This window comes from Helicobacter zhangjianzhongii (assembly GCF_030249855.1).
Classification (GTDB): Bacteria; Campylobacterota; Campylobacteria; order Campylobacterales; family Helicobacteraceae; genus Helicobacter_B; species Helicobacter_B zhangjianzhongii.
The window spans coordinates 288356-346026 of the sequence record NZ_JANURN010000001.1 but is presented as its reverse complement, the minus strand read 5'-3'; the positions used below and the strand labels follow the sequence as shown (position 1 = coordinate 346026).

General features: G+C 45.2%; 57 protein-coding genes (2 of these 57 running past the window's edge). 39 read left to right on the top strand and 18 right to left on the bottom strand.

From position 1 onward, the window contains the following. Positions 1 to 624, bottom strand: the 5' end (the start) of a protein-coding gene (gene dnaE / locus NYG90_RS01575; protein WP_285256397.1) for a DNA polymerase III subunit alpha. Its footprint begins 3003 nt before the window's first position; 624 of the gene's 3627 nt are visible here — the first part of the coding sequence; its start codon is at positions 622 to 624; its stop codon lies off the left edge, out of view. A gap of 180 nt (positions 625 to 804) precedes the next feature. Between dnaE and polA the strand changes: the two genes are divergently transcribed. Together polA and NYG90_RS01565 are read left to right on the top strand one after the other, a co-directional pair. Further along, positions 805 to 3516, top strand: a complete 2712-nt coding sequence (polA, locus tag NYG90_RS01570; RefSeq protein WP_285256396.1) for a DNA polymerase I — start codon at positions 805 to 807, stop codon at positions 3514 to 3516. A 23-nt stretch (positions 3517 to 3539) separates the two neighbouring features. Beyond that, a complete protein-coding gene (locus NYG90_RS01565; protein ID WP_285264593.1) occupies positions 3540 to 3716 on the top strand; it encodes a hypothetical protein in 177 nt (58 codons plus the stop codon). A gap of 370 nt (positions 3717 to 4086) precedes the next feature. Here the strand turns inward: NYG90_RS01565 and uvrA are convergent, their stop codons facing one another. Together uvrA and gatC are read right to left on the bottom strand one after the other, a co-directional pair. Next, the gene (gene uvrA / locus NYG90_RS01560) at positions 4087 to 6900 is read right to left on the bottom strand and encodes an excinuclease ABC subunit UvrA (protein ID WP_285256439.1); all 2814 of its coding nucleotides are present in this window, start codon (positions 6898 to 6900) and stop codon (positions 4087 to 4089) included. 31 nt (positions 6901 to 6931) lie between these two features. Continuing rightward, entirely contained in the window at positions 6932 to 7207 is a 276-nt protein-coding gene (gene gatC / locus NYG90_RS01555; protein WP_285256394.1) for an Asp-tRNA(Asn)/Glu-tRNA(Gln) amidotransferase subunit GatC, read from the bottom strand. A 128-nt stretch (positions 7208 to 7335) separates the two neighbouring features. Here gatC and NYG90_RS01550 point away from each other — a divergent pair, with 128 nt between their 5' ends. The 6 genes from NYG90_RS01550 to NYG90_RS01525 all read left to right on the top strand — a co-directional run bounded on the left by NYG90_RS01550 (position 7336) and on the right by NYG90_RS01525 (position 14285). After that, positions 7336 to 8121: a sulfite exporter TauE/SafE family protein gene (locus NYG90_RS01550; protein WP_285264592.1), complete on the top strand. Its 786-nt coding sequence runs from the start codon at positions 7336 to 7338 to the stop codon at positions 8119 to 8121. A 62-nt stretch (positions 8122 to 8183) separates the two neighbouring features. Next, entirely contained in the window at positions 8184 to 9578 is a 1395-nt protein-coding gene (locus NYG90_RS01545; RefSeq protein ID WP_285264591.1) for a class II 3-deoxy-7-phosphoheptulonate synthase, read from the top strand. Between the two features lie 57 nt (positions 9579 to 9635). Continuing rightward, positions 9636 to 11387, top strand: a complete 1752-nt coding sequence (traF, locus tag NYG90_RS01540; protein ID WP_285256391.1) for a conjugal transfer protein TraF — start codon at positions 9636 to 9638, stop codon at positions 11385 to 11387. A 145-nt stretch (positions 11388 to 11532) separates the two neighbouring features. Further along, entirely contained in the window at positions 11533 to 13212 is a 1680-nt protein-coding gene (locus NYG90_RS01535) for a lactate permease LctP family transporter (RefSeq protein WP_285256390.1), read from the top strand. Between the two features lie 9 nt (positions 13213 to 13221). After that, positions 13222 to 13731, top strand: a complete 510-nt coding sequence (locus NYG90_RS01530) for a NanQ anomerase/TabA/YiaL family protein (protein ID WP_285256389.1) — start codon at positions 13222 to 13224, stop codon at positions 13729 to 13731. A 134-nt stretch (positions 13732 to 13865) separates the two neighbouring features. Next, positions 13866 to 14285, top strand: a complete 420-nt coding sequence (locus NYG90_RS01525) for a DUF2147 domain-containing protein (protein ID WP_181814164.1) — start codon at positions 13866 to 13868, stop codon at positions 14283 to 14285. A 1-nt stretch (position 14286) separates the two neighbouring features. Here NYG90_RS01525 and NYG90_RS01520 read toward each other — a convergent pair whose 3' ends face one another. The 5 genes from NYG90_RS01520 to nusA all read right to left on the bottom strand — a co-directional run bounded on the left by NYG90_RS01520 (position 14287) and on the right by nusA (position 20483). After that, positions 14287 to 14925 (bottom strand): RBBP9/YdeN family alpha/beta hydrolase, encoded by a 639-nt coding sequence (locus NYG90_RS01520; protein ID WP_285256388.1) that lies wholly within the window; start codon positions 14923 to 14925, stop codon positions 14287 to 14289. Continuing rightward, positions 14900 to 15148: an RNA-binding regulator gene (gene rbp, locus NYG90_RS01515; protein WP_023929323.1), complete on the bottom strand. Its 249-nt coding sequence runs from the start codon at positions 15146 to 15148 to the stop codon at positions 14900 to 14902. Before rbp ends, NYG90_RS01520 begins: the two co-directional genes overlap by 26 nt. A 147-nt stretch (positions 15149 to 15295) precedes the next feature. After that, positions 15296 to 16663, bottom strand: coding sequence for an ABC transporter permease (locus NYG90_RS01510; RefSeq protein WP_285256387.1), 1368 nt, complete (start codon positions 16661 to 16663; stop codon positions 15296 to 15298). Continuing rightward, positions 16663 to 19260 carry a preprotein translocase subunit SecA gene (gene secA, locus NYG90_RS01505; RefSeq protein WP_285256386.1) on the bottom strand — a complete coding sequence of 866 codons (2598 nt, stop codon included), beginning with the start codon at positions 19258 to 19260 and terminating at the stop codon, positions 16663 to 16665. The genes NYG90_RS01510 and secA overlap by 1 nt, the downstream gene beginning before the upstream one ends. Positions 19261 to 19346: 86 nt before the next feature. Beyond that, positions 19347 to 20483, bottom strand: coding sequence for a transcription termination factor NusA (gene nusA / locus NYG90_RS01500; RefSeq protein WP_115011162.1), 1137 nt, complete (start codon positions 20481 to 20483; stop codon positions 19347 to 19349). 143 nt (positions 20484 to 20626) lie between these two features. Between nusA and NYG90_RS01495 the strand changes: the two genes are divergently transcribed. The 20 genes from NYG90_RS01495 to NYG90_RS01400 all read left to right on the top strand — a co-directional run bounded on the left by NYG90_RS01495 (position 20627) and on the right by NYG90_RS01400 (position 37990). Continuing rightward, the gene (locus NYG90_RS01495) at positions 20627 to 20866 is read left to right on the top strand and encodes an HP0268 family nuclease (RefSeq protein ID WP_115011161.1); all 240 of its coding nucleotides are present in this window, start codon (positions 20627 to 20629) and stop codon (positions 20864 to 20866) included. A gap of 6 nt (positions 20867 to 20872) precedes the next feature. Further along, positions 20873 to 22180 (top strand): tRNA (N6-isopentenyl adenosine(37)-C2)-methylthiotransferase MiaB, encoded by a 1308-nt coding sequence (gene miaB / locus NYG90_RS01490; RefSeq protein WP_285256385.1) that lies wholly within the window; start codon positions 20873 to 20875, stop codon positions 22178 to 22180. Between the two features lie 104 nt (positions 22181 to 22284). Then, positions 22285 to 23334 carry an MlaE family lipid ABC transporter permease subunit gene (locus tag NYG90_RS01485; protein WP_434062720.1) on the top strand — a complete coding sequence of 350 codons (1050 nt, stop codon included), beginning with the start codon at positions 22285 to 22287 and terminating at the stop codon, positions 23332 to 23334. Then, positions 23331 to 24089, top strand: coding sequence for an ABC transporter ATP-binding protein (locus NYG90_RS01480; RefSeq protein ID WP_115011159.1), 759 nt, complete (start codon positions 23331 to 23333; stop codon positions 24087 to 24089). Before NYG90_RS01485 ends, NYG90_RS01480 begins: the two co-directional genes overlap by 4 nt. Further along, positions 24074 to 24832: an MlaD family protein gene (locus NYG90_RS01475; protein ID WP_285256384.1), complete on the top strand. Its 759-nt coding sequence runs from the start codon at positions 24074 to 24076 to the stop codon at positions 24830 to 24832. Before NYG90_RS01480 ends, NYG90_RS01475 begins: the two co-directional genes overlap by 16 nt. Continuing rightward, complete coding sequence (locus tag NYG90_RS01470) at positions 24829 to 25452, top strand: ABC-type transport auxiliary lipoprotein family protein (protein WP_285256383.1); 624 nt, start codon at positions 24829 to 24831, stop codon at positions 25450 to 25452. The genes NYG90_RS01475 and NYG90_RS01470 overlap by 4 nt, the downstream gene beginning before the upstream one ends. A 26-nt stretch (positions 25453 to 25478) precedes the next feature. Continuing rightward, positions 25479 to 26690 (top strand): HD domain-containing protein, encoded by a 1212-nt coding sequence (locus NYG90_RS01465; RefSeq protein WP_285256382.1) that lies wholly within the window; start codon positions 25479 to 25481, stop codon positions 26688 to 26690. 97 nt (positions 26691 to 26787) lie between these two features. Next, entirely contained in the window at positions 26788 to 27423 is a 636-nt protein-coding gene (locus NYG90_RS01460) for an META domain-containing protein (protein ID WP_115011155.1), read from the top strand. A gap of 4 nt (positions 27424 to 27427) precedes the next feature. Then, the gene (locus tag NYG90_RS01455) at positions 27428 to 27769 is read left to right on the top strand and encodes a c-type cytochrome (protein ID WP_285256381.1); all 342 of its coding nucleotides are present in this window, start codon (positions 27428 to 27430) and stop codon (positions 27767 to 27769) included. A gap of 46 nt (positions 27770 to 27815) precedes the next feature. Continuing rightward, entirely contained in the window at positions 27816 to 28886 is a 1071-nt protein-coding gene (locus tag NYG90_RS01450; RefSeq protein ID WP_285256380.1) for an alanine racemase, read from the top strand. After that, positions 28886 to 30187: a tRNA pseudouridine(13) synthase TruD gene (locus NYG90_RS01445; protein WP_285264617.1), complete on the top strand. Its 1302-nt coding sequence runs from the start codon at positions 28886 to 28888 to the stop codon at positions 30185 to 30187. Before NYG90_RS01450 ends, NYG90_RS01445 begins: the two co-directional genes overlap by 1 nt. Before the next feature lie 26 nt (positions 30188 to 30213). Next, positions 30214 to 31155 carry a zinc metalloprotease HtpX gene (gene htpX, locus NYG90_RS01440; protein ID WP_285256437.1) on the top strand — a complete coding sequence of 314 codons (942 nt, stop codon included), beginning with the start codon at positions 30214 to 30216 and terminating at the stop codon, positions 31153 to 31155. After that, positions 31155 to 31709, top strand: a complete 555-nt coding sequence (gene folE / locus NYG90_RS01435; protein ID WP_285256379.1) for a GTP cyclohydrolase I FolE — start codon at positions 31155 to 31157, stop codon at positions 31707 to 31709. Before htpX ends, folE begins: the two co-directional genes overlap by 1 nt. Positions 31710 to 31717: 8 nt before the next feature. Further along, entirely contained in the window at positions 31718 to 32425 is a 708-nt protein-coding gene (locus tag NYG90_RS01430) for a hypothetical protein (protein WP_285256378.1), read from the top strand. Beyond that, positions 32416 to 33396: an A/G-specific adenine glycosylase gene (locus NYG90_RS01425; RefSeq protein WP_285256436.1), complete on the top strand. Its 981-nt coding sequence runs from the start codon at positions 32416 to 32418 to the stop codon at positions 33394 to 33396. The genes NYG90_RS01430 and NYG90_RS01425 overlap by 10 nt, the downstream gene beginning before the upstream one ends. Before the next feature lie 63 nt (positions 33397 to 33459). Further along, positions 33460 to 33984 carry a PAS domain-containing protein gene (locus NYG90_RS01420; protein WP_285256377.1) on the top strand — a complete coding sequence of 175 codons (525 nt, stop codon included), beginning with the start codon at positions 33460 to 33462 and terminating at the stop codon, positions 33982 to 33984. Then, positions 33984 to 34952, top strand: coding sequence for a Gfo/Idh/MocA family oxidoreductase (locus tag NYG90_RS01415; protein WP_285256376.1), 969 nt, complete (start codon positions 33984 to 33986; stop codon positions 34950 to 34952). The genes NYG90_RS01420 and NYG90_RS01415 overlap by 1 nt, the downstream gene beginning before the upstream one ends. 48 nt (positions 34953 to 35000) lie before the next feature. After that, the gene (locus NYG90_RS01410) at positions 35001 to 35279 is read left to right on the top strand and encodes a DUF4492 domain-containing protein (protein WP_285264590.1); all 279 of its coding nucleotides are present in this window, start codon (positions 35001 to 35003) and stop codon (positions 35277 to 35279) included. A 56-nt stretch (positions 35280 to 35335) separates the two neighbouring features. Then, positions 35336 to 36871, top strand: coding sequence for a cytochrome ubiquinol oxidase subunit I (locus NYG90_RS01405; protein ID WP_285256374.1), 1536 nt, complete (start codon positions 35336 to 35338; stop codon positions 36869 to 36871). Positions 36872 to 36874: 3 nt separating this feature from the next. Next, positions 36875 to 37990: a cytochrome d ubiquinol oxidase subunit II gene (locus NYG90_RS01400; protein WP_285256373.1), complete on the top strand. Its 1116-nt coding sequence runs from the start codon at positions 36875 to 36877 to the stop codon at positions 37988 to 37990. 169 nt (positions 37991 to 38159) lie between these two features. Here NYG90_RS01400 and NYG90_RS01395 read toward each other — a convergent pair whose 3' ends face one another. Then, positions 38160 to 38585 carry a helix-turn-helix domain-containing protein gene (locus NYG90_RS01395; RefSeq protein WP_285256372.1) on the bottom strand — a complete coding sequence of 142 codons (426 nt, stop codon included), beginning with the start codon at positions 38583 to 38585 and terminating at the stop codon, positions 38160 to 38162. A 128-nt stretch (positions 38586 to 38713) separates the two neighbouring features. Between NYG90_RS01395 and NYG90_RS01390 the strand changes: the two genes are divergently transcribed. The 5 genes from NYG90_RS01390 to NYG90_RS01370 all read left to right on the top strand — a co-directional run bounded on the left by NYG90_RS01390 (position 38714) and on the right by NYG90_RS01370 (position 41635). Next, the gene (locus NYG90_RS01390) at positions 38714 to 39010 is read left to right on the top strand and encodes a hypothetical protein (RefSeq protein WP_285256371.1); all 297 of its coding nucleotides are present in this window, start codon (positions 38714 to 38716) and stop codon (positions 39008 to 39010) included. A 12-nt stretch (positions 39011 to 39022) separates the two neighbouring features. Next, positions 39023 to 39727 carry an ion transporter gene (locus NYG90_RS01385; protein WP_285264589.1) on the top strand — a complete coding sequence of 235 codons (705 nt, stop codon included), beginning with the start codon at positions 39023 to 39025 and terminating at the stop codon, positions 39725 to 39727. Continuing rightward, entirely contained in the window at positions 39720 to 40544 is an 825-nt protein-coding gene (locus NYG90_RS01380) for a hypothetical protein (RefSeq protein WP_285256369.1), read from the top strand. Before NYG90_RS01385 ends, NYG90_RS01380 begins: the two co-directional genes overlap by 8 nt. Positions 40545 to 40628: 84 nt before the next feature. Beyond that, entirely contained in the window at positions 40629 to 41192 is a 564-nt protein-coding gene (gene efp / locus NYG90_RS01375) for an elongation factor P (RefSeq protein WP_115011138.1), read from the top strand. Between the two features lie 143 nt (positions 41193 to 41335). Next, positions 41336 to 41635, top strand: coding sequence for a hypothetical protein (locus tag NYG90_RS01370; protein ID WP_285256368.1), 300 nt, complete (start codon positions 41336 to 41338; stop codon positions 41633 to 41635). On the opposite strand, the gene NYG90_RS01365 is transcribed toward NYG90_RS01370, so the two are convergent. From NYG90_RS01365 to NYG90_RS01345, 5 genes are read right to left on the bottom strand one after another with little or no spacing between them, the layout of a single operon-like run. Then, positions 41619 to 42188 (bottom strand): anthranilate synthase component II, encoded by a 570-nt coding sequence (locus tag NYG90_RS01365; RefSeq protein ID WP_285256367.1) that lies wholly within the window; start codon positions 42186 to 42188, stop codon positions 41619 to 41621. The two genes, NYG90_RS01370 and NYG90_RS01365, sit on opposite strands and share 17 nt — an antisense overlap. Then, positions 42185 to 44044 (bottom strand): chorismate-binding protein, encoded by a 1860-nt coding sequence (locus tag NYG90_RS01360; protein WP_285256366.1) that lies wholly within the window; start codon positions 44042 to 44044, stop codon positions 42185 to 42187. The genes NYG90_RS01365 and NYG90_RS01360 overlap by 4 nt, the downstream gene beginning before the upstream one ends. Next, positions 43992 to 44534 carry a DUF2393 family protein gene (locus NYG90_RS01355; RefSeq protein WP_115011135.1) on the bottom strand — a complete coding sequence of 181 codons (543 nt, stop codon included), beginning with the start codon at positions 44532 to 44534 and terminating at the stop codon, positions 43992 to 43994. The genes NYG90_RS01360 and NYG90_RS01355 overlap by 53 nt, the downstream gene beginning before the upstream one ends. 14 nt (positions 44535 to 44548) lie before the next feature. Then, complete coding sequence (locus NYG90_RS01350) at positions 44549 to 46534, bottom strand: 6-hydroxymethylpterin diphosphokinase MptE-like protein (RefSeq protein WP_115012474.1); 1986 nt, start codon at positions 46532 to 46534, stop codon at positions 44549 to 44551. Positions 46535 to 46578: 44 nt separating this feature from the next. Next, entirely contained in the window at positions 46579 to 46797 is a 219-nt protein-coding gene (locus tag NYG90_RS01345) for a hypothetical protein (RefSeq protein WP_147278756.1), read from the bottom strand. A 166-nt stretch (positions 46798 to 46963) separates the two neighbouring features. Here NYG90_RS01345 and NYG90_RS01340 point away from each other — a divergent pair, with 166 nt between their 5' ends. From NYG90_RS01340 to NYG90_RS01320, 5 genes are all read left to right on the top strand, one after another. After that, complete coding sequence (locus NYG90_RS01340; RefSeq protein WP_115011131.1) at positions 46964 to 47968, top strand: glycosyltransferase family 4 protein; 1005 nt, start codon at positions 46964 to 46966, stop codon at positions 47966 to 47968. Positions 47969 to 48093: 125 nt separating this feature from the next. Then, positions 48094 to 48882 carry a flagellar basal-body rod protein FlgG gene (gene flgG, locus NYG90_RS01335; protein ID WP_023929369.1) on the top strand — a complete coding sequence of 263 codons (789 nt, stop codon included), beginning with the start codon at positions 48094 to 48096 and terminating at the stop codon, positions 48880 to 48882. A gap of 102 nt (positions 48883 to 48984) precedes the next feature. Then, positions 48985 to 49653: an outer membrane protein assembly factor BamD gene (locus NYG90_RS01330; RefSeq protein ID WP_285264588.1), complete on the top strand. Its 669-nt coding sequence runs from the start codon at positions 48985 to 48987 to the stop codon at positions 49651 to 49653. A 21-nt stretch (positions 49654 to 49674) separates the two neighbouring features. Continuing rightward, positions 49675 to 52146 (top strand): endopeptidase La, encoded by a 2472-nt coding sequence (lon, locus tag NYG90_RS01325; protein ID WP_285264587.1) that lies wholly within the window; start codon positions 49675 to 49677, stop codon positions 52144 to 52146. 68 nt (positions 52147 to 52214) lie between these two features. Then, complete coding sequence (locus NYG90_RS01320; protein WP_115011130.1) at positions 52215 to 52925, top strand: Bax inhibitor-1/YccA family protein; 711 nt, start codon at positions 52215 to 52217, stop codon at positions 52923 to 52925. 79 nt (positions 52926 to 53004) lie between these two features. Here the strand turns inward: NYG90_RS01320 and NYG90_RS01315 are convergent, their stop codons facing one another. Both NYG90_RS01315 and NYG90_RS01310 read right to left on the bottom strand, forming a co-directional pair. After that, a complete protein-coding gene (locus tag NYG90_RS01315; protein WP_285264586.1) occupies positions 53005 to 53811 on the bottom strand; it encodes a DUF815 domain-containing protein in 807 nt (268 codons plus the stop codon). Continuing rightward, the gene (locus NYG90_RS01310) at positions 53808 to 55745 is read right to left on the bottom strand and encodes a M99 family carboxypeptidase catalytic domain-containing protein (protein ID WP_285264585.1); all 1938 of its coding nucleotides are present in this window, start codon (positions 55743 to 55745) and stop codon (positions 53808 to 53810) included. Before NYG90_RS01310 ends, NYG90_RS01315 begins: the two co-directional genes overlap by 4 nt. 127 nt (positions 55746 to 55872) lie before the next feature. On the opposite strand from NYG90_RS01310, the gene NYG90_RS01305 reads away from it, so the two are divergent. After that, positions 55873 to 56415: a flagellar FLiS export co-chaperone gene (locus tag NYG90_RS01305; protein ID WP_285264584.1), complete on the top strand. Its 543-nt coding sequence runs from the start codon at positions 55873 to 55875 to the stop codon at positions 56413 to 56415. 15 nt (positions 56416 to 56430) lie between these two features. Here the strand turns inward: NYG90_RS01305 and NYG90_RS01300 are convergent, their stop codons facing one another. Both NYG90_RS01300 and mfd read right to left on the bottom strand, forming a co-directional pair. Beyond that, complete coding sequence (locus NYG90_RS01300) at positions 56431 to 57030, bottom strand: hypothetical protein (RefSeq protein ID WP_258552176.1); 600 nt, start codon at positions 57028 to 57030, stop codon at positions 56431 to 56433. A gap of 55 nt (positions 57031 to 57085) precedes the next feature. Further along, on the bottom strand, positions 57086 to 57671 hold the final stretch of the coding sequence (gene mfd / locus NYG90_RS01295) for a transcription-repair coupling factor (RefSeq protein ID WP_285264583.1). 2486 nt of this gene lie beyond the right edge of the window; 586 of the gene's 3072 nt are visible here — the last part of the coding sequence; the start codon falls outside the window, past its right edge; the stop codon is at positions 57086 to 57088.

The following is a 57671-nucleotide window of genomic DNA, read 5'->3' as shown; positions in this document are numbered from 1 at the left end:
AGCGATGATCTTGATCCCGCATTCTTTGCTTAAGCGCAATATATGAGAATCTATGGCTACTTGCTCGGGGATCCCGTGGCGCATAAGCTCTAGGTAAAAATCATCGCCAAAAATCTCTTTATACTCTAGGGCGACCTTTTTAGCCGCTTCATAGCCCCCTGCGCCGTATTTCAAGTTTCTCTCGCTTAAGTTTAAGTGGAAATTCACCTCCCCTGCAAGGCAGGCAGATGAGCAGATCAGCCCTTGACTATGCTCTCTTAGGAGCTTTTTTGTAATGCGTGGGTGATAGTAGAATCCGTGGATAAAAGCTTGGGAGCTAAGATACATTAGATTCTTATAGCCTTGCTCATTTTTGGCATACAGACATAAGTGGTAGCGGGATTTGGAGCTTTTATCCCCTAGCTCATCGGCATTGTGCAAATAGGCTTCAAGCCCTATGATTGGCAGTATGCCCTGCTTTTTCATCTTGGTATAAAAGTCAATCGCGCCAAACATATTGCCGTGATCAGTCATAGCGACACTTGTCATACCAAGGCTTTTTAAGCGTTTGGCAAGCACTTCTAGCTTATTAGCACCATCAAGCATAGAATATTCTGTATGAAGATGTAGATGTGTGTAGCCCATATTTTTACTCCTTCTTTGCTATTTATAAACTCTGCTGGATTCTAGCTAGTTTGGCATTAGGATTAGTTTAGATTTGCGCTATATCAAAAGTGGATTCTAGTAAATGCTCATCATTGCAGCTTAGATACCCATACGCAAATTAGTTATACTTGTGCTTTGACTATCGCACAAAGGCTCATTATGCAAAAGCTCATTATTGTTGATACATTTGGATTTTTCTTCCGTAGTTTTTACGCGCTCCCGCCCTTGCAAAACTCCCAAGGCTTCCCCACGGGGCTGCTTACCGGCTTTGCCAATCTCATTATGAAGCTTTATAAAAGTAATCCACACGACTATATTGTCTTTGCCCTAGAGGGTGGGGGGCGAAATATCCGCAAGGACATTTACAAAGACTACAAGGCAAATCGCCAAGAAACGCCCCAAGAGCTGCTTTTGCAGCTGCCTATTGCCATTGAGTGGATTGAGAAAATGCAGCTTATAAAAATTGCAAAAGAGGGCTATGAAGCAGATGATGTGATCGCCTCTTTAGCCCACATAGCAAAGGCAAAAGGCATACGCACGCATATCATCAGCCACGATAAAGATCTCTACCAGCTTATTGATGATGAAGTATCACTAATTGATCCGGTGCGGCAAGTAGAAATTAGACAAGAGCAGTGCCAGCAGAAATTTGGCGTGCCACCGCATTTGTTTATCGACTATCAAAGCCTAGTTGGCGATACAAGCGATAATGTCCCGGGCATTAAGGGCATAGGCGCAAAGAGTGCGTGCAAGCTACTAGAGCATTTTGGCTCACTTGATGCGATGTATGCTAGAGAAGATGAGCTAGAAGCAGTCATTGGCAAGCGACTAGCCCACACGATAAAAGAGCAGAAGTCTAGCGCGCTTCTTAGCAGAAAGCTTGTAAGCCTTGTCAAAGATCTGCCCTTAGATGTGGATTTCCAAGCTCTTGCTATGCCGGAGAAAAACCCGCTACTTTTAATCCTCGATGAGCTAACTCGCTATGAATTTACCAAAATAATCCAGCGACTCTCGGGCGAGCCGATGAATGTCAAACACGAAGCCGCTTCAAAGCCAAAAGCCCAGCCCACACAGCCCCTAGAATCCACTTCTGCACAATTCCACTACACCGCCCATACATTGTGGAGACTAGAAGAGATCCAAGCCCTGCTAGCCCCCCTGCCCAAAGACACCAAAATCGCCTATGATTGCGAAAGCACAGGGCTTGATACAAGAAAGGCAGAGCTTGTGGGCTTTAGCTTTTGCTTTGATGGAGAAAATGCCTACTATGTCCCTGTGGCACATACCTACTTAGGCGCACCAAGCCAGCTCTCTCTGGCAGATACAAAGGCGGCTTTAGAGCTACTTTTCTCCTACCCACTTATCGGGCATAATCTCAAATACGACTTGCAGATCGCCAAAAAGCTAGGCATAAGCCCAAAGCGCGAGATTTATGACTCTATGATTTTGGCGTGGCTCTATGATAGTGCAAGCAAGGTAGGCTTAGATGAGCAAATGCACAAGTGGTTTAATCACACGATGATTAGCTTTAGCGATGCGCTAGGCGGTAAGCAAGACTTCTCCCAAGTCTCCATAGAATCTGCCACAGAGTATGCCGCAGAAGATGCGGCTGCTAGCTTTAGGCTCTTTTATGCCATCACCCACGCCCTAGAATCCAAAAATCTAAGCCACCTAAACGCCCTAGCTCACGACTTAGAATTTCCCTTTATCCAAGTGCTTATGGAAATGGAGGGCTGTGGGATTAGCATTGACACGGAGTATTTTCAGGCACTTTTAGCCCGCTTTAGCAAGGAGCTTCTAGCCCTAGAGCAAGAGATTTTCACCCTTTGCAATGATGTCTTTAATCTCAACTCCCCCAAGCAGCTAGGATCTATGCTTTTTGACAAGCTTGGGCTAAAGGCTCAAAGGCAGATTAAAGGCGGGTATAGCACTGATGAAAAGACCTTGCAAGCCCTGCTAAATGCCCACCCTGTGATCCCTAAAATCCTAGAATATAGAGAGATAAGCAAGCTGAAAAACACCTATGTAGAGCCGCTTTTAAAGCATAATGATAATGGCAGGATCTATACTTCATTTTTGCAAAGTGGCACCGCCACAGGACGCCTAAGCTCTAAAAATCCCAATCTCCAAAATATCCCCGTGCGTAGCGAGCAAGGCAGGCTGATCCGCGCGGGATTTCGTGCTAAGAGTGATGACTACACGCTGCTTTCAATCGACTACTCGCAAATCGAGCTGCGATTGCTCGCGCATTTTTCACAGGACTCTGCGCTGATAGAGGCGTTTTGTAAAGGCTTAGATATACATTTGCAAACTGCTAGCATTTTGTTTTCCCCAGAGCAAGCGCAAGAGAAGCGGCATATTGCTAAGAGCATAAATTTCGGGCTTATCTATGGTATGGGCGCGCGGAAATTATCCCAAACGCTAGATATAAGCTTTAGCGAAGCAAAATCCTATATCCAAAGCTATTTTGACTTTTTCCCCTCAGTCAAAGCCTTTTTACAATCCAAAGAGCAAGAGATCTTGCACAATGGCTATGCACAGACGCTGCTAGGGCATAGGCGGTATTTTGACTTTAGCTATGCCACAGATTTTATGCGTGCGAATTATCTGCGCGAAGGAGTCAATACGATCTTCCAAGGCAGTGCGGCGGATCTTATCAAAATGGCTATGCTACAAATCCATAGCCATATACAAGGCTCAAATATCGCTATGCTTTTGCAAGTGCATGATGAGCTAATTTTCGAGCTACCCAAACAAAACGCCCTAGAATCCGCCAAAGAAATCGCGCATATTATGGATACTATCTATCCCTTAGCTATCCCGCTAGAATCCACTATTTCACTAGGTGATAGCTGGGCAGATCTCAAGTAGATCCTAGCCCTAGAATCCACTTTTTGAAAAACGCCGACTTTTGTGAAAACGCCCCTTTTTCTTGTCATATATCCCCTGTCATTGCGAGGGAGCAAAGCGACCAAAGCAATCCACTGCTTTTTCTGTCATTGCGAGCCTTGCGCCCGCTGCCCATCTCTGTCATCGCGAGCTTTGCGCTAGCAAAGCGTGGCAATCCATAACACAAAAAAACACAAAAGCGGATTCTAGGGACTGAAGCAAGGCTAAAAGCTAGAATCCACTTTTTGTATCGTTTGTGTTTGTGCCTTAGCGGTGGATTATCAAAAGTGGATTCTAGTGTAAAAGTGGATTCTAGGAGCGAAGTCCCTTTTGGAAAAACACGATTCTAAGGATTACTAAAGAAACCTGCTGCGGCTTCGCCTTGCACCGCTTCGCTTGTTTTCTAAAGAAGCTGCGCTTTGTGGTGGGGCTGTGGTTGTTTTACGCTATTTTTAGGGCAGAGCAAGACTAGAGGTCTGCGGTTGTCCTAAAAATAGCGTAATCAATCGCATTGCTCACCCAAGACTGAATCGCACCCCCTAGAATCCACTTTTACTTCTTGCTCTCTTTTAGCTCTTTGGCTAAAAATTTTGCCGTGTAGCTGCGTGATTTTGGCGCAGCTTTGACAATGCTTGGGACATCGCCTGCTAGGATCACTTCTCCGCCCCTATCGCCGCCTTCAGGTCCCATATCGATGATATAATCCGCGTTTTTTATCAAATCCAAATTATGCTCGACTACAATCACGCTATTGCCCAGCTCTACGAGATGATGCAGCACTTTTGTGAGCCGATCCACATCGCCAAAATGCAGCCCGGTAGTTGGCTCATCTAGCACATAGAGCGTGCGTCCAGTGTCTTTGCGACTTAGCTCTTTAGCAAGCTTGATCCGCTGCGCCTCGCCGCCGCTTAGTGTCGTGGCATTCTGCCCTAGGGTGATATAGCCTAGCCCCACATCTTGCAAGGTCTTTAGCTTTTGGTGGATTCTAGGGATCTTGGCGAAAAACTCGCACGCGCTATCCACACTCATTGCTAGCACATCGGCTATGGACTTGCCTTTGTATTTGACTTGCAGGGTTTGGGCGTTGTATTTGCTGCCTTGGCAGAGATCGCACTTGACTAGCACATCTGGCAAGAAGTGCATTTCTATGGTGATTTCCCCTTCTCCTTGGCATTTTTCACACCGCCCTCCTCGCACATTGAAGCTAAAGCGCGATACCCCAAAGCCTAGGATTTTTGCCTCTTTTGTCTGGGCAAAAATCGCACGGATCTCGTCCATCGTGCCTGTGTAGGTGGCTGGATTGCTCCTTGGGGTGCGACCTATGGGGCTTTGATCTAGATAAATCACTTTATCCAAATGCTCTAGCCCTACAATCTCCACGCCATCGCATTTTTTGATTTTTCTCGCATTATTTAACATCTCTTGGGCTACAGGAAGCAGGGTTTGCAAGATCAAAGAGCTCTTCCCACTGCCGCTCACACCTGTAACACATACGAAGTTTTGCAGTGGGATTTTGGTGCTAAGGTTTTTGATATTGTTAATGGAGACATTGTTGATAGAGAGCCACTGCTCTTTTTTGCGATTAGTTTGATAGGAGATGTCGCGCTTGCGGTTGATAAACTCGGCGGTAAGCGTGCTAGACTCTAGCATACCGGCTAAATCCCCGCTATAAATCACCTCCCCGCCTAAAGCCCCAGCCCCCGGACCAATATCGACGATAAAATCCGCGTGCAAAATCGTCTCTCTATCGTGCTCTACAACGATGACAGAATTGCCCTTTTCTTGCAAGTTGCGCAGTGTTTTAATCAGCTTTAGCGTATCGCGCTCGTGTAGTCCTATGCTTGGCTCATCTAGCACATACAGCACGCCTGTAAGTCCGCTTCCTATCTGGCTGGCTATGCGTATGCGCTGGCTTTCCCCTCCGCTTATCGTGCGTGCATCGCGGCGCAAGGTAAGATAGCCTAGCCCCACATCGACTAAGAAAAACAGCCGCTCTATAATCTCGCGCAAAATCGGCGCGGCAATGAAGCTCTGCTGCTTGCTTAAATAGGCGAAGTTTTTTTCATTGGCAAAAAATGCGTATGCCTCTTCAATGGGCATAGTGATCACATCGCCTATGCCTTTATCTGCGACTTTCACGCTAAGAGACTCGCGCTTTAGGCGGTTTGCCCCGCACGCATCACAGGGCTTTTCACTCATATAGTCGTGTAAATCTCGCTCATCTTTAAACATATCATACGCGATTTGCAAAATCCCTTTCCACGGGCGTTTTAGCGTGCTATTACGCCAAATAATCTCCACTTCTTCGCTACCGCCATAGAGCAGGGTGTTTTGCTTGGTTTTATCTAGCTCATCAAAGCTTTTTGTGCTATCTATGCCATATTGCTTGCAAAATGCCTTAAATAGCTCGGCATAGTAGTTGCGATTAAAGCCAAAGATGACCTTTATCCCACCATCATTGAGCGGCAAAGAAGTGTTTAAGATCTTTTTCAAATCAATGCTATATTTACTCCCTAGCCCCGAGCAGCTCTCACACGCCCCCTTAGGCGAGTTGAAAGAAAAGCTCAAAGGCTCAAGCGGCTCAAAGCTCACCTTACAATCAAAGCAAGCAAAATGCTCGGAATAGTGGATTAAGTGATGCTTATCATCAAGGGTGTATTCTATCTCCACCTCGCCAAAGGACTCTTGCAGGGCTTTCTCCACGGCTTGGGCTATGCGCGGGGCGTTTTCTTGGGAGTTTTGGGCTCTATCGATGATGATTTTTATACTATGCTTTTTGGTCTTAGCAAGGGTGATCTCCTCATCAAGTCGCACCATCACGCCATCGATATACGCACGCACAAAGCCCTTTTGCCGCAATTCTTGAATCTTATCTGCAAAGCTGCCCTTCTTCTCTCGCACGATTGGGGCTAAAATCAGCATTTTAGCCTCGCTTGGCAGGGCTAGGACTTGGGCGATAATATCGCTAGAAGTCATAGAGGATATAGGCTTATCGCACAAATGGCAGTGCTGCGTGCCCACTCGCGCATAGAGCAAGCGCAGATAGTCATAAATCTCTGTGATCGTGCCAACAGTGGAGCGAGGGTTTTTGCTCGTGGTTTTTTGATCAATTGCAATAGCTGGCGTTAGCCCGTTAATCTTATCCACACTAGGCTTGCCCACGCGGTCCAAAAACTGCCTAGCATAGCTGGATAGCGACTCGATATACCGCCGCTGCCCTTCAGCATAGAGCGTATCAAAGGCAAGAGTGCTTTTGCCGCTGCCGCTAAGCCCGGTAAAGACTACAAGCTTATTTTTGGGGATTTTTAGGTGGATATTTTTGAGATTATGCTCTCGTGCGCCGATGATTTCTATGTAATCTTGCATAGTATTCTCTACAAAAGTGGATTCTAGGCTACTAGATAATCTTTGGCACGATGAAAAACCCATCTAGAGCTTTAGGGGCATTTTCTAGCACATTTAAAGCGACATTAGAATCTTTAGGCACATCATCGCGCAAGGGGGTCTTGGCATTGGTGCTTAAAGCTATATCATCAGTATTGATACTTGAGAGATTATCGATAAAGCTCAAAATCTCATTAAGATTGCTCGCCACCTCTGCGGCTTCTTCTTGGCTTAAATCAATCATCGCAAGCTTCTGCAACTTCCCTAAAAGCAACTCATCAATCATCATCACACACTCCTTATAATAAACGCCCATTCAGCTAAAATAGGCTAGAATCCAAAATCGCGATTATAGCAAAGTCTATGACAATCTCTATCACAAATTGCAAGCTAACATAATGGATTCTAGGAGTGTTGATGCTAGATTTTAGCCTATATCTTGGAGCGCAGTGGGAGTGGGTGCTGCTTGTGCTATGTGTGGCATTTTTCATCTCTGGCTTTGTGGATTCTATCGCTGGGGGTGGGGGCTTCATCTCCACGCCTAGCTTGCTTCTAGCAGGGATCCCACCTCATCTAGCACTTGGGACAAATAAATTTATCGTAGTCTTTGGCACAGCGATTGCAAGCTGGAATTTCATCACACACAAGAAAGTTTTATGGCGTATCGTGCTAGTGGGTATTGTCTTTTCCACTCTTGGCGCGTATATCGGCTCAAAAGTCGTGCTACTCACAAGCGACAACACGCTTAAAAACATCATTTTGCTTCTGCTCCCCCTAGCCGCACTGCTCGCGCTTATGCCTAAAAGGTTTCATCAAGGTAGAATCCACTTTTGCTCAAAAGACATTTTTCTCATCACGCCACTTTTATCACTTGGCATAGGCTTTTATGATGGCTACTTTGGTCCGGGGACGGGGAGCTTTCTCATACTGGGATTTTACGCGATATTGCGTATGGATCTGCTCTATGCAAGCGGCTGCGCGAAGCTTATCAACCTAGGCTCTGGGCTTGGCAGCTTAATCGCCTTTATCCTAGGAGGCAGTGTGATCTACCTGCTCGCTCTTCCGCTTATCGCGTGTAATATGCTTGGTGGCTATCTAGGCTCAAAGCTCGCATTACAAAAAGGTGCAAAACTCGTGCGGCTTATGGTAGTGGTGGTCTTTGTGCTGATGTCTATCTCACTACTTGTGCAGTATAGATTCTAGTGTGCTACAATACACACTCACTTTTAGCACTAGAATCCACTTTTAGAATCTAAGGTTATGAAATGGCGCAGCAAACACAGTCTCACACAAAAGCTTGGGACAGACGCTCTTGGCGTAGCTTTCCCATTAAGCAAGTGCCTATCTATAAAGACACTGCCGCACTAGAATCCACTGAAAAAGAGCTAGCATCCTACCCGCCGCTAGTCTTTGCCGGAGAAGCAAGAATGCTCAAAGCCCGCTTCGCCCAAGCCCAGCAAGGCAAGGCATTTTTGCTGCAAGGGGGCGATTGCGCGGAGAGCTTCTCGCAGTTTAGTGGCTCTGGGATACGCGATTTGTTTAAGCTCATTATCCAAATGGGCGCGATTTTGACATTTGCAGGGAGCTGCCCTATCATCAAAGTCGGTCGTATGGCAGGGCAGTTTGCCAAGCCTAGAAGCGCGGATTTTGAAGAGGTTAATGGCGAGAGTCTGCCAAGCTACCGCGGCGATATTATCAATGCCCTAGCCTTTGATGATAATGCCAGAGAGCCAAGCCCACAAAGAATGCTACAAGCCTATCACCAAAGCTCTGCCACACTCAATCTCCTGCGCGCTTTTGCTAGCGGTGGGCTAGCAGATCTTAATGAAGTGCATCGCTGGAATCTCGACTTTGTCAAGTCTAATCCGCTAGGGCAGAAATATGAAGAGCTAGCAGAGTCCATAACCCAAGCCCTAGGCTTTATGAATGCTTGCGGGATCAACTCTAGCAACACCCCCACACTGAAAACCACAGAGTTCTACACAAGCCACGAAGCCCTGCTACTAAACTACGAAGAACAGCTTGTGCGGCAAGATAGTCTAAGCGGCAAATGGTATGACTGCAGCGCACATATGCTATGGATAGGTGAGCGCACGCGCGATCTTCACGGAGCGCATTTGGAGTTTTTGCGTGGCGTGGAGAACCCTGTGGGCGTAAAAATCGGTCCCAATGCGACAAAAGATGAGATCCTAGGGATCTGTGATATTCTAAACCCACGCAATGAGCAAGGCAGACTCAATCTCATCGTGCGTATGGGAGCAGATTTGATAGAAAAAAACTTCCCCAAGCTTTTGGAGAGTGTGCATAGAGAAGGGCGCGCGATTTTGTGGAGCTGCGATCCAATGCACGGCAACACAATCAAAGCTAGCAATGGCTACAAAACACGCGCGTTTGATAAAATCCTAAGCGAGGTTAAAAGCTTTTTTGCTATCCATAAGGCTTGTGGCAGTATCGCAGGCGGAATCCACCTAGAAATGACCGGCGCAGATGTTACAGAATGCGTAGGTGGCTCACAAGCTATCACTGAAGCAAATCTAGCGACTTGCTACTCTACACAATGTGATCCTAGACTCAATGCCACGCAGGCAATCGAGCTTGCATTTTTGGTCGCCGAGATCCTAAAAGAGCGCAATGTCGATAGTGGCTCATTTATTGCTTAAAACTTTGCGCTAAATGAACGATTTGACAAATCCACCCCTAGAATCTAAGGAGATAGAATGAAGCTCTCTAACTTATCACTTATCACATCACTTCTGCTAGGCTCTAGCACCCTTAGTGCGCTAGAGTTTGGACAAATGGGCAATATCTCTGCTGGGATTGGTGGAGCCGGGGTCGCGCTCAAAAACTCACAATGGGCTTTGTATTACAACCCAGCCCTCCTTGCGATGAACAAAAAATCCGGCTTTGCCTATAGCTTTGGGCTAGGCTATAAAGAGACCAATCTCTCGCGTGCCGCTTCTATTGATGTAGAAAATCTCCAAAATATGCCAAACAAGCTAGCAGATCTCTTTAGCGGCGCAGTAACGATACAAGCAGGGACAGGATTCCGTGCAGCAGGAGCGAAGAAGTTTGACCCGGGCAATCTAGGGATTTTTGGCGAAGTGCTAGAGGGTATGGGTATGAAAGATGAAAACACGATGAATAAATACCTCGAAGATGTCGCCAATAAAAATGGTATAACCATTACACCCGGAAGCGGACAAACCACCGAGCAGATTCTACAAGAGCTACAAAAGCACCCAGAAGCCCTTGAGGACATTAAGCACGACTTGCAAGAATCCATTAAAGACACTGCGCAAAAGCACCCTGATCAATCCGGCTCTTTGGGGCTGCTAGAAGGGCTTGTCGATGGGCTTACGCCAGAGAATATCGGCGGGCTTTTGGACTCTGCGCAAAAGGGGGATATGAGTTTAGATTCTCTCTTGCAAAATATGGGCGGCTTCACACTTATGACAAGCAATGACCCTTCACTTAATCGCTTTGTCAAAGATATGACCACGCTTAATGAAATGATCAATAAAAATGACTTTTCTCTAAGCACACAAAATGGCGTAGTGATCAACATCGGCTCCAAAAAATCGCGTGGGACGATAAGTTTTGGGCTTATGCCTAGTGCGTATATGAGTGCTACCGCTAGAATCGACCCTACGCATAATCAAATCATTATCCAAAACGGAAGCAGTGAGCTTAAAGTCGAATTTGGCGATGGCAATATCATCTTGGGCACGGCAAATAAAGGAGACTTTGATAAATCTTCTGTCCTAAGTGCTCAGGCAAAACACCAGCTAAGTGCTGGAAGTGTGGGGATCGTAGAAGTGCCTTTAGGCTATGGGCATTTGTTTGAAACACCGCTTGGCGATATTGCCGTGGGCTTAGCAGCGAAATATATCTTTGGGACAGGGTATTTGTATCATAAAGAAGGGGACTTTAATAGCATTAGCCAAAATATCACGCCAACTTTTGATGGGATCGCACAGACCCACACCTTTGGGATTGATGCGGGGCTAGCATACGCCCCTCGATTTGCCAAAAATCTTACTCTAGGCTTTGTGGCAAAAAATCTCAATATGCCAAAAATTAAAACCGATGTGAAAAGCGGTGCGATGACAAAGCTCAACACCCAGCTACGCGCAGGGGTGAGCTATGGCTGGCTTAATGACAAAATCGTGCTAGCAGGGGATATTGACCTAATGCCTAATGACACTATTTCACTCGCGCGCCCTAAATCGCAAATGGCAGGCGGCGGGGTGCTAATTGATCTTAAATATTTTGATTTGCGCCTTGGAGCGATGTATGACTTCCGCAACAATAGCGATGAAGGTATGATTTTAACCGGTGGGATCAATCTGCTTGGATTCTTAGATATAGCCGTGCAGAGCAACCTCCACCTAAGCCAAGAGATCGCTGGCTCTGGGATTTCTGTGCCTAGCTACTTGCTTGTGAAAGTCGGTGGGGGCTTTAGCTGGTAGAATCCACTAGAATCCACTTTTGACAAAGTGTTAAGTTTCTTCCACATTGTGGAAGATTCTACACATTTTTATACACTAAAGCGTTGTCCCACCTTGTGAAATATGCTAAAGTTTGGGACATTTTCAAATCATTAAGGAGGTAAGTATGTGGAATCAAATCTATGACCCACTAGGAAATCCTTGGCTAAGTGCGCTTGTCGCGCTTATACCTATCGCTGTATTTTTCATCTCACTGCTTGTGCTAAAGCTTAAAGGGCAGTGGGCTGGACTCTTAACCGTGCTAAGTGCGATTATCATCGCAGTCTTTGTCTATGAAATGCCTATGGATAAGGCTCTATGGAGCTTCGGCTATGGAGCGTTTTATGGGTTGTGGCCCATTGCGTGGATCATTATTGCTGCCATTTTTCTCTACAAGCTCACGGTGAAATCTGGGTATTTTGATATTTTGCGAGAATCTATCATCGCTATCACGCCAGATCAAAGAATCCAAGTGATTTTGATAGGATTTTGCTTTGGCGCGTTTTTGGAAGGGGCGATTGGCTTTGGCGGACCTGTGGCAATTACCGCTGCCCTGCTTGTGGGACTTGGGCTTCGCCCGCTCTATGCCGCGGGGCTATGCCTTATAGCCAACACTGCGCCTGTGGCATTTGGTGCCGTGGGTGTGCCGATCACTGCGATGGCTGGGGCAGTCAATGTGCCTGCTATTGAGATTTCTGCGATGGCTGGGCATATGCTCCCACCGCTCTCACTTTTTGTGCCATTTTTCTTAGTATTTTTGATGAATGGCTTTAAGGGTGTGAAAGAGACTTGGCCCGTAGCTTTGGTGGCTGGGGGAAGCTTTGCTATCGTGCAGTATTTGACAGCGGTGCATAGCGGACCAGAGTTGCCAGATATTGCTTCAGCAGTTGTCTCTATCATCTGCGTGGCGGTGTTTTTGCGATTCTGGCAGCCTAAAAATATCTTCAAATTTGATGAATCCGTGGGCAGTAGCTCTACGCTAGAGGTGAAAAAACACAGCACCACAGACATCGTGCTTGCGTGGCTGCCATTTGTGCTACTTATTGGCGTGATTTTGATCTGGACAGCTGGGTGGTTTAAAGACTTATTTGTCGGTGCAGGAGGCAAGCTCTCCACAGGTGAAATCGCACAAGAAGCTGGAATCCTAGCTGCTAGCGTGCTGAAATTTGACTTCGCAAGTCTAAAAGAAGTGATCCAAGTTGAGCCAGCTGTCAAAGAAGCAAAGGCGGTGAAATCACTCTTTGAGCTTCCTATCATCAACGCCACGGGGACATCGATCCTAATCGTAGCTCTTATCACTATCCCGCTTTTGCGCATTAAACTTAGCACAGCGGTGGCGACCTTTGGTGAAACGCTTAATGAAATGAAATGGGCGATTTTCACTATCGCTTTGGTCGTGGGCTTTGCGTTTGTATCTAATTACAGCGGGATCTCTGCTACACTTGCCCTAGCTCTCGCGCAAACAGGCAATGCTTTCGCATTCTTCTCGCCTATTGTTGGCTGGATAGGGGTCTTCCTAACAGGAAGCGATACAAGCTCTAACCTACTCTTTGGCACATTGCAGCAGCTAACCGCCCAGCAGCTTGGTATCAGCGAAGTCCTATTCCTTGCAGCAAACTCTGTGGGCGGCGTTGTAGGGAAAATGATAAGCCCACAAAGTATCGCTATCGCTTGTGCGGCAGTGGGGCTAGCTGGGAAAGAATCCGAGCTCTTCCGCTTCACGGTGAAATACTCCATTTTACTTGTGATTGGTATTGGGCTTTTCACTTACGCTATTGCTTTTTATATGCAGTGGCTTATCCCATAAAGGTGGATAATGGCAATCATCGGCAAGCTTAGTGATATGTGCGCGATGTTTGCCGCCAAGGATCTGCAAGGTATCTACGCATATTTACTTGCAGCAAGCAAAGAGGGAAGTTGTGAGTTTGATCGTATCCTTGCTACCACAGGTGAGCATAAAGTTGATTTAGATTCTGGAGCATTTGCGATCGAGCAATCCTACTGCCTAAAACACTCTTCCCAAGCATTTTACGAGACACATAAACGCTATGTCGATGTGCAGCTAGTCATCAAAGGCGAAGAGATATTTTCCATAGCTGTGGCTAGTGATTGTGTGATAAAAGACCCCTACAATGCAGAAAAAGATCTTATTACCTACCACCCACCAAAGCACAGCTCAACCCTTCATCTTAGTGCTGGAATGTTTGCAGTGTTTTTCCCTTATGATGTGCATTCTGGTGGGCTTGGAGCAGAATCCATAGGGGCAAAATCTGTCTATAAAAGCGTGGTAAAAGTCCCCATTGATCTACTAGATCCTAGGCTGTAATTAGCGTGCGATTGTGGTTTTGTATTTGTCTGTTGTGTGTCAATGCAATAGCTACGCAGCCCTCCACAGAATCCACTTTTAGCCAGTGTGCTTATAAGCAGATCTTGCCATCTTGCCTAGAAGGATTCTATCAAGTGCCTGATTTTCTTAACTTTAGAGGAGGGTATGTGTATGTATTTGCTCACAATGGCAAGCTATTTGCCTATGGCGTAAAAAATCTCGACAACAGCCCAGCTAAACACGATGTGTATAACCCAGATAAGACTTTGCGACAACGGCTTGATAAAGAAGTGATTTTTCTGCAAGATCTCGCCATAGATGGCACAGATCTCCACAGCGGCACTTCATATAATTTCCAAAATGGTTCGACCTACTACACAAAAGGCAGGATCCTGCCAAATGGTGATTTACACTTGGATTTTGCCCTAGATAGCTACCATATCCTTGGCAAAAGCTTTGTATGGAAGCGACTTAGTAGTGCGCAAGTCAAACAGCAAGAGCTACACACAATCAGCACGCAACAAGCCCTAGAAACGCTAATTTACAACAAATAGCTCAATCATTATTAGCGCGAATTTGCTCAAGCAATGTCTCATATACTAAAGGCAGCTCTCTAAATCCATCAATATCCATAAAATGCCCGCCCTGATCTCTAGCGATGAAGTCCGCGCTAATTAGCTCTGCTAGATTCTCACTCAAGCTAAAAGGCACAATCACATCATCACGCGCACTAATCACAACTCTATGCCGCACGATTTGCTTGATTTTCTCGCTCTGCAAAGGGGATTCTACAAATGATGAAAGTTCTGGTAAAGTCGGCAGCTCTTCACAAAATCCAGAGACAAGCACCACGCCACCAACACGCACACTAGAATCCAAACTCTCAATAAAGCGCAAAGTAGCTATACAGCCCAAACTATGAGCGACAAAATAAACACGCTCATCAAGCTCCCCATCACCACACACCTGCGCGGAAATAGCCCGTGTCCATTCGCTAGGATTTGGATTTTCTGGAGTAGGTAGGCATAGCACCTTAGCATAAATATCACGCCCAACAAGCTCTCCAACTAGCCATTGGAACCAATTCTTATTGGGATTCGAGTCAAAGCCGTGGATAATGTAGATTCTAGTCCCCACGCTATGCCCGCTGGTAAAAGTAGTGGATAAGTTATGGTCGGCGAGGATTAGCTTCATTGACACGAAGTTTTCTGCCCATAAACTCCGTGTTATCAAGCGCACTAATAGCCTTTAGAGCTTCTTCATCTTCCATTTCTACAAAGCCAAAGCCCTTTGCCCTACCGGTCTCTCTATCATTGATAAGCTTCACAGAGCTTACAGCACCAAATTGCCCAAATAGTTCGATCATCTGCTCATTTGTCGTAGAGTAAGGGAGATTGCCGACATAGATACTTTTCATTTTATCTCCAGAAAGTAGATTCTCTAACTGCAATGATGGCTTACAAACTCTCACAAGAATCCAGAAAAGACCACTCAAATGTAAATTAGAAGTGCGCGTATGGTATGCTTTTTGTGCTTAAAGTTTAGTAAAAGACCTTAAACATTCTCATTCATTGCGCAAAACGCTAAGCGCATCAATTTGGGCTGCCTTTTTGGCTGGATAATACGATGAAAAGCACACAATACACACCGCCCCCACCAAAGTCGCGCAAAAATCAAACACACTCACATCTAGAGGAAGTTTGCTGACCCCATAAACATCTGCTGGCAGCGTGATAATGGGAAAAGTATCTAGCACAAAAAGCACCACGCCACTTAGCATCACGCCAAACACAATCCCACCAAGCCCGATAGTTATCCCAAGCAAAAAAAAGCTTTTGCGCACTTCAGCAGCACTAGCCCCTAGGCTTAAAAGCAAGGCGATTTCTTTCCTACGATTCATCACCACCATAAGCAACGAGCTAATGATATTTAAACTTGCCATAAGGATAATAAGCATAAGCACGATAAATAAAACATTTTTCTCCAAATCCATCGCGGCAAACAAATTGCTATTACGCTCCCACCATCCCTCTATACCAATGTGATAAAGCTCTCTTTGCTCCAAATACTCGCGCAGTTTTGGCTTATCTTGCATAGGTGTTTTAGAGTAAATATGCACACCATCATATAAGCCTTGTGGGAGCTTTTTAATAGCGGCAAGAGCAGAGAGATTGGCATACATATAGGCAGAATCATACCCGCTAATCCCAGAGCTAAACACACCTGCTACACTAAATCGCTTCATAGTAGGGCTAAGGATAAGCCCCGCTGGCTCAAGATTTGTGAAAAAAAGCGTGATTTTATCCCCTGATGATAGCAAATGCGCATCGCTTATAGATTTGCCAATGATAAGCGAAAATTTATCTTTTGCAAACTCCTGTCTAGATTCTAGTGGCAACGCCACATCAAACACTGGATTTATCCTAGCTTCTTTGTCTGGATACACGCCAAAAAGCACCGCTGCCTCCATCGAGCCATTGACCCTAGCAACTGCTTGAGTGTAAAGATAGGGGCTAAAGTGTAGCGCAGGAAACTGCTGTTCAAGCTCTTGCACCAGCTCTTGCGAAATGCCCTGCTGCTTTAGTGAAAATATCGTAAGCGGATAGCTCATCACAAAGAGTCGCTTCTCAAACTCCTTGCTCATACCATTCATAATCGCCATAGCCACAATTAGCACCATCACGCCAACCCCAATGCCCAAAAACGCCAAAATCGCTGTGATAGAGATAAAGGGCTGGCTTTTATCAAAACGCAAAAATTTCTTATGCAGAAATTTGACAATGGATAGCGTGGGAGCGTGGGTAGGGGTTTTGGAGGTAGTTTGGGTAATGTGTGGGGCTTGGGCGGTTTGGGCAGCAGCACGGCTTGTATCAGCAGGGCTAGCAGCAGTATTGGTGGGATTCAAAAGTGGATTCTGGTTAGAAGTGTCCATTATCGCGCTAGCATTCCCTTTTTTGGTCCGCTTTTGCCGTGGCAGAGCTTGTATTTTTTCCCACTGCCACAAGGGCAAGGATCATTGCGTGCGATCTTTTTTGCTCCAAAGCCTCCTCCAAATTCTCCCCCCAAATTCTCTTGGGTCAAATTCTGCTCAATGGCTTGATTATTGTAGTGTAGCTCATCGCTTGTTTGGGCTAGATCGCTTAAAACCTCTTGTGTTTGAGCTTTTGTGGATTCTGGCTCTTTGATTTGGATAATGTGCAGAGTCTTTATCGCTTGGGTCTTCACCTGATCAATAAACTCCATAAAAAGGCTGTAACTCTCCTTTTTATACTCCACAAGCGGATCTTTTTGGTTATAGCCTCGCAGAGAGATCCCTGTCTTTAGCGTATCCATTGAGTAGAGATGCTCACGCCAGAGTGTATCAAGCGTTTGCAGATAAATAATGCGCTCAATCTCATTGCGACTCTCTCCTGCTACCGCCATTTTCTCTTCATAATGCACTTGCAAAAGCGCATTAACCCTATCAAGCAAGCTACTTTCATCAATATCATCGCCTAGCTCTTGGCGTAGATTCTGGTAGCCAAACTCTTCTTGTAGAATCTGCTCAAGTGCTTGTAAAGTCGCTTGCATATCGCCTTGGGCGTTGATCTGGGCTTGATCTAGACACTCTTGCAAGGCACTTAAGCGATTTTGCTCCACTCGTTCGCTCATATCAAAGCTAGAATCCAGCAATTCATCGCGGAATTTATAGACACTTTTGCGCTGCTCATTAGCGACATCATCGTATTCTAGTAAGTGCTTGCGGGATTCAAAATGCAGATTCTCGACCTTTTTTTGTGCATTTTGCACAGAGCGAGTAACAAGTCCAGATTCTATATGCTCGCCTTCTTTTAGCCCAAGTCGCTCCATAATGCCTTTAAGCTTATCGCTACCAAAAATCCTTAGCAAGCCATCTTCTAAGCTTAAGTAGAATTGACTCACCCCCGGATCGCCCTGCCGCCCCGATCGCCCGCGCAGCTGATTATCGATCCGCCTGCTCTCGTGCCGCTCTGTGCCGATGATATAAAGCCCCCCAAGATCGCGCACTTCATCATCAATCTTAATATCCACGCCTCGCCCTGCCATATTTGTCGCGATAGTAACTGACCCCTTAAGCCCTGCATCTTTGATGATTTCAGACTCCTTTGTATGCTGCTTGGCATTTAGCACGGTGTGGGGGATTTTGGCTTGCTTTAGGAGATTGTGCAAAAGCTCGCTTTTTTCAATGCTTGCTGTGCCCACAAGCACAGGCTGCCCCTTGGCATAAAGCTCTGTGATTTTAGCAAGCACGGCATTAAACTTCTCGCGCTCGCTTTTGTAGATTAGATCGTTGAGATCTTTGCGCTGCACGGGGAGATTTGTGGGGATTGAGACAACTTCGAGATTGTAGATTTGTAGAAATTCGCTTGCTTCTGTCTGGGCTGTGCCTGTCATACCAGAGAGCTTGCTATACAAGCGGAAGTAATTTTGGAAAGTAATATCTGCTAGCGTTTGGCTCTCTTCTTTAATGGCGACTTTTTCTTTCGCCTCTAGGGCTTGGTGCAGCCCCTCGCTAAATCGCCTGCCTTGCGATAATCTCCCCGTAAATTCATCGACAATCACCACTTCGCCTTCTTGGATCACATAATCTTGATCTTTGAAAAAGAGAAAATTCGCTTTCAAGGCTTGATCTAGGTGGTGTGATAAGCTGGCATTTTCTATGCTGTATAGATTCTCGATTTTGAAGAGCTTTTCCGCCTTTTTAATGCCATCTTCTGTGATTAAAATCACGCGATTTTTTTCATCGATTGTAAAATCTTCTTCAACTTTCATCTGCTTTGCCACAGAATCCGCCGTGGTGTAATGCTCCATTTTGCGATTAACCGGACCAGAGATGATAAGTGGTGTCCTTGCCTCATCGATTAAGATAGAATCCACCTCATCGACAATCGCGTAAGAGTGGGATTTCTGCACCTTTTGGGCAAGATCGTATTTCATATTATCGCGCAGATAGTCAAAGCCAAATTCATTATTCGTGCCATAGACTATATCGCACGCATACATCGCTAGCCGCTCCTCTTCGCTAACGCTAGCTGTGATTACCCCCACGCTATATCCTAAAAACTCATACAACGGACGCATTTCGTTCGCATCGCGATTGGCTAGATAGTCATTGACCGTTACGATATGCACGCTCTGTCCCATTAGCGCATTAAGCGCGCTTGCAAGCGTGGCGACAAGGGTTTTCCCCTCGCCTGTTTTCATCTCGGCAATGCGCCCATCGTGCAACGCCATAGCACCGATAAGCTGCACATCAAAATGCCGCATATTAAGCGTGCGCTTGGCTGCTTCTCTGGTGATAGCAAAGCTCTCATTTAGCACAGATTCTAGGCTTTCTCCATTGTCTTGCACGCGCGTTTTTAACGCGCTAAATCGCTCTTGCAGCTCTACATCGCTTAATGTCTCAAAAGTGGATTCTAGGGCATTGATAGCATTTACACGCTTTTGATAAGCGCGGATAAGCTTGTCGTTTCTACTGCCAAAAATAGAGCTAAACATCGTTTTTACCATTCATAAAGCCTTGTAAAAAAATGATTGAAATTATAATGCAACTTTGTAAAAATTCTTTAATCACGCACGCTTGGGGCTATTTGGGACTATGCCTTAAAGAGTGATTCTAGCGCATCAATTCCTACCTTTTGCTCTTTAGGCGTGGATTCTCCGCTATCTTGTGGCTTGTCTTTGATAAGCTCTACAAGCTCGATTTCAAATCCTGTAAGCATACACGCTAGACGGATATTTACACCATTTTTGCCAATCGCCTTACTTTTTTGATCGCTCATTATATGCACTTGGGCTTTTTTCTCTTCTTCGGTGTTGCTTAGGATTTTTACAGAGATGATTTGTGCTGGAGCTAGGGCTTTGCTGATAAAAATCTCTGGGATTTCTGCATACTCAATGCAATCGATATTCTCACCATTAAGCTTGCGGCTTACAGCATTGATCCTAACGCCCCTTGTCCCCACACTTGAGCCGATAGGGTCAATCCTTGGACTTGTGGAAAAAAGAGCGACCTTAGCACGATCGCCCGGGATCCTAGCGCACTTTTGGATAATCACTTCGCCATCTTTGATCTCTGGGACTTCTTGCTCTAGCAGGGCTTCAAGCATTTTGGGCGTGGTGCGTGATAGCTCGACATACAGCCCATCTTTTTGAAAGCGCACAAATTTTACAATACAGCTAATCGTGTCATTGACCTTAAATTTCTCACCCTTAATGCGGTTTTTTAGCGGCAAAACTGCGCGTATATCTTGGATCTCTACAAAGGTGTTTTCTTGCTCATCAATGGCAATGACTTGCCCACTTACAAGCTTGCCTAGCATTTCTTTAAAGCTTACAAAAAGCTGGTTTTCTATAGTGCGCTGGATATGGTATTCAAGATCGCTAAAAAGCATATTGACAGCATTTCTACTCATATTTTCTAGGCTTATTTCGTGGTGGATTTCATCATTTATGCTCACATCGCTCCCTGATTCTTCTTTCGCCTTTGAGAGTGCGATGAAATTATGCGGATCGCTTGTGATCCTCTCATCATCATCAGCACACACAAGCACAGAGTGGATCAGTCTAAAAGTGCGGTGCTTCTCATCTTCTTCTATGATGTAGTTTAGCTCTTCGCCAAATTGCTTTTTAGCGACTTTGATGATCGTGTCTTTGACCACTTGTGCGACGACTTTAGGCTCTAGCCCTTTCTCACAAGCAATAAGCTCGATAATATCTACAATCTTCTCCATAATGCTCCTTTAGGCTTAAGTCTTTCTTAGATTTGGCTAGGGATTGTCTTTAGTTAAGAGAGTCTTTGAAAGTGGTGGCATTATAGCAAATTTTTAAGCCAATTCTAGCTACAATGCCACAAATCTTTCTTGGAGTTTATGTTATGGAATTAAAACTTGCCCCTATGGATTTGGGAAATACCACCCCACAAACAATCAAAGTAGAAAGCCTACTAGAATCCACTTCTTCACTACAAGTGGTATATTTTGACAAGCAAAACACGCAAAAAGACCTACAAAAAGCAAAAAGCCTACTAGAATCCAAAGGCAAAATTGTCTATATGGGCGAAGTGCGCTATGGGCTTGATGCAAAAGATTTTATCTATGAATTTAGGATTCTATAAGCCATTATGAAGCTCTTTGTCCAGACACTTGGCTGCGCGATGAATGAGCGCGATAGCGAGCATATGATCGCCGAGCTAGAGCGCAAGGAGGGCTACACGCTCACCGATGATGCCACGCAAGCAGATCTTATCCTTATCAATACCTGCTCTGTGCGTGAAAAGCCAGAGCGCAGGCTTTTTTCAGAAATCGGTCAATACGCCCAGCAGAAGAAAAAGGGCGCGAAAATCGGCGTATGTGGCTGCACCGCAAGCCATATGGGTGCGGAAATTTTGAAAAAATCTTCCGCAGTAGATTTTGTCCTAGGCGCGCGCAACATCTCTAAAATCACGCAGATAATCCACAAACCAAAAGCCGTAGAAGTCGATCTTAGCTATGATGATAGTCTCTATGCCTTTGAAGGCGTGCGATCTAGTGGCGTGAAGGCTTTGCTAAATATCTCCATAGGCTGTGATAAATCCTGTGCTTACTGCATAGTCCCCCACACAAGGGGCAAGGAAATCTCTATCCCTCTTGATTTGATCCTTGCTGAAGCACGCAAGCTCGCACAAAATGGCATAAAAGAGCTGCTATTACTAGGGCAGAATGTCAATAACTATGGCGTGCGTTTTTCTAGTGCGCATAAGCCCATCAACTTCTCTGGGCTACTAGCGGAGTTAGCAGAGATTAAAGGGATAGAAAGGATCCGCTTTACCTCACCTCACCCACTACATATGGATGATGAGTTTCTCCAAGAGTTTGCCCACAATCCTAAAGTGTGCAAATCTATCCATATGCCCTTGCAAAGCGGCTCAAGCAGGATTCTCAAAGCTATGCGCAGAGGGTATAGCAAGGAGTGGTTTTTAGACCGCGTGCAAAGGCTTAAAGAGCTTGTGCCAGAAGTTACCATTAGCACAGATATTATCGTAGGCTTTGTAGATGAGAGTGAAGAAGACTTCGCCCATACGCTTGATGTGCTAGAGCAAGTGCGCTTTGATACACTTTATAGCTTTATCTACTCGCCGCGCCCACACACACTTGCCTACTCACTTAATCCAGCCAAGCATATCCCCAAAGACATTGCCCAAGCGAGACTAAGCACTTTGCAAGAGCGGCATAGAGAGATTTTACGCGAGAAAGCACAAGCAGAAATAGGCAAGCAATACATCGTGCTTGTGGAAAATACCTTACAAGATGAGCAAGGCTGCTTTAGCGAAGGGCGCAGTGATAGCAACAAGCTTATCCATATAGAAAATGTCGCGCTAGATCTAGGCACATTTGCCCGAGTGAAAATCACGCGCAATGAAGGTGGCTCGCTCTTTGGAGAGCTGGTATAAGCTCTGTTTAGCGTGGGCGTTGTTATGGGTATTGATAAAGCGATATTTTACTTAAAGGCGCGCAAGAAGTGCAGACACCATATTTTCGCATAGATACAAGCACAATGACTATTGGTGGTGTGTGGGATTTCCGTGTGCCTAGACGCACGCTTTTTGCCCTAAAGCACGCTCTAGAATCCAAACATCCCGCCATCACGCACATTGTCTTTGAGCAAGATGCGATCATTGACCTAGCCTTTGGGATTTTTCTAAAAACGCATTTACACAAAGCCTCAGAGATCCAAGCGAGCGAGCATATACGCGCCGTGCTTGATCAATGCTTAGTTAGCACGATCCCGCTTACGCCTAAGCGACACTTATTCCGCACACTGCTTACTTCACTTGGCAAGTGGGTTTATAGCTTTTATCAAAGCTTTTTGGATTTTTTAAACTTTGTGGGTATGAGCTTTTACTATCTAGCACTATCTTTATGGAGACGCGATGTCCGCTTGACCCCCCTGCTCTATCACATCAATGAATCTGGCTTTAAAGCCCTGCCTGTAAGCTTGCTTACCGCTTTTATTGTGGGCTTTGCCATAGCATTACAAGGAGCAGTGCAGCTAGAGCTTATGGGCGCGCCAATGCTAAGTATTGAGATGACAGCAAAGCTTTCTTTGCGCGAGATGGGTCCTTTTATCCTAGCTCTTGTCATCGCTGGGCGCAGTGCCTCAAGCTTTACTGCACAAATTGGCGTAATGCGCCTAACTGATGAAATTGATGCGATGAAAACGATGAATTTCCACCCCATTACATTTCTTGTGATTCCAAGGCTTTTCGCGCTCATTGTCGTTATGCCGCTTCTAGTGTTTTTAGCCGATGCATTCAGTCTTTTAGGCGGTATGCTTGCTGTGTATGTGCAGCTAGGGATTGATATGGGGACCTATATTGATCGCGTGTATGAGAGTGTGAGCTGGTCGCATTTTTTCATCGGGCTTGTGAAAGCCCCCTTTTTTGGCGCGGCGATTGCGCTTGTGGGCTGCTTCCGTGGATTTTGTATCAAGGAAAACACCCAAGAGCTAGGGCGCATTACAACTATTAGCGTGGTTAATGCACTTTTTTGGATCATTGCTATCAATGCGGTGTTTTCTTTCATCACTTCAAGGCTTGGGATATGAAGCCCATTATCCAAGTCCAAAATCTCTGCACCGCTTATGGCAATCATCTTATCCACGATCACATTAGCTTTGATGTGTATGAAGGCGAGATTTTTGGGATCTTAGGGGGTAGTGGCAGTGGGAAATCCACCCTACTTCGCTCAATGATCCTGCTTAATCGCCCCAAAAGTGGCAGAATCCTAATCTTTGATGAAGATATTTGGCAACTTAAAGACCCCAGCACTCTGCTTACGCGCTGTGGTGTGCTCTTTCAGTTTGGCGCACTTTTTAGCTCATTAAATGTGCTAGAGAATGTCGGCATACTCCTTGAAGAATACAGCGCATATCCGCAATCAAGCATTACCGAAGTGGCAAAATACCTGCTTGATCGCGTAGGATTAAGCCCAAGATCCTATCATCTCTACCCGCACGAGCTAAGTGGTGGTATGAAAAAGCGCGTGGGATTAGCGCGAGCTCTAGCTCTAAATCCTAGAATCCTCTTTTTAGATGAGCCTAGCAGCGGGCTTGATCCAAGTAGTGCGCAGCAGCTTGATGAGCTTATTTGCGCTTTGCGGCTAGAATTTACAATGACGATTGTGATGATCACGCACGATTTAGATTCTATCAAAGACACTACTGATAGGTTTTTAATGCTAAAAGATGGGAAGATAGAATTTTTGGGCAATCTTAGCGAACTTGCACAAAATGCACATACGCTAGATTCTAGCAATATATTTTTCAGCAAACGAGGAGAGAGACTATGGAGAGAAATGTAAATTATGTGCTTATAGGGGGGATATTTTTTGCCATACTTATTGGGCTTATTGTCTTTATCTTGTGGTTTGGCAGGATCAGTTTTAATGAAGATAAATTCCGCATTTATACGATCACGACAAGCTATGACATCTCTGGCATTGCGGTAAAAACGCCCATTAAATATAAAGGCATTACCATTGGACATATCAAGCACATAGGCTTTGATACAACACAACTAGGCGTGGTCAAAATCACCCTACTTATCCAGCGATCTATCCCCATAGCCAAAGGCTCTAGCGTGCTTATCGACTCTCAAGGGCTAGCTGGACTTAGCTATCTCGCCTTGCGCCAGAATCCAAAGGGCGAGATCATTGTCAATGATGATGATGCGGTTTTGACCCTTGATCAAAGCTTCTTGGGCAAGCTTAGTGATAAAGCAGATTCTGCACTAGAAGAAATGCTTGGCGTGCTTGGCAGTGTAGAAAAGCTCCTTAGCGAGAAAAATGTCAAGCACATTAGCAGCACACTCACCTCGCTTGATCAATTTTCCCAAAGCCTACCCGCACTTAGTAGCAACATCAATCGCGCGCTAGAATCTATCAATGGAGAGCTAGAAAATGGTGCAGGCGCGATGATCGCCCCCACACTCTACCAAACGCAAAAAAGCCTGCAAAATCTCGATATCCTTTTGCAAAAAACATCAAATCTCTTAGATAAATTTGATGATAATCCCTATCCTACGATTTTTGGAGAGAAAAAATGACAATATTTTCCTATATAACGCGCTTTTACCGCTATGGATTCATCATTACACTAGCCCTAGTAAGCTTTCAGGGCTGTGTCAATATCAAAGCAAGCTTGCCAGCATATAGCTACTACACCCTAGAATCCACAGAGACACAAGGATACAACCACACTACCTTTAGCACAATAGCCCTTGAGCTTGAAGTCCTGCCATATCTCAATACCCAGCGCATTATGCGTATCTCCCCACAAGCCAAAGCACAAGCCCTTACTACGACAAAGTGGATCACTCTTCCCTCGCTACTACTGCAAAACACACTAGAATCTAACGCTAGAATGCAAGGTGTAATCCTAAGCACACTAGGTGCGCATCCTATAAAGCTTCACATCAAAGTGCGTAAATTGGCTATTTATGAAGAAAGCAAACAAGCAATTGTCGCACTAGATTACACTTTATTACAAGGGCAGAGTATCTCTAGAGTCCGCACACTACTAAGCGTAGAAAATGTCCAAAACTCCAGCGAGCAAGCAATGATCAATGCCCTACAAAGCGCACTAGATTCTGCTGCAAAAAAGATCCAAAACGCACTGTGTGATGATACCAAGCTATGCACATCTCCTAAAGCCACACCACACTAAGCTATCCCATTATGCAAGGAGATATTATGCAAATCCCAAGCTCTTTACAAACCCCCCGCTTAAGCGCGAGCCTTTTGCGCAGGATTTTTGTCGCTGCTTCTATCCGCAGGTGGAATGACCAAGCCTGTCCGGTGGAGTTTGTCGAGCTCGATAAACAAGCACATAAAATGGTCATCGCCTATATCTTTGCCAAATATGAAGAAATGTCGGGCAAAGAGATTGATTGGGAGCGGCTTATAGAGTATTTTTGCTTTGATTTTTTTGAGCGTGTGGTGCTTACAGATATTAAGCCCCCGGTATTTCACGAGCTACAAAAGCTTCATAGAAAGGAGCTTGCGAGCTTTGTTACAAGCGAGCTTGCGAGCGATCTTTGTGGGTATAAATTTTTCTCATCATTAGAGCATTACTTCAAACACCCACCGCATAATATCGAAAAGCGGATTCTACAAGCCGCCCACTACTATGCCTCAAAATGGGAGTTTGATATTATTTATCACTTTAACCCCACGATGTTTGATGTGGGCAATATCAAAGCTATCATTGATAAAGAAGTAGAAAAGCACTATGACTTGCAAGGTATGAAACAAGTTGTGCTATTTAAGCAGATCAATGAGATTATCACGATGTTTGGGCAGCTTAGATTCCAGAAGCGATGGAGTCAAACACCGCGCGTGCCGGCGACTTCTGTGCTAGGGCATACGCTTGTGGTAGCCCTTTGTGCGTATCTTTTAAGCCTTGATATGCCCTCTTGCAAACAAATGCGTATCAATCACTTTTTAGGTGGGCTTTTTCACGATTTGCCAGAGATTTTGACACGCGATATTATCTCCCCTATCAAAAGCTCCATAGCAGGGCTGGATGAGCAGATTAAGCAAATAGAAGAGCGCGCCGTAGAAGAAAAAATCTTAGCCCACCTCCCAGAATCTATCCGCGCCGATATTGTGTATTTCACGCAAAATGAATTTGCCAATCGATATAGAATCGAGGATTTTACGCATTATACGAAAGATTCTAGCGAGCTTTTTGCCCACTACAATAGCGATGAGTATAATCCTGTGTGTGGTGAATTTTTGAAAGTATGCGATCATTTAAGCGCGTTTTTAGAAGCGAGAATCTCCATCGCGCACGGCATTTCTAGCCACGATTTAGTGCAAGGTGCGCAAGGGATTTTAGAAAAGCGCAAGGATACGCAAATATGCGGACTTGATCTAGGGGTGTTGTTTAGGGATTTTATCTAGTGGTGATGAGCAGATTTGACAAGTAGCTATGAGTTGGATTGATTTTTGCTTATTCATAGAAACTAGATTCTACATCATTGTAAAGTAAGGGTAAAATATGCACAGCAGACACAATCATAGCAGTCCCATAAGCTTGCACACAAGCACAAATCGCACACTATTTGTGAAAATACTTTGGGCTTTTCTCTGGCTCTGTGTGATTGGTGTGGTGCTACTTACAAGCAGCGGTTGCTCGCTGTTTGAATATATCCAGCGCAAAGCCACGCAGGGCAACATTAACGGCGATAATTGGTATGTGCAAAAGATTGTAATCGATAATAAAGAGACCTTTTATGCCCCGCAAGTCCTAGCTGCTAATGCCAAACAACGCCTAGCAGCGATTGACTCTAACTCTAGCTATGATGAAAAATCCCGCCTTAAAGAAATCGCCCAAATTGACGAAGTAGCGACACTAAACTTTGATACCCAACAAGGCAGAATCTCTGGACAAAGCGGGTGCGGGTCATATTTCTCAAGCTATGCGTGGAGCGATAGAGAGCATATCGAGCTATCTAATGGAAGCTCCACACGCAAGCTCTGCTCTCCCGGAGAGATTGTGCGCTTTGAATTCCGCTTTATCCGCGATCTAGAAGGCAGCTTTAAAGTGATCCAAAAGTCCAAAGACCACCTTATCCTAGAGGGCAAAGAGATGACAATCTATCTCTACCGCGATCTCTCAAGCCCGCAAGCCTAGATCAATGCTCTATCGCTTGTTGTGTGGCTTGGGGCTTGCTTGCACTCTAGCCCTAGCCGATCCTGCTCCTAAAATCTTTGCGAAGTGTATCGCTTGCCACGGCGCAAATGGGCAAGCAATCGCCCCCGGGGCAAAAGGTGGCACTAGCATAGCCGGCTTAAGCCAAGCAAAAATCATCGCAGACCTTAAAGGCTATCGCGCTGGGCTAACCGATAATGGCGGAGCTAAAAGCATTATGTATATACAAGCACAGAATTTAAGCGATGCAGAGATACAAGCCTTAGCAAAATATATTTCTAATCTCCCCAAAGCCCCACACAAAGTCATAGATACACCACAACCATAAAGCTGCGTTTGTGTATAATACCCCACTTCCTACCCAAAGGCTATCTATGGCATATATCCGCCTTGATTCTCAAGCATTTTTCCACAATCTCACCGCTATCCAAAATACACTCTCTCACACTCCACACCCCCCCAAACTCGCTCTCGTGCTAAAGGATAACGCCTATGGACACGGGCTGCAGCAAATCGCGCCCCTAGCCAAGTCCTTTGGCATAGAATCTGTGTTTGTCAAAAACTATGAAGAGGCTATCAGCATAGCCCAGCTTTTTGACACGATCACCGCGCTCTATGGCGAGATCCCGCCAAATGCCCCTAGCAATATCTGGGCTTCTATCCCATCGCTTCAAGCCCTACAATCCTGCGCCACCGCACACAAAAACGCCCACCAAATGCGCCATATCGAGCTAAAGGTCAATATCGGTATGCACAGAAATGGCATTGCTATCAATGAGCTAGATCGCGCATTATCACTGCTTGAAAACTCGCGGCATATCAGGCTTGCTGGGGTGCTTGGGCATAATGGCTATGGGGACAATGATAATGAAAGCTTTTTTACCGCGATACAAGCATTTAGCGATGTGAGAGAAAAGGTGCGCAAATGGTGTGAAGCGCGCAACTACCCTATGCCTAGATTCCACTCTCTTAGCACCAGCGGAGCTCTGCGCCTTGGCTTGCATAATGCTAGGAGCGATGATCTAGGCGATGTCGTGCGTATCGGTATCGGCGCGTATGGGTATCACACAAGCGAGCTGCCGCTACATATCGCGCTAAAGCCCATCGCTAGCCTCTATGCACAAAAAATCTCTAGCTTACATCTCAAAAAGGGCGATAGGATCGGCTATGGTGGAGTTAGTGTCGTGGAAAAAGATGGGGTCTTTAGCACCTATGATGTGGGCTATGGCGATGGATTATTCCGCGTTGGAGCAGAGCAGAGTCTATGCTGTGCTAGCGGGGAGCAAATCCTGCCTGTAATGTCTATGGACTGCTTTTCTTGCCAAAGCCAGAGGGAAGAAATTTGCGTATTTGATGATGTGAGTGCGTGGGCTAGGGCGTTTCACACGATCCCCTATATGATCCTAACGCACCTATCCCCTGCGCTAAAGCGCGTGGTGGTGTGATGTATTTCGCCTACTCACACGCGCCTATTTCTTGCTATTTCGCCCATAGTAGCAGGGATTTTGTCGTGCAAGAGATCCCACTCTATGCCTTTAGCGGCAGTGGCGAGCATAGAATCCTAAGGGTAAGGAAAAAAAATCTAAGCACCTTTGAGCTACTTAGCATCATCGCCCAAGCCTTTAACCTCCCCACAAAATCCATAGGCTATGCTGGCTTAAAGGACAAGCACGCCACCACTACGCAATATCTCTCACTCCCAGCAAAAAGCACGCAAAATTTCTGTGCTATCTTTGACGCCTTAGCAAAGCAGCACGACATAAAGCTGCTTGATAGCACACTGCATAGCAACAAGCTCCGCCTAGGACATTTAAAGGGGAATCGCTTTTTCGTGCGGCTAAAAAAGCTTAATCCCACCAATGCCAAAAAGCTAGAATCCACTCTTGCACACATCGCCCAAAATGGCTTCCCAAACTTCTTTGGCTTCCAGCGATTTGGCATAAATGGCGATAATTATCTCCTAGGGCTATCCCTTAGCCAGCGCAAAAACGCCCAGATAAACCCCTATCTGTCCCTACTAGCACAGCTACACCCAAGCCTTGCTAACCCCCAGAATCCACTTTTTCACACCAAGCGATATAGCCGCACTATGCAGGAGTTTTTCATCTCAAGCTATCAAAGCTTTTTGTTTAATGGCTGGCTACAAGCTAGAATCCAGCTAAGCGCGTGGGCGAGAGAGTTTAATGTAAAAGATCTACAAGAAATCGCACGCCGCTATGCCACCGCCCCAAACCCCCTAGAATCCACTTTTGCCCCACCACTTGAAACCCCCCTTCAAAGTGCGCAAAATGCGTGTATCGCCACCCTTTGTGCGCGGTTTTTACAATCTCTCCCCAAAGTCGCCCTAGAATCCTTATGCGCCCAGCCCCAAGCTTTCACGCTTTTAGATGGCGATCTATGCTGCCACTATCCTTATGGCAAGCTTTTTACCCTAGATTCTGCTACACAAGCAGAGTGCGAGCGATTTAGCCAGCAGGGCTTCTCCCCCACAGGCGCGCTAAGTGGGCAGAATCTAAAAGCCCCAAGCACACTTGCAGGGCAGCTAGAGCAGAGCTTCCTAGCTCCAATCCCCGCTCCTAGCTCTAGGCGATATGCGTGGGTGTGGGCAAGCGATGTAGAGTTTGACTACAAGCCAGAAGTCGCCCAAGCCGAGCTACACTTCAGCCTGCCAAGTGGAGCGTATGCCACAAGCTTTTTAGAGCAGGTGCTAAAGCGATCCCTAGCCCCAAATCCCCCCAAACAATAAACCAAAACACGCTACAATACGCAAAAATCAAGGAGAAAGCGATGGATTTTCAAGCAATCTTGCAAAAAAACGCGCTAAAGACCTATGCCGTGCTAGCGATCTATGTGCTTATCTTTTTGCTTATAGGGCTTTTGGTCGATATTGTGCGTATCAACGCCCCAAGCCTTGAGTATGGATTCTACTTGCTCCTAAGCCTAAGAGAATTCCCCCTTATCACCGCTCTTACAAGCCTTGTGGCAGTATGTATCATTTGGTATAGTCTCTCGCGCTTTGATGCCATTATGCTCTCTGGTGATGAGTATGAGGAGCTGCCCCAAGGTGTGCGGCTAGAGCCACTCCAAGCGCGCGTGCGCAACGCGCTTGATGATGTGCTACGCCGCTCTTCTAGCGCGACTTCCCCTAGACTTTACCTTATCCAAGCACCCTATATGAATGCCTTTGCAAGTGGCTGGAGCGGGTCAAACTCTCTTATAGCCATTACCAAAGCCCTAGCCCTTAGCCTAGATGACCAAGAGCTAAAGGCTGTGCTAGCCCACGAGCTAAGTCATATACGGCACGGCGATGTGCGGCTGACAATGTGCGTGGGGATTTTGAGCAATATTTTGCTGCTGCTGTGCAATAGCGCGGTGTATCTTTTCCTAGGGGGCAATCGCAGTGATGGTGCGAATAAAGCTCGCACCATCTTGCTTGTGCTGCAATTTATCCTGCCAATCCTAACCCTTTGGCTGCAGATGTTTCTAAGCCGCAGTAGAGAGTATATGGCAGATGCAGGCAGTGCCTATCTTATGCATAATCCCACCCCTCTCATAAACGCATTGCAAAAGATAGAGGCAAGCTACAAGCGCAATGACTTTTCCCAGCTTGACACCAACCCAACGCGCCAAGCCGCCTATATCTTTAGCATTAGCGAAGCCTTTAGCACCCACCCAAGCATAGAAAACCGCATACAATCTTTGCAAGGACGATAATGAGCGATACAACACAAGTAGAGCAGGCATTCCGCGCATTTTGTGCGCGTATAGGCGAGGACCCCAATCGCGCAGGCTTATCCAACACCCCCAAACGCCTCCAAGAGCTAGAATCCACTTTATACAGCGGCTATACCACAAGCCCCAAAGACGCTTTAGGAGCACTTTTTAGCAATGATAGTATGGATCAAATGGTGCTAGTCAAAGATATAGAATTTTACTCAATGTGTGAGCATCATCTCTTGCCATTTTTTGGGGCTATCCATATCGGCTATGTGCCTAGAGATACACTCGCTGGATTTAGCGGGATCGTGCGCTTAGTAGAAGCCTTTGCCAAGCGATTGCAAATCCAAGAGAATCTCACCAATCAAATCGCTGATGAGCTCTCCTGCCTCCTTAAGCCAAAGGGTGTTATGGTCGTATGTGAGGCGCGGCATTTGTGTATGAGTATGCGCGCTAGCAACCAGAATCCACTTATCAAAACAAGTGCCTTGCGCGGATTGTTTAGAAGCGATCCCAAAACACGCGCGGAATTTTTAGAGCTTTTATCCTAAGGACTACTATGAAGCTAGAATCCACTTTTGAAAATGCAAGGATTTTGATGCGCTGGGGCGTGCTGGGTATGCCTATTTGCGCACTGCTTGCTTTCATCGCTGTATCCGATCTTGATATGCTCCTATTTGTCTCACTTGGTGGCTATGTGTGTGCGCTGCTTTGCTATATGAGCGGGGCATATCTGTTTTCCAAAGCTACACGCTCATCGCTTTTTATGCTTAATTGTGCGCGGTTTTTTGCCTTGCTTGTGTTTATCATCTTGCTTAGTGTGCTCACAGAAATCTTTAATGATGATATGTTTGGCTTGATTATTATCTGTCTTAGTTGCGCGATTTTTAGCGTGGTGTTTTTGCTCCTAGAGCGTAAGATCGCCCTAGAGCTATATGCTAGGACGGAGGTAAGGTATTTTGTGCTAGGCTTTAGAGTGCGCTTGGTATTTGTCGCGCTTTTTGTGGGTATTTGCTTGATCATAGCCTTTAGCATAGGGGCTGGGCTTGAGCTGCAATCATCAATAGCAGCCCTAAACAACGCCGATAATCTTAAGCATTTTTGGCAGCAAAATCCACTTGTGCTTGTGTATTGCGCCATAGCTCTTATTATGCTTGTCTCTTTATTTGTCTCATCGCTGCTTTACATTATGGCGTATTGGAAGATCTGCCATTATAGCAGTGAGCCGCGACCTAGCGAGTGCAAGGGACTTTGTGGGTGCAAATAGCCAAAATCCTAGAGCTAGATTCTCTGCATAGTGCATTATTATCGTGGTATCACGCCTATGGGCGAGCTAATCTCCCTTGGCGCAATTTGCCGCGCGATGGGAGCTATGCATATCACATCTACATTAGCGAGATAATGCTCCAGCAAACGCAAGTTTCTCGCGTGCTAGAATCCTACTTTTTCCCCTTTCTTGCTCGCTTCCCCACTCTATCCGCGCTAGCAGATTCTAGCCAGCAAGAAGTGCTGCATTTGTGGCAGGGGCTTGGCTACTACTCACGCGCTAGGAATCTCCACGCCTGTGCCAAGCTTTGTGTAAAGCAGTATAACTCTATGCTACCTGATAGCTTGCGTGCTTTGCAGGCGTTGCCCGGGATTGGGGCTTATACAGCTGGGGCGATTTTGTGCTTTGGCTTTGGGCAAAAGGCGTCCTTTGCTGATAGTAATATCGCGCGTGTTTTGCAGCGGCTTGTAGGCAAGCCCTTGACACAAAGCCAGCTACTAGCCCTAGCAGAGTCTTTGCTCCCGCAAGCGGACAAAGTTTTTGACTATCATCAAGCCTTAATTGATCTAGGTGCTATGCTTTGCACAAGATCTCCACAATGCGTCAAATGCCCCATAGCAAGCCACTGCGCTAGTGCCTTTAAGCCACCGCTCCCACCTAAGCCAAAGCCTAGAATCCCCCTAACCCTCCACCTAGCCCTAAGTCAAAAGCGAGATTCTATCGCTTTGTGCAAATCACAAGATAAGCTCTACAAAGACCTCTACAATCTCCCCCTACTCGCCAAGCAAGAAAGCCACCAAAGCCCCCTACCTACGCACCATCTACTAGGCTCTTTCACCCACGCCTATACCAAATACACCATCACCGCCTATGTCTATCAAGCCCCCAAGCTAGCAAATGCCACCTACTACCCCCTAAACGCCCTCCCCCCTATCGCCAATCTCACCAAAAAGGCATTACGCTATCTTTAATCAACCCTTTATGCAAAACTTGGGTAAAATGATTAGAATTTTCATTTGTAAGGGGTGCTACTTATGCCTAGACAACATAATGTCAAAAGAGATGAACACTTCGGGCTACTAGTAGAGCCAGATACGCTAATCACTTCCAAAACAGACCTAAAAGGCATCATCACCTACTGCAATCACGACTTTTTGACTTATAGCGGATATGCTGAAAATGAGCTTATCGGTAAGCCGCATAACATTATCCGCCATCAAGATATGCCTGCTTGTGTTTTCAAGCTACTATGGGACTACATACAAGATGGGCGCGAGATTTTTGCATTTGTGAAAAATCTCACTAAATACAAAGAGCATTATTGGGTTTTTACCAACATCACGCCATCATTTGATGATAATGGCAAGATCATAGGCTACTACTCTGTGCGGCGTGCGCCAAATCTCGCCGTGATCCCAACGATAGAAGCCCTCTATAAAGACCTGCGATCCCTAGAATCTAACGGCTATGACCAAAGCCTAAAAGCCCTGCAAGAGTTTGTAAAATCCCAAAACAAATCCTACAACCACATCATCTGCGAGCTTCAAGAATCCAAATAATGACAGAGATAAGCAAGCGTTTTGGCATTATCGGTGTGGGCGGCTATGTCGCCCCTAGACATTTACGCGCGATTTATGACAATGGTGGTAAGCTTGTGTGTGCGCTTGATTTGCACGACTGCGTAGGCGTGCTAGATCGCTACTTCCCTAATGCAGAGTTTTTCACCAAGCAAGCAGATTTTATCCGCTATGCACAGGCAAATCACTTAGATTTTCTTAGCATTTGCACGCCTAATTTCTTGCATTTCTCCCATATTGCCCTAGCCTTAGAGCTTGGGGCAAATGCGATATGTGAGAAGCCTCTAGTCTTGCGCACAAGCGAGCTAGCCACATTGCAAAGCCTAGAATCCACTTTAAGCACACAGGCTCATTTCGCGCGTGTTTATGGGATCTTGCAGCTACGATTGCACCCACAAATCCTAGCCCTAAAGCAGCAAATCCACGATGAGCTAGCCCTAAATCCTACGCACTGCTATGCTCTGTCTTTGCGCTACATTAGTGCTAGGGGGAAGTGGTATCACACATCGTGGAAGGGTGATATGCAAAAAAGCGGCGGGATTGTGTGCAATATCGGCGTGCATTTGTTTGATATGCTGGCGTTTGTGTTTGGGGATTTTATGGGCAATACTCTTACTTACTATGATGATAAACGCGCAAGTGGTGTGGCAAGCTTTGCCCACGCGCAAGTGAAATGGCTGCTCTCTATCGACAGAGATGATATGGATTCTGGTAAGCTAGGGACAAAGACAAGCCGCGCTCTGCGGATTTTAGAGGAGACAAGCCCCCCTCCGTGCGATCGCGCTGCTTTGAGTGTGGATTTTTCTAGTGGCTTTGAGGATCTCCACACCGCAAGCTATAAGGAAATCTTGCAAGGCAGGGGCTTTGATCTAGCAGCGCAGCAGCAAGCCATCACAATCATAGAGTCCATAACCAAACAAGCCCTTGCCACAAATACTGCAAGGTTATAAGATATTTTACTTTTTTTAGTGATTTTATGTAGATTCTAGGCTTTAGGCGTGTTTTCAACTTTGCATAAGCTGCATTCTCCTACAATCCACACTTCCACGCCTAGAATCCACTTGCTACTAAGGACATCAATGCTGAAAAACATTATGCGTTTTTATGCACAAGGCTTTGCAAATATGACGCTTGGCAGGACATTGTGGAAAATCATCATCATAAAGCTTCTTGTGATTTTTATCGTGCTGAAGTTTTTCATCTATGGCGATTCTATCCGCGATCTAGGTGGGGCAGATGAGAGGAGAGATTTTGTCCTAGATAATCTTGCCCCCTAGAATCCACTTTTACCCACAAAGATACTTCAACCCCACTTTAGAGCAAAGGAGCAGTAATGGATCATATTGATTGGAGCAGAGCGCAGTTTGGGCTAACGGCGATTTATCACTTTTTGTTTGTGCCTTTGACCTTGGGGCTATCATTTATCGTAGCGATTATGGAGAGTATCTATCTAAAGACCAAAGATGAGCGGTGGAAAGCTATCACGAAGTTTTGGCTCACACTTTTTGCGATAAATTTTGCTATCGGCGTGGCGACAGGCATTATTATGGAGTTTGAGTTTGGGACAAATTGGGCGAATTATAGCTGGTTTGTAGGCGATATTTTTGGCGCACCGCTAGCGGTTGAAGGTATTGTGGCGTTTTTCTTAGAGGCGACATTTTTTGCGGTGATGTTCTTTGGCTGGGATAGGGTCTCACCGCGCTTCCACCTGCTCTCTACTTGGCTTGTGGCAATTGGCAGCAATCTTTCAGCCTTTTGGATTCTCGTAGCTAATGGCTGGATGCAGTATCCCATAGGCACGATGTTCAATCCCGCTACGGCTAGAAATGAAATGACAAGCTTCCTAGAAATCGCGCTCTCCCCTGTGGCAGTCTCAAAGTTTCTCCATACAATCGCCTCTGGCTATGTGATTTCTGCTCTTTTTGTGATGGGGATTAGCGCGTGGTATTTGCTACAAGGTAGGCATATCCTTTTAGCAAGGCGTAGTCTAGTTGTGGGGGCTAGCTTTGGACTTTTGACTTCTGTATTTTTGTTTTTCAGCGGCGATGAGAGTGCGTATCAAGTTACGCAAAAGCAGCCGATGAAGCTAGCGGCAATGGAGGGAATCTATGATGGCGAGCATAGGGCTGGGCTTGTGGCATTTGGGATTTTAAACCCTGCTAAAAAGCCCGGCGATAGCGAGCCGACATTTTTGTTTGACTTTACAATCCCTTATGCGCTCTCAATCCTAGGGCAAAGAGACACGCAAGGCTTTATCCCCGGGATCAATGACCTGCTCTTTGGCAATGAAGAAAAGGGCATTGCAAGTATGGATTCTAGGATAGAGAGCGGGAAAAAGGCAGTGCAAGCTCTAAGTGATTTTACCGCGGCTAAAAAGCGTGGCGATAGCGCGGCAATGGAAAGATCCCAGCAAATCTTGCAGGCAAATATGTCAAATTTTGGCTATGGCTATCTGGAGTCTAAGGAGCAAGCTGTGCCGCCCATTGCTATGACTTTTTATAGCTTTCATCTTATGGTGGCTCTTGGGAGCTTGTTTTTCTTGCTCTTTATCATCGTGCTATATCTCTGTATGGCAAACAACATCAACAAATTCCGCAAGATCCTATGGCTTTGTGTGATTGCTGTGCCATTTGGCTATATCGCCGCAGAAGCGGGCTGGATCGTGGCAGAGGTGGGGCGGCAGCCGTGGGCGATCCAAGATCTAATGCCTGTGCATATTGCTGCGACAAATCTCGCGCATACAAATGTGCAGATTTCATTTTTCATTTTCTTAGGACTCTTTACACTGCTTTTATGCGCGGAGCTTGGGATTATGGCAAAGCAGATTAAAAAGGGCTTTGCCACACACGCAAGAAGCGAGAAGGAGTAGGCGATGTTTTTTGGACTTGATTTAGCGCAGTTGCAGGTGTATTGGTGGGTGATTGTAAGCTTGCTTGGCGGGCTTTTGGTGTTGATGTTTTTTGTGCAAGGGGGGCAGGGGCTTATGGATAGGCTAGCCAAAACAGAGGAAGAAAAATCCCTGCTTATCAATGTGCTTGGGCGCAAATGGGAGCTTGGATTTACGACTTTGGTGCTATTTGGCGGGGCGTGCTTCGCGGCGTTTCCGCTCTTTTATAGCACGAGCTTTGGTGGGGCGTATTGGGTGTGGCTAGCGATTTTGCTCTGCTTTATTATCCAAGCTGTAAGCTATGAATATCGCAAAAAGCAGGGCAATCTCCTAGGCACAAAAACCTATGAGACATTTTTGAAGATCAATGGGCTTTTGGGGGTATTTCTCATCGGTGTGGCAGTTAGCACATTTTTTGCCGGGAGTGCCTTTGTGCTTGATGATATGCGCTTTGTGCGCTGGGAGCATAGCCTAAGAGGATTAGAGCAGCTGGGGAATCCGCTTAATTATCTCCTAGGCTTTGCGCTGGTGTTTCTAAGCAGAATGCTGGCAGATAGCTACTTTATCAATGCGCTGGATTCTAGTGCCATTGTCCAAAGAGCGAAAAAGGACTTATTACTAAATACTGCGCTATTTTTGCCATTTTTCTTGGGCTTTTTGGTGTGGATTTGTCTAAAAGAAGGATTCTATGTCAATGAGAGTGGCGCGGTGAGTATGCAGGCATATTTGTATGGCTTGACATTTTTGCATAAGCCTTACTTACTTATTTTGCTGCTTGTGGGGGTCGTGCTTGTGCTAGCTGGAATCTACCTTAGCCTTGTGGATAAAAAGGGCATATTTGCGCTTGGGGCTGGGGCGGTGTGTGCCGTTATGGCGGTGCTGCTCAATGTCGGGCTTGGGGAGAGTGCATTCTACCCATCAAGCACAGATTTGCAAAGCTCACTTACCATAGCCAATGCAAGCTCTAGCTACTATACCCTCTCTGTTATGGGCTATGTGAGCTTGCTTGTGCCTTTTGTGCTAGGCTATATCGCGTATGTATGGCGGTGTATGGATAGCAAGAAGTTTAGTCCAAGCGATTTAGATGAGCATTCTTACTAAGGAGTTGTTATGCTATATACACTATTTTTGATACTGCTGTGGCCCCTAGTGATCTTTCTGTGCTACAAATTTATTTGCTTAAATATCACAGAGCTAAACAACAGAGAAAAACACCTAGATCCCTAGATCTAGGCTTATTTGAAGCTACTACCACACTATAAGACATACGCTATAGATTTTGAAGAATTTTATTAAGCTCCATGGTCTTTTCTTTTTGACTAAGCAATGTCTTTTCAAGCGTTTCTAGGGACTTTGGGCTAATGTATTCTAGCAGTTCTACAATATGGCTATATTTGGCGAGATTTGGGTCTTGTAAGCAGAATCTTTGAAGCATTTTGTGCGGTGAGCTTTGGGAGAAAAGCTCCTGCTCATACACACCCAACGCATCGGCGATAAATGGAATCATATCTGCCTTTAGCTCGATATTGCCATTAAGATAGGCATAAATGCTAGAGATTGTGGGCGTCTCACCCGTTTTATTTGCACGCAAGCCTAAGTCTATAAGCCGATTGGCAAGCTCTTTTTTGCTTAGGTTTTTTGCTTTTAGAATCTCATTTATGCGATCAACGACTTTCATCGACTTCAACCTCATCATCTACTTACTTATTGATTATGGATATTTGGTATTGATTTTAATAAGTAAATTATTTAAAAAGAGTAATTTAAGTATTGCTTAACGATAATTATCTATAATTATCACTCAATCAAAAAAAGGAGTTCAAAATGGCTTATATCGTTAAGGTAGAAAGTAATAAGGCAAAATTGTATGAAAATGGCTCTTTCAGGCGCAGTGTAGGAAGTAATGTTTCTAGTGCGAGCTGCGATGATGAATGGACAATTTGTATAGAAAATGGGAGAGCGAAACAATATAACACAAAGACAGGAAGCTTCAAACGCTCAATAGGAGACTCAAACGCGGTATCAGCGCAGATCAATGGAGATTCTATAGTTATTTCCTATGCTAATGGCAGAGCTAAAGAGTATAAAGCTTCTAGTGGTAGTTTTGTTAGGAGTTGTTAGGAGTTTTGTGTAATGAATCTTAAAGGTAGTATAAAATCCCCAGCATTTCAAAACCTGATTATAGGCATTATCATTTTAGATTCTATAATTTTGGGAGCATTGACATTTTCATTTTTGAAAAACAATTCTATCCTTATCGCTATTGATAGAATCTGTTTATTGTTTTTTTGCATTGAAATGTGCGTGAAAATCCTTGTGCTACGCAAAGAGTTTTTTCTCTCAAAATGGAATCTTTTTGATTTGTTTGTAGTGGTTTTATCTGCCTTGCCGACGACAATCATAGGCAATATTGCTATCCTACGATTGTTTAGGGTGCTTAGAGCTGCGCGACTCTCTTCATCTGTGCCACAGCTTCGGTTTGTCATCGCAGTTATCACAAGGAGTATCCCTAGTGTTGTATCCATAGGTGTTTTGCTCTTGCTTGTGTATTATATCTATGCGGTGCTTGGCACACAGCTTTTTGCCACAGCTGCGCCAGAATATTTTGGTGATTTGGGCAAGAGCTTTTTCACACTTTTTCAAGTGATGACAGGGGAGAGTTGGAGCGGAGCGATAGCACGACCTATTATGCGAATATATCCTTATGCGTGGATATATTTTATAAGCTATATGATCATTGTGAGTTTTATCGTGCTAAATATGGTCATAGGCGTGATTGTTGATAGCATTAGTGAGATAAAAGCTCAAAAACTAGAAAGGGATAATAAAGATGTATGAATACGATATACACAAGCGGTTTAGCGAGAAAAATGCAAGGTGGTATGAATGCTACCTAGAAGACTCTCTCTACAAAAGCGATAGCGTAGGTGTGGGAGCAAATACAGGAAGTGGGGCTAAAGGCGGCAGGAAGCTAAAGAGCTTTTATGATGAGCTTTGTCGGCATATTTTTGATATAAATCTTAACTTGCTTGAGCAAATCGGCGACTTTCCTATCACATATAATGAGCGCAGCAACTCTGCGGCTATCGCTATGGCACTCTCCTGCCTTACGCCTTATGTGATAAGTGAATATGGTGTGGATTGCAAAGGTGTAGATTTGCGAGAGGACGAAAGCCAAAATGAAAAGCAAAGACGCACGATTGACTTTTGGTGTGCGACAGAGGGGGCTAATGGGTTTGATATATGGATAGAATCTAAACATTTATGGCTTAATGTCGGCAAAAGGGCTAAGTGGGAGTTTAGCAGCAGCTGCATAGGGCGCATTAAAGAAGCCATTACACAAGTGCGCGATATAGGGCAGCTGCAACAAGCAGGAAAACTCGCGGATTACGATAGCTTTAAACTCGCGCTTTTTTCTATCAATGTCTATTGTGCAAAAGAGCAAGCCCCAGATATGAGCGAGCTAGATTCTATTCCCTACGAAGTGGCAGAGATGATACAAAATGTCGCAAAGCAAATGGGTGCAAGCCCACAAGGTGTGCTATGCTCCGCCCTTGATTTGCGCCCTAGTATTGATACACCTAAAGAAAACACCTATCATCTCTATGAGAAAGAATACCTGCCCTTTGTGCTTCTATGCGGCGTGGTGCTATAGCTAGATTCTAGCTAAGATCTAAGGGCTAGAGCCAAAATCTGCTATAATGCGCGCTTCTTAGATTTTATACGCAAAGGATACACAATGGCAATCGGTATGAGCGAACTCAAAAAAGGCTTAAAAATCGAGATTGAAGGGATTCCATATAGGATCGTAGAATATCAACATGTCAAGCCCGGTAAGGGCGCGGCGTTTGTGCGTGCAAAGATCAAGTCATTTCTCGATGGCAAAGTGATTGAAAAGACCTTCCACGCAGGCGATAAATGCGAGGAGCCAAATATCGTAGAAAAGCCTATGCAATACCTCTACCACGATGGCGAATACTATCAATTTATGGATACAGAATCGTATGAGCAAGTCGCTCTAAGCGAGGATCAAGTAGGCGATGCCAAAAAGTGGCTGCTTGATGGCTCTAGCGTGCAGGTGCTGCTGCATAATGACAAGGCGATTTCTGTGAGTGTGGCGCAAATTGTCGAGCTAAAGATCATAGAAACCCCTCCAAACTTCAAGGGCGATACTTCCTCTGCTGGCAAAAAGCCTGCCACACTAGAGACAGGCGCGGTAGTGCAAATCCCTTTCCATATCCTAGAGGGTGAATGCATACGCGTAAATACCGAGACCGGCGAATATGTCGAAAAGGTCAAATAGCCTTTATCCCCCTAGAATCCACTTTTCACTTGCGGTTATTGCGCTCTCTTGCAAGCGGTGCTTGCATCGCGCGGCTATCCATAAGCAATAAACACAACAATCACAAAGCGAAGCTTCTTTAGAAAAAGTGGATTCTAGGCTTAATGCCGCTTTTCTCTCACTCGCGAGACTTCCGCAAGGAAGTCGTGGCGATCCATAATCCTTGCAAGTGGATTCTAGTAATGATTATTCTGCTAGCGCAGAATTTATGGATTGCCACGCCACTGCTGGCGCAGTGTCTCGCAATGACAGAAAAAGCGTTGCTACTAGAATCCACTTTTGAAATTTGGATCGCCACACCACTAAAGCGACTCGCAAGGATAGAAAACAATGGATTACTTCGGTCGCATTGCTCGCCCAAGACTACATCGCTTAAACGCAAGACCATCACGCTAGGCGCATAAAATTTTGCAATATCTGCTTCCCACATTGACTTAGCACAGCCTCTGGGTGAAATTGTATCCCATAAATAGGCAGCCTTTTATGCGCGATAGCCATAATCACGCCCCTATTGTCATAGGCTATGACCTTGCAGGATTTGGGGCATTGCGAGACAAAAAGTGAGTGATAGAGGCAGATTCTAGGCTGCTTTTTGAGCTTTCTAAAAATAGGCGATTTTGTGTAGTGTAGCGTGTGGAGCTTGGCGTGGGTGGGGGACTCTAGCCTAGAAATCTCTCCGCCAAAGGCATAGGCGATACACTGATGTCCTAGGCAGATCCCTAGAATGGGCGTGCGTTTTTTATAATACTGTATCGCCTGGACACTAAAGCTAGCTTCCTTGGGGGAGTTTGGACCCGGTGAAATCACTAGATGAGAAAAGCGCAGGCAGCGCAAATCACTAGGGTGTGCCACGCTGGCACTTTGGATCACTTCGCACGCATAGCCAAGCTCCCTAAAATACAGCGCGATTGTATAGGTGAAAGAATCATAATTATCAATAATTAGCACGCGCTTCATAGCCGCACTCGCCTAGCCCCGCGCACAGAGTTGATACAATAAATCGCGCTCGCGCTCTCCAAATCTCTGGCATACAGCACGCGCTCTTCTATCGCACCCTTTTGGAGCAAAAATTGCCGATACACGCCACCAAGCAGTCCGCTACTCAGGGGCGGCGTGTAGAATCGCCCTCCTTGTTGCAGCACGATATTGCTCCTACTTCCCTCGCACAGCTCGCCCCTTTCATTGCAAAACGCCACATCATAGCAGCGATTTTTCCGCCATAAATGGCTGTGTGAGTCATACACTTCGCGCAAAGAGCTTTTATGATAGAGGTGATCGCTGGCACTTTGAAGCGTGATAGGACTAAGCAGCAGCACATCGCTTGTGGCGGGGTGTAAGGGGGCAAAAGTGGATTCTAAGCTGCCATCTCTATGTAGCACAAGTCGCAAGATGATAGGATCGCTTTTGGATTGGGGGCTAGAATCCACTTTTTGACTAGCAAGGCTTTTTGCTGGCTTTGGCAGCACCGCTTGCAGTGTGTGGCAATCCATTGGCATTTGACTAGAATCCACTTTGTGAAACAACTCTCTATCAATGCCCAAAAACTCGCGGCTCAAAGTGGATTCTAGGGCGTTAAACCCTCGCATAAATTCATCAATACCCCCTGTATCAAAGCCTAGCTTCCTAGCAGAATCTAGCAATCTTTGCTTATGGGCTTGTAGTAGCACTATGTGATCATCTTGTAGCAGCATAGTCTCAAACAAATAGCACTCTTTAGCTCGCAAAATCTCTGCCTTTAGCCCAAGCTCCTCCCACTCATCTTGCGCACGAGACTCCCAAGTGATACCGCCACCCACACCATAGCAAAACCGCTCGCCCCTGTGCCGCAAGGTGCGTATCGCCACACTAAAGCTCGCGTGCTTCTTATGCACCACGCCTATACTCCCGCAGTAAATCCCCCTCTCCCGCTGCTCTAGGCTCTCTATAAGCGTGATTGTCTCGTGCTTTGGCGCACCTGTGATCGAGCCGCAAGGAAAGAGTGCTTCAAAAATCTCATACAAGCCCACGCGCCTTTTTAGCGTGGCTGTGATAGTAGAGGTCATTTGATAGAGCGTGGGGTAGGACTCTATGTCAAAAAGCCTTGTGTGCAGGCTATGTAGCTTGCTGATTTTAGACAAATCATTTCGCAGCAAATCCACGATCATTAGATTTTCACTTTTGTTTTTCCAATCTTTAGCGAGCTTGCGCTTATTGCCCTTGCCTTTTGGCATTGTGCCTTTCATCGGCTTTGTGGTGATCTCCCTGCCCTTTAGGCTGAAAAATAGCTCTGGGGAAAGCGAGATGATCGCGCCATTTTCTTTTGGGATAAAGGCTTTATACGGCGTATCCTGCCTAGCACAAAGCAAGTCAAACAGCGCGCTAGAATCCAGCTTCGTGCTGCACTCTAGCTCTTGTGTGAGATTGACCTGATAGCTTCTGCCGCTAGCAATCGCCTCTTTAACCGCGGCAAAATCGCGCAAATAGCGGGCTTTATCAAGAGGGTGCAGCACACTTGGAGCAAAACGCTCTTGTGCTATGCCCTCTTTTATAAAGGCTCTTTTACTCCTAAAGCCATAAAACACACAATAAGGCTTTGCGCTCTCATAGCTTTCATCACGCAAATAGCGATAAAACTCATACTCCACAAACCCTACAAAAAACAATGTGTGCTTATGGGACTCGATATAGGCAAAAAGCTCTTTGCTTTGCTTTTGATTGTGGGCTTTGAGAGACACGACACAATCATAGTAGCACCATTTGCCAAAGACACACGACTCCATACTAATGGCAATCAAGCACCGAGCTATATCGCTCCCCATAGCGATAATTATCAATTATCCCGCTCCAGCGCACACTTTGCTTAGGCTTGATAGGCTGGGCTAGCACTTGTGTGTAGGCATTTAGCGGTAGAAGCGTATCTTGCAGAGTGATAAGCAGGCTTTGCTTAGGATTCTCGCGCAAGGGCGTGATAGTAAGCATACATTCTTTCATTTCTAGCTTGCTAAGATTGCGGATAGTTAGATCAAAGCTAAAGCCACTTGTATAGACAAAGGGCGCGAAATGCGTGTAGCTGACCTTGATAGGATAGAGAAAATGCCGCATCACAAATGCCACACCAAAAGGCGTGATAAACACAATACACAGCTCAAGCATAACACACAGCATAAACACCAAGCGATACCGCCAAAAAATCAATAAAAAGAAAAATACCAGCACAAATACTAAGAAAAATAGCCCAAACACTGCCATCTCTGGCGTTTTGATATGCATAGATGCGCTTGCTATGAGTGTCTTAAGCCCTAGAAAATTATGCGCTATATCCATACACGCCCCTATATCTAATAACGCGAGATAAGCATTTTATAGCGCAAGAGCATTTTATCTAATGCGCTTGCGATAAGCGCACGCGCATCGCTGAAAAATGCTTGGATATTATTGCTTGGGAGATGCAAGGCAGCAAGCATTAGATTCTGACAGATATGGGCGATCGTGCCTTCAAAGAGAATGCCCACATACGGGCTGCTCGCGCTCTTTTTCGCACAGAGATTAAAGACCTGATCCACCCAGACAAAAAGCTCTTGCTTACTCACAAGATCGCAAGCAAGCATAGAAGAAAGCTGCTGCTTGAAGTCCTGTATCTCTTGGAGATAAAAATCACTGCGGCAATCGCTAAAGACAGCGTGCAAATCGCTAGTAAAGTAGCTTTTGAGTAGTTTAATATATTTGGATTTTTTATTTTTCTTCAAGGCAAATTCGCTTGAGTGCGTGGGGCGAGCACCTTCTATATATGCCCCCATACCGAGATTTAAGATGGTCTTTGGCTTGTAGGTTTTAATGGCTTGAGAGAGCATTTGGGCGGAGAGCAAAAAGATAGAATCACTATATACAGCATAATTTTCCGGCATAGATTCTAGCATCGCTTGATTTTCGTGGTCAAAATTTGGGCGCACGGGGATAGTGCCTTTGGGGAGATTCTCTAGGCTAAAGGCTTCTTCTTTGCCATAGGCAGAGTCTTTCGCGTGCTTGCCAAAGCCTAAAATATAGCCACAATCAAGCCCACACATCAGCACCTCACTCCCTAGCTGGCACGCAAGGGCAAAGCCTGCATTCCCCACAAATGGTGCGCAAAACTCCATTACATAAGGGCTTTTAAACATATAGCCACTCGCACTGCCCCCACGCATAAAGACATACCGCTCATTTGCTAGCCCTAGCGCGCTAGGATTTATCATATTGCCACAGAGCAAGGGCGTTTTGCCAAGGACTGGGCGCAAGTAGTCTGCTAGATAGTCTATGCGCTCTATTTCTATGTGAAAATCTGGCTCAATCCCTGCGTGCTTTAGCGGGGCGAGTGCTGTCCCGCAGCTAAAGATGATCATATTTGCTTGATTTACTTTGATAAACTCTAAGCTAGAATCCAAGCTCGCGCCATTGCCCACCACACAAATAGGCATATCAATGCGCTTTGGATTCTGGAGAAAATAGTTGTGCTTGTGCTTGCTTGGGAGATTTTCTAGGGTATTTTGTATGCCTATCATCTCATCTTCAAAGCTCCCCCATCCACGCGCATTGCTCAAATGCTCTTCATTGACAATTTGCATAGCAGAATCCATTTTAGGACTCTCATAGAGATTAAGCTCTAGGCGCAAGAAGTTATTAGTGATTTTCTGGCGTGCGAAAAAATTGCGGATAAAAAAGCGATTCACCAAATCTTTGACAAACAAATAGCACGCCCCATCGCTCACGCTCTCAAAAAGCCTAGGATAATCCACAAAATAGCAGCTAATGCGAAACATATCGAGATTTTCTTCAAAGATTAGCAATGAGTGGAAAAACACTCCCTTTTCACGCAAAAACTCTACAAACATTCCCCCAAGTAGCCCAAAAATCGTAGTGCTAGGCAAGAAATCCTTGCTTAAAAAATACTCTTTCACGCCATTGTGCGTAAAAAGCAGGTCAATGAAGCCATTGCACACTTCAGCAGTGATAGGGAGCTTTTGCGTATCCATTTTGTCAAGATAAGCACCATTTGAGTGGATATGCCATTTATCATTTTTCAAAGGCGATAGACTTAGGGCTTCATTGATTGCTACCATTTGTGAGATGCCATCTTCCACAGGGTAGATAAGCTCATTGCTGGCAAGATTTAGGATATTTATGCCTTGTGTGTTGATGATGAGATTGTAGTCAGTGGGGTCATTTTTCAGCGCGTCAAAAAGCTCTGGGGAAGTTTTGTGAAAATACTCCATATTACGCACAAATCGCGTGGAAATCTCTTGCTCTAGGGCTTTTGTATCATCTGCTTTTAGGAGAGAAAGTAGCATAGAGAGCCTTATTAAGTGGGTGTTATAGCGGGAATTGTAGCATATTATTTGTGTGGATTATTTTGCACAAGCAAGCGATAAGCAAGAATATAGGCGATGATAAAGACTAAGCAAGTAAGCATAAGCGCAGAAGTGTTAGCATAAAAAAATGTCGCTAGGATAATAAAGGGTGCATTGGCACAGATGAGTATAAAAGAGGTTAAAGGATTGTTGCCTAGCTTTTTGAAAAGGAGCATATGGAAGTGTTTGGAGTCTGGCTGCATAGGGGATTTCCCAGCGAGTTTTTTTCTTAGTATTGAAAATAAGACTTTTCATAACTAAATTTACTAGAATCCGCGTTTGGATTCTATGCCTTTAAGGGAGCATATAGTAAGGCTTTGCTAGAATCCAGCCTTTGTGTTGTGATTATATTACTCAAGGCTCTAGGATATGTGGATTTTGCTGTATTTGCTTGTGTTTTTTCTCTCTTTTTTAGTGCTACAAGGGGTGATACTCATTAGCAAGAAATATCAGCTTTTTGTGGATTCTAGTAGCTCTTCCAAACCACAGAGATTCCACTATCGCCCTACTTCTCGTGCTGGTGGTCTTGGCGTGCTAGTAGGCGTGCTAGTAGGGTTTGCTTCATTTGGGCTACTTTCTAGTGCGTGGGTGTATTTTATCGTGGCGTGTTTGGTGATATTTGCTAGCGGATTTGTGGAGGATATGGGGGTGTCTCTTAGCCCCAAGCTTCGCTTGCTTATCCAATGCTTTGGCGCAAGCGTGGCGTGTGTAGCTATGGAAAATGCGTGGCTTAGGGACTTGGGACTTGGGTTTGAGTTTGTTTATGTGCTAGGCGTGGCGTTTGGGGTGTTTGCAGTTGTTGGCGTGTGTAATGCGATGAATATCATCGATGGCTTTAATGGCTTAAGTGGCGGCGTGGCGGCGTGTGTGTGTGTGTCGATTATCATCATAGCAAAGCAGGTAGATATGCTTCCCATTGCCATTGGGTGCGCGATTTTGCTAAGTGCGATTCTGGGATTTTTGGTGCTAAATTTTCCCAAGGGCAAGGTATTTTTAGGCGATGGTGGCGCATATCTCATAGGATTTTTTTTAGCCGTGATGCTTGTGCTACTCACACAAGAGCCATCTTCTATCGTTAGCCCTTGGTATGGGTTTTGCGTGATGATTTATCCAGTTTGGGAAGTCTTATTTTCAATACTAAGGCGCAAAGTGATTGATAAAAAAGAAGCAATGCAGCCTGATTCTGCGCATTTTCATACACTCCTTTTCAAAAAGCTAGGCAACAATCCTTTAACCTCTTTTATACTCATCTGTGCCAATGCACCCTTTATTATCCTAGCGACATTTTTTTATGCCAACACTTCTGCGCTTATGCTTACTTGCCTAGTATTTATCATCGCTTATATTCTTGCTTATCGCTTGCTTGTGCGCTAGGCTAAAGCCCCAAATCACTGCCGATACTCCTGCCACAAAACATAGAGCAAATTTAGGTGACAAATTTAGGAACTTTTTTTGCTTTAGCCTTTGGGTGTTTAAACTTCGCGCCCAAAGGATTGCAAATGATGCGCTCACTCTATACCGCCACCACAGGTATGCTAGGACAGCAGTTACAGATTGATACCACCTCAAACAACATCGCCAATGTCAATACCACCGGCTATAAGAAGCAAAGAGCTGAGTTTAATGATCTCTTTTACCAAACGCTCCAATACGCCGGCACCGCCACAAGCGAGACGACACTCTCCCCCACGGGTATAGAAGTGGGGCTTGGCGTGCGCCCGGGTGCTGTGCAAAAAATGTTTTCCCAAGGTAGCCCCAAAGAGACAGAAAACAACCTTGATGTAGCCATTGAGGGCAAGGGCTTTTTCCAGATCCAGCTGCCTGATGGCACAATCGCCTATACAAGAGATGGAGGGTTTAAACTTGATGATAATGGCAATATCGTAACCGCGCAGGGCTATCTTCTCCAGCCCCAAATCACTATCCCCCAAGATGCCACACAAATCAATATCGGCACAGATGGCACGGTGAGTGTCGTGCAGGCAAATAATGGCGTAAGCAATGTGATAGGGCAAATCGAAGTGGCAAATTTCATAAACCCAGCAGGGCTGCACTCTTTGGGGGATAATTTGTTTCTAAACACCAATGCTTCCGGCGATGCGATTGTAGGCGTGGCTAGCACAGAGGGCTTTGGCGCACTTAGGCAGGGCTTTTTAGAGCTAAGTAATGTCAAGCTTGTAGAGGAGATGACAGATCTCATCACCGGACAAAGAGCCTATGAGGCAAACTCCAAAACAATCCAAACAGCCGATGCAATGCTCCAAACGGTTAATTCTCTCAAACGCTAGAATCTTGCTTAAGCAAATCTAGCCAAGCAGCTATTTAAGCGCGAAGCGGTGGTTATTGAATCTAGTGTATAATGCGCACACTCTCACTCTCTAAGGTAATGTATGCGATTTGATAAAAGGCTTTTTCGTTTTTGTGTATTGCAGTGTGGTGCGCTTGCCGCTTGTGTTGTCTTTAGTGCTTGTGATAAAAAAGACAAAAATGAGTTTAATAAACCAGCGACATATTGGTATCAAAACATCATCAAAGAAATAAAATTTGGGAATCTAGAAGGCGCGGATAATTTCTATGCGTCATTGCAAAGTGAGCATATCAACTCCCCCTTGCTACCAGAAGCTATGCTGATTTTAGGGCAGGCTCACATAAGAAAAGAGGAGTATTTGCTCGCAGAATTTTATTTTGATGAGTATTTGAAGCGTTTTGGCACGGCAAAAAATGCTGATTATATCACCTACTTAAAACTCCAAAGTCGCTACTATGGGATTAAGAACTCTAGTAAAGATCAGGAGTTTTTCTCTGACTCTCTCTCTGCCTTTGATGATTTTTTAGATAAATATCCTACAAGTCGGTATGTGCCTTTCGTGCAGACAATGCAAGTGCGCTTTGTGCTAGGGCAAAATGAGCTTAATAGGGGGATTGTCAATGTCTATAAAAAGCAAAAAAAGCCCGAAGCAGTGCAAAAATACCTTGATAGAATCGATGATGACCTAGAATCTAACGCCAAGCCCAAGCCATCTTACATACCTGAATATGTGCGTATGTTTAATTGGTAATTATCTCTTTAAGGAGCAAGAATGCAAAATCCGCAACATTTCCCCCCCACTCTTCCTGTCCCCCCTACTCTTCCTGTGATTGTAGAGGAGGATTTTACCTATCCCTTTGCGATTGCCCCTATTTTCACACAAGGGCAGAAAAATATCGCAGCAGCAAATGTCGCACTAGAGCGCAATGACCTTGTGCTAGTGTGCTGCCAAAAGGCAGAATCCAGCCCAGAATCCAATAGTGATGAAAAAGTGGATTCTAGTGCAATGCCATTTTATGATGTGGGTGTGGTGTGCAAGATTTTACGCAAAGTGTCCTTGCCTGATGGGCGCGTGAAGATCCTCTTGCAAGGGATGGCTATCACTAAAGTGATCGCTCTAGAGCCACAAACTAGCGAGGAAGACGATAGCGTGATTGAAGCTATTGTTGAGATTATCGAGTATCAAGACTACAACCAAGTGCGTGTTGAAGCGATGATGAAATTTCTCCTAGAAAATGTCCAAAACTACGCCAATATCAGCCACTTCCCCCCAGAAATGCTAAAAACGCTTGAAGAGACCAATGACCCAAATCGCGTCATCGATCTTGTCGCATCGACCTTGCGCCTAAAACCAGCAGAAGCGTATAAACTCTTTGCAAGCGATAATATCGAAGAGCGAATGATGATGTTGATCGATTTTGTAACGCAAGAAATCCAAGCCCAAAAACTCCAAAAAGAAATCAAATCGCGCGTGCATGATAAGCTTGAGCAAACCAATCGCGAATATTTCTTAAAAGAGCAAATGCGCCAGATCCAAAAGGAGCTAGGAGTCGATAAGCAGCGCGATGAAGAGCTTGATGAATTTGCCAAAAAGCTAGAATCCATAAAGCAATTTCTCAATGAAGATGCCTACAAAGAGATAAAAAAGCAAATCAACCGCCTATCTAAAATGCACCAAGATAGTGCTGATGCGAATTTGCTACAAAACTATGTCGAGTGGGTGCTAGAAATCCCCTTTGGTAGCTATGCTAAAGGCGAGCTATCTATCAAAAATGTCGCTAAACAACTTGATCTAGATCACTACTCTTTAACCAAGCCCAAAGAGCGCATTATCGAGTATTTTGCGGTGCGTGAATTGCTCGCCAAAAATGCCAAAGCAAATGCCAAAAAGACAAAAAACCGCGACACAGAGAGTCAAAAGTCCAAAGGCACGATTTTGTGCTTTTATGGACCTCCGGGCGTGGGGAAAACAAGCCTTGCAAACTCCATCGCCAAAGCCATATCCCGCCCGCTTGTGCGTATCGCGCTAGGTGGGCTAGAAGATGTCAATGAGCTGCGCGGACATAGGCGCACTTATATCGGGGCTATGCCCGGGCGCATTGTGCAAGGACTCATTGAAGCAAAAGAAATGAATCCCGTAGTCGTGCTTGATGAGATCGATAAAATCGCGCGTGGTGTGAGAGGCGATCCTACAAGCGTGCTACTAGAGATTTTAGACCCAGAGCAAAATGTCGAATTCCGCGATTATTACACAAATTTCAGCATTGATTTATCGCAAGTGATTTTTATCGCCACAGCAAATGACATCGCCCAAATCCCAGCCCCCTTGCGCGATAGAATGGAATTTATCTCTATCTCTAGCTACACCCCGCAAGAAAAAGAGCAAATCGCGCATAAATACCTAATCCCTCAAGAGCTGAAAAAGCACGGGCTTACCGACAAGCAAATCCAATTTAGCAAAGAGAGCGTGCGTGTGCTGATCGAGCGATACACGCGCGAAGCAGGCGTGCGAAACTTGCGCCGGCAAATCTCTGCGATTTTGCGAAAAGTCGCTACTAAAGTGCTGCAAGATGAAGATTTCACGCCCATTAAGCTCACGCCAAAGCAGATCCCAGACTTCTTAGATAAAGTTGTCTTTGAGATCGAGCAGTCAAACAAAAAAGCGCGTATAGGGATCATCAATGGGCTTGCTTGGACAAGCGTAGGCGGCGATGTCCTAAAAATCGAAGCCATAAAGCTAAAAGGCACAGGCGAGCTTAGACTTACAGGAAGTCTAGGTGATGTGATGAAAGAATCCGCGCAAATCGCGCACTCTGTGGTAAAGGTGCTGCTTGAGAGTGGTGAGCTAGAATCTAAAATAAAATCTAAAGATAAAGCAAAAGGTCCTATGTATAATCAATACAATATCCATCTCCACTTGCCAGAGGGAGCTACACCCAAAGATGGTCCAAGTGCAGGGATCGCTATGGCGTGTGTGATTGCATCAATCCTCTGTGAGAAGCCTATAAGCGGTGAGATCGCTATGACAGGTGAGCTAACACTCACAGGCGATGTCTTGCAAATTGGCGGACTCAAAGAAAAGCTTATCGCCGCACACAAAGCTGGGATCAAACGCGCCCTAATCCCGGCAAAAAACTATGAACGAGATCTAAAAGAAATCCCAAAGGAAGTGCTTGATCATCTCACAATAATCCCTGTGCAAACCATACACGATGTGTTTGCGGAAGTCTTTAAGCGCGGCTAGTAACGCGTGCGTGATTATTTAGATAAATACTATATAATCCTAGTCCATTTCATCAAAAGGAGATACTAATGGGACTTTATGATAGAAACTATACAAACAATGCAAGTGATACAAGCAATGTAAATATCTCTGCTGAAAAAGCAGCAGCACAAGATAATGCGCTTGTGAAGTTTGTAAGGATAACTTACATTTTCTTTGGAGCGAGCTTGTTTTTCGCTTTTGTTGGCGCGGTAATTGGCTTTTACAATCTTCAGTTTGTGTTTGAAAATCGTATGATACTTTTCATCATTGAGATTGCAGCACTCTTTGGGCTTATGTTTTCTCGCTCAAAACCCGGACTTAATATCGCAATGCTCTTTATCTTTACCACACTTACAGGCTTGGTGGCTACTCCACTTGTGGCTATGGTAGCGGCAAAAGCGGGAGCCGGAGCTGTGGTGATGGCATTTGCAATGACGACAATTGTCTTTGGCGCGATGAGTATCTTTGGTATTAGGACACGCAAAGATTTAGCAAGTATGGGGACAATGCTTTTTGTCGCGTTGATTGTCGTATTTATCGGCTCACTTGTGAATCTATTTCTTGGAAGCTCTATGTTTCAAGTAATAATTTCAAGTGCGGTGGTGATTCTCTTTAGCGTGTATGTGGCGTATGATACGCAAAATATTATCCGCGGGCTTTACTCTAGCCCTGTCGATGCGGCGATTAGCCTGTATCTTGACTTCTACAATATCTTTATGAGCCTGCTCTCTCTCATCGGTTTATCTAACAGAGATTAAGGGGAGTATGGAGGGGGGCTCGTCTGTATTCTTGTATTTCCTGCTTTTTGCTTTTCTCTTGCTTTTTTGGATTCTAGTTTTATAGGCTTTTGTTGCGCCACGCTATGGCAAACTCTTCAGCTATACGCGCATTTCTGCCACCGATTTTAGCAGCAAAATTAAGCGCGCTCTGTCGCACAGGGCTTGCTTCTAGCAAAATCGTTTCATCATCTAAAAGCCGTGCGATATGTGCTAGATATTCTTGTGTGCCAATATCATAGAATCCAATCTGCAAGCCAAATCGCTCGCTTAAAGCCAGCTCTTCTTGGACTAGCTCATTGCTTGGGGGAAGGCTACTGCCTGCACGCAAGGAAGTGGATTCTAGCAGTCTGCGGAGATTAGAGGTAGCATAGAGCAAGATATTGCTAGCCCTTGCTTCAAGCGAGCCTTGCAAAGTGCTTTTTAGGCTTTTGTAGCTTGGATCGCCTTGATTGAATGCTATATCATCGCAAAAGACAATAAAGCGATATGGCAAATCACGCAGGCTATCAAACACCAAAGGCAGCAAGCAAATATCCTTGCTATCAAGCTCTAGCACACGCAAAGGCGAGCTAGAATCTAGCAAATAGGGTAGCAAGGTCGCCTTGATTAAAGAGCTTTTGCCACAGCCCCTAGCCCCAAACAACAGCGCGTGCAACGCCTGCTTCCCAGCTAAAAACGCCGAGGTATTTTCTTGCAGCACCCTAGCTTGACTCTCAATACCAACAAGCCTAGGCATCTCTCCAAAATCCATAATTGCACGCAAGCAAAATTCCCCTGCAAAGGTGCGGATTATGTAGGCTCTATATGTGTGCCACTCCGCATTTTCTAGCACTTTAAATGGTGATTTTGTGGATTCTAGTATCATTGCGCATTGTTATTGGCAAAATCAAGCAATATCATACCGCCAAAGTATTCTTTATAGGCTCTTTGGGCTTTGGGCTTTGGCACACTAGGAGCTTGTGGCTTACTAGATTCTAATGGCTCAAGCAAGCTTGCAAGGATATAGCCATTGATCTCGCGCTTTAATCCATTAGCACTATAAACATAATGGATTTGCGCCCATTGCTCTGTATTGGCATTTTGCGTAGAATCTAGCCCTGTTGTGGTAGATCGCACCTCCATCACTCTCCCGCGTGGTGCTTTTGCCACGATATTGGCATTGATACTTGGCTCTTGGCGGATATGTGCTAGATTGACACGCACTTGCGCTATCTTGGAGCTATTATTTGGCTTTGTAAGGCTTGCAAGGATATAGCCTACAACCTCACGCCCCTGTGTGCCGCTTGTATAAATATAGCGCACCTTGAGCCACTTGCCCTGTGTGGATTCTATGCTATCAAGCACCTCTAGCTCCCTCCCCCATCGCACCATACCAGCGACACTAGAATCCACTTTTGCTTGCGTGCGGATATTGGCTAGATTGACATTTACACGCACGCGCGGAAGTGCAGTAGCAAAGTCTAGATCCTCTTTATGATCTTTGCTAGAATCCACTTTTTCTTGCGTATTGCTAGGCTCTAGCTTCTCTTGGATATAGATTTCTGCGCGATAGAGCTTGCCGGCTGTATCAAGGCTCGCATTTTGGTTGAGAGAAGCCTTTGTGATGTGGCTAGGATCCTTCCCTACAAGCCCCACCACGCGCAGGTGCATCGTGTGCTTATCATCAAGTGTTATTGTGCTAGGTAGGCTTATCTCACGCGCTATTTGCACGCGCTCGCCCACAGAGATTTTTCGTGCTTGCTTGTCGATTGTGGATTCTAGGGGCTTGATTGATCCTTGATAGAGCTCCACGCGTTTGGGGAGGATTTTGGTCATCACATTATTGCCATATTTCAGCACTAGTGTATTATCCCTAGGCAAAAGCCCTAGAATCTTGTTGTTTGAAATGATGGTGATTTCACTAGCTTTTTTGCCTTTAGGGATAGGGAAGCTAGCAAGCACAGGACGCAAGCCAAAAAGTGGCATTTCAGGGAGATTTTCAAGGGCAAAGGTCTGGGAGCGATCTTTGATGGCTTTTTGCACATTTTGTGGGCTTAGCGTGAAATCCCGCTCAAACTCTATGCCCATTTGTGTCAAAAGCGCGTCAATAGCTAGCAAATGATAATACACGCGCTGGGCGACATTAAGCTCCTTGCTCGCTTCATTGGCATAGCCGGGCTTGCCTTGATTGATCGCATAAAAGGTCAGGGCTTTTTGCATTTCTTTGTCTTTTTCAGCAGTTTGGGTGTTGTGCAAATGATAGCGGTGGATTGGGGCTAGTAAATGTGCGTTGATATGCGCGATCATTGCGTTTGCGATAGATTCTAGCTCGCCAAATTTCACGCCCTCTAAGGTAACTTGATCGATCACCGTGCAGTTTCCCCAGCGATTTGGATTAGCAAGTGTGCTTTCAAAGCTTGGGCGATAATACCCACTCCCATCGTGTAAATGCAGCACAGCTTGGACTTGGTCTTCTTTGATGACACTTTTGATATGCTCTATCAAGGGCTTTTCAGGATCGTTTGGGTTGATGAGTGCAAACTTGCGATTCATATCATCATAGATTCCACGATGATTTAGTAGCATAGAATGTGGATTTAGCACAGGGACTACCCAGACGCTGCCATTTTTGATCGTGTAGTGATTGAGAAAAATATTTGTCGCATTAAAGCCGCCGGGCTCATCGCCTTGTATCCCTCCAATGATCAATAATGTAGGGGATTTTGATACCTCTTTTTTGACAATCTCAAAATCAATAGGGCGCAATGTCTTTGCACAAAGCACCGCCGCAAAACAAACCCAAAGCCAAACAAACCGCATCGCTATCCTTGATAAAAAAATAGCTGTGATTATAACAAAATCTTACAAAGCCAAGCCCCATATATCGCCACAACACTTTAGGGAACAAAAAATGCTTCACCTACCCTAAACCACTTAGGAGTGTGCTATGCAGCAAAAAGACATATTAGAAACCTTTAAAAAGTATGTAGGAGAGTTTGGACTAACTCAAAAAATGCAAATCCCCTTGTGCAAAACTCAAAGGATCCAAAATTTTGGCGAGGATATAAAAAGTGCCAATGAACTAACAGGTGCGCTTCAAGTGCTTAAACACACTTATAAAAAAATGCTAGATTCTGCCAATGGCTTGGGCAATGATGAGGTGCAAGATCACCTAATCATCTATCAAATCAACGAGCAAGTAGCGCAGTGTAAATTTATGGGTAATGAGCTGTTTGACTCTATGCTTAGTGCCAAAGTCGGCACACAGAGTATAGAGTTTGAAAATCCATCGCCTATGCCACTGCTAGAGCGCGGAGATTTTGCTGGGTTTATCGGCTATATCCAGGATAAATCTAGCGAGATCACACAGACACTAAGCACATTGTCGCAGGCGATTTGTGATGAGAGTTTATTTGGCAAAGCCAAGCACACAGACACGGGCGTGGATTTTGAGCACTTTGATCCCTCGGTCTTTTTATCCAAACAATAAGCGATTATCTGTGGGCTAGAGGCTCACATAAATCGCACAAACACACACAATAACCCCACCTCCCAAAATAGCAAAGCTCACGACTCTATCGCGCTTGCAAAAGGAAGTAACAATCAAGCCAGATAGATAAAATAGTAAAAGCGATATGCCAAAGCCTATCGCCAATATATCAAATGCAGAAAATTTAAACGACCCTAGCTCAAACTTGCTTCCACTAGATTTATGCATAAGCAGCAAAACCCCATACCAGCTTCTCTCCACCACCCTAAAGGTAGGCTTCCCATCTTTGCCCCTACTGATTGTCGCGCTATATGCCACATTGCCAATGCTAGGATTGCCCTTGATAAGCTTCACTTCCGTATTTGGTGGGATTTTTAGATGATGTTTGGCTAAAAGCTCAAGTAGCAAGTTTTGCTCTTCGCCTTTTTTGGGCATAGATTCTAGCTCTAGCTCAAAGACTTTCGCGCCAAAATCCTGCCGCAGATCAAAAATATATCCAACACCTGTTATCGCATAAATCAGTGCAAATGGCAGAAAAAATAAGCTCAAATATGTGTGGATTTTCATCCAAGTCTTTTTGCTAATCATCTTGGTAGGCTTTGTTGCGCTAGTCATTTGGCGACTCCTTTTTGCGTGATTATAGAGAGTCTAGATAAAGGCATTGTGAAATCTAGCTACGCAAGTAGGCAAGCAAGCTCTCAAGCACGCAATCATCATCAGTAGTTGGAGCTTTTATACTGTGCTTTTCTAAGGATTCTAGGGTGATTTGGATATTTTGCCCAAAATGCAAAATGGATTTAATGCGCTTTTTGGTGGCTAGAATCTTTATGATAATAAGCTGGATAAAGTTCTGGCTTAGTGTATCTAGTGCGCCAAATCGGTCGCGGATTTCATCTTCTATATCTATGACTTCACGCACTTCTTTAGCAAGCGATAAGCGGCGATAAAGCTCTAGGCGCAGGGAGTCGCTGGTGATGAGATCTGGGCTTAAATACGCGCTGATATTTAAACGCAAATCTAGGCTATGCTCTATGGCACTTGGCTGATTACTCAAAGTAGCAAGCGCATCTTCTAAAAGCTTCAAATACAAGCTAAAGCCGATATTTTTAATATGCCCGCTTTGGGACTCGCCGATGAGATTCCCACCCCCTCTAATCTCTAAATCGTGATAAGCGATACTAGCCCCAGAGCCTAGGTAGGAGTTTCGCTCTAAAGCAAGGAGTCTTTTGCCCGCATCTTCTGTGATACTCTCCATT

Bases quoted from the DNA above. Each gene is read 5' to 3' on its own strand.
- NYG90_RS01345 (WP_147278756.1), bottom strand. From the start codon at position 46,797: ATGCAGCCAGACTCCAAACACTTCCATATGCTCCTTTTCAAAAAGCTA.
- NYG90_RS01535 (WP_285256390.1), top strand. From the start codon at position 11,533: ATGTGGAATCAAATCTATGACCCACTAGGAAATCCTTGGCTAAGTGCG.
- NYG90_RS01495 (WP_115011161.1), top strand. From the start codon at position 20,627: ATGGAATTAAAACTTGCCCCTATGGATTTGGGAAATACCACCCCACAA.
- NYG90_RS01485 (WP_434062720.1), top strand. From the start codon at position 22,285: ATGACTATTGGTGGTGTGTGGGATTTCCGTGTGCCTAGACGCACGCTT.
- miaB (WP_285256385.1), top strand. From the start codon at position 20,873: ATGAAGCTCTTTGTCCAGACACTTGGCTGCGCGATGAATGAGCGCGAT.
- lon (WP_285264587.1), top strand. From the start codon at position 49,675: ATGCAAAATCCGCAACATTTCCCCCCCACTCTTCCTGTCCCCCCTACT.
- NYG90_RS01510 (WP_285256387.1), bottom strand. From the start codon at position 16,663: ATGGACACTTCTAACCAGAATCCACTTTTGAATCCCACCAATACTGCT.
- polA (WP_285256396.1), top strand. From the start codon at position 805: ATGCAAAAGCTCATTATTGTTGATACATTTGGATTTTTCTTCCGTAGT.
- NYG90_RS01300 (WP_258552176.1), bottom strand. From the start codon at position 57,030: ATGACTAGCGCAACAAAGCCTACCAAGATGATTAGCAAAAAGACTTGG.
- NYG90_RS01455 (WP_285256381.1), top strand. From the start codon at position 27,428: ATGCTCTATCGCTTGTTGTGTGGCTTGGGGCTTGCTTGCACTCTAGCC.
- NYG90_RS01530 (WP_285256389.1), top strand. From the start codon at position 13,222: ATGGCAATCATCGGCAAGCTTAGTGATATGTGCGCGATGTTTGCCGCC.
- NYG90_RS01520 (WP_285256388.1), bottom strand. From the start codon at position 14,925: ATGAAGCTAATCCTCGCCGACCATAACTTATCCACTACTTTTACCAGC.
- NYG90_RS01370 (WP_285256368.1), top strand. From the start codon at position 41,336: ATGCCGCTTTTCTCTCACTCGCGAGACTTCCGCAAGGAAGTCGTGGCG.
- NYG90_RS01380 (WP_285256369.1), top strand. From the start codon at position 39,720: ATGTATGAATACGATATACACAAGCGGTTTAGCGAGAAAAATGCAAGG.
- NYG90_RS01365 (WP_285256367.1), bottom strand. From the start codon at position 42,188: ATGAAGCGCGTGCTAATTATTGATAATTATGATTCTTTCACCTATACA.
- NYG90_RS01450 (WP_285256380.1), top strand. From the start codon at position 27,816: ATGGCATATATCCGCCTTGATTCTCAAGCATTTTTCCACAATCTCACC.
- gatC (WP_285256394.1), bottom strand. From the start codon at position 7,207: ATGATGATTGATGAGTTGCTTTTAGGGAAGTTGCAGAAGCTTGCGATG.
- NYG90_RS01445 (WP_285264617.1), top strand. From the start codon at position 28,886: ATGTATTTCGCCTACTCACACGCGCCTATTTCTTGCTATTTCGCCCAT.
- traF (WP_285256391.1), top strand. From the start codon at position 9,636: ATGAAGCTCTCTAACTTATCACTTATCACATCACTTCTGCTAGGCTCT.
- folE (WP_285256379.1), top strand. From the start codon at position 31,155: ATGAGCGATACAACACAAGTAGAGCAGGCATTCCGCGCATTTTGTGCG.
- secA (WP_285256386.1), bottom strand. From the start codon at position 19,260: ATGGTAAAAACGATGTTTAGCTCTATTTTTGGCAGTAGAAACGACAAG.
- NYG90_RS01405 (WP_285256374.1), top strand. From the start codon at position 35,336: ATGGATCATATTGATTGGAGCAGAGCGCAGTTTGGGCTAACGGCGATT.
- NYG90_RS01545 (WP_285264591.1), top strand. From the start codon at position 8,184: ATGGCGCAGCAAACACAGTCTCACACAAAAGCTTGGGACAGACGCTCT.
- NYG90_RS01315 (WP_285264586.1), bottom strand. From the start codon at position 53,811: ATGATACTAGAATCCACAAAATCACCATTTAAAGTGCTAGAAAATGCG.
- NYG90_RS01550 (WP_285264592.1), top strand. From the start codon at position 7,336: ATGCTAGATTTTAGCCTATATCTTGGAGCGCAGTGGGAGTGGGTGCTG.
- NYG90_RS01430 (WP_285256378.1), top strand. From the start codon at position 31,718: ATGAAGCTAGAATCCACTTTTGAAAATGCAAGGATTTTGATGCGCTGG.
- nusA (WP_115011162.1), bottom strand. From the start codon at position 20,483: ATGGAGAAGATTGTAGATATTATCGAGCTTATTGCTTGTGAGAAAGGG.
- NYG90_RS01420 (WP_285256377.1), top strand. From the start codon at position 33,460: ATGCCTAGACAACATAATGTCAAAAGAGATGAACACTTCGGGCTACTA.
- NYG90_RS01480 (WP_115011159.1), top strand. From the start codon at position 23,331: ATGAAGCCCATTATCCAAGTCCAAAATCTCTGCACCGCTTATGGCAAT.
- NYG90_RS01390 (WP_285256371.1), top strand. From the start codon at position 38,714: ATGGCTTATATCGTTAAGGTAGAAAGTAATAAGGCAAAATTGTATGAA.
- NYG90_RS01400 (WP_285256373.1), top strand. From the start codon at position 36,875: ATGTTTTTTGGACTTGATTTAGCGCAGTTGCAGGTGTATTGGTGGGTG.
- NYG90_RS01460 (WP_115011155.1), top strand. From the start codon at position 26,788: ATGCACAGCAGACACAATCATAGCAGTCCCATAAGCTTGCACACAAGC.
- NYG90_RS01305 (WP_285264584.1), top strand. From the start codon at position 55,873: ATGCAGCAAAAAGACATATTAGAAACCTTTAAAAAGTATGTAGGAGAG.
- NYG90_RS01385 (WP_285264589.1), top strand. From the start codon at position 39,023: ATGAATCTTAAAGGTAGTATAAAATCCCCAGCATTTCAAAACCTGATT.
- rbp (WP_023929323.1), bottom strand. From the start codon at position 15,148: ATGAAAAGTATCTATGTCGGCAATCTCCCTTACTCTACGACAAATGAG.
- NYG90_RS01470 (WP_285256383.1), top strand. From the start codon at position 24,829: ATGACAATATTTTCCTATATAACGCGCTTTTACCGCTATGGATTCATC.
- efp (WP_115011138.1), top strand. From the start codon at position 40,629: ATGGCAATCGGTATGAGCGAACTCAAAAAAGGCTTAAAAATCGAGATT.
- NYG90_RS01475 (WP_285256384.1), top strand. From the start codon at position 24,074: ATGGAGAGAAATGTAAATTATGTGCTTATAGGGGGGATATTTTTTGCC.
- NYG90_RS01350 (WP_115012474.1), bottom strand. From the start codon at position 46,534: ATGCTACTTTCTCTCCTAAAAGCAGATGATACAAAAGCCCTAGAGCAA.
- uvrA (WP_285256439.1), bottom strand. From the start codon at position 6,900: ATGCAAGATTACATAGAAATCATCGGCGCACGAGAGCATAATCTCAAA.
- NYG90_RS01355 (WP_115011135.1), bottom strand. From the start codon at position 44,534: ATGGATATAGCGCATAATTTTCTAGGGCTTAAGACACTCATAGCAAGC.
- NYG90_RS01310 (WP_285264585.1), bottom strand. From the start codon at position 55,745: ATGCGGTTTGTTTGGCTTTGGGTTTGTTTTGCGGCGGTGCTTTGTGCA.
- NYG90_RS01395 (WP_285256372.1), bottom strand. From the start codon at position 38,585: ATGATGAGGTTGAAGTCGATGAAAGTCGTTGATCGCATAAATGAGATT.
- NYG90_RS01415 (WP_285256376.1), top strand. From the start codon at position 33,984: ATGACAGAGATAAGCAAGCGTTTTGGCATTATCGGTGTGGGCGGCTAT.
- NYG90_RS01340 (WP_115011131.1), top strand. From the start codon at position 46,964: ATGTGGATTTTGCTGTATTTGCTTGTGTTTTTTCTCTCTTTTTTAGTG.
- NYG90_RS01465 (WP_285256382.1), top strand. From the start codon at position 25,479: ATGCAAATCCCAAGCTCTTTACAAACCCCCCGCTTAAGCGCGAGCCTT.
- NYG90_RS01320 (WP_115011130.1), top strand. From the start codon at position 52,215: ATGGGACTTTATGATAGAAACTATACAAACAATGCAAGTGATACAAGC.
- NYG90_RS01330 (WP_285264588.1), top strand. From the start codon at position 48,985: ATGCGATTTGATAAAAGGCTTTTTCGTTTTTGTGTATTGCAGTGTGGT.
- flgG (WP_023929369.1), top strand. From the start codon at position 48,094: ATGATGCGCTCACTCTATACCGCCACCACAGGTATGCTAGGACAGCAG.